Here is a 57,671-nt window from a genome sequence, read left to right as displayed (position 1 = left end):
GGACGGCCTCCTTGCGCGATGTGACCTTCGCGCGCCGCTCCCCGCCCAGCAACGTGCCGAGCAGCAGGGCGAGTGCGGACGGCGCGGTGAAGCGCGCGGCGCGTGCCGCCGCGTACACGGCGACCCGCGCCCGCTCGCCGCCCGCCTCGTCGAGGAGCACCGCCACGGCGTCCTGCGGCCGGTCGGTCCAGGGCAGCGCGGCGAGCGCCGCCTCGGCCACGACCACGTCAGGGTCGTCCTTGTGCCGCATCGCGAGCTCGCGGCCGGACACCGGTATCGGCGCGGCCGCCCGGATCGCGGCCGCGCGCACATCGAGCGGAAGGGACGCGTCCGCGGCCGCCTGCCCGGCGAGCCGTGCGGCGGCCCGCTGCTGGCGCGGCAGCCAGCGGTCGCTGTCGCCGAGATCGGGCAGCGGCCGACGGGCGCCCCGCACGAGGAAGCGGCCGTACGGCGGGGCGTCCGCGAGCAGCACGTCGAGCAGGTCCGTACGGCGCAGGGACACCGCACGTCGTACGGGCGCGAGGACGATCGCGGACGGCTCGCGCGCGACGATCGCCGCCACCCGCTCGCCGCGAGTGGCCGGTGCGGCGAGCCACAGCCTCGCGGCCGCCTCGAACGTGTCGTCGTCGCCCCGCTCCAGCGCCGTGGCCAGCAGGTCCTGCAACTCGGGCAGCAACTGCGCCCGACGCCCCAGCGCTTCGGCGAGGCCGAGCAGCAGCCGGAAGTCGGCCCGCCCCGCCGCAGCGTCGAGCCAGGGACGCAGCGCGTCGACGACCTGCCGCTCCTGACCCCGGCGCAGCACGTGGTCGAGCGCGCCGAAGTCGGGCACGCCCACCCGGCCCGCGATCCGTTCCAGCACGCGCAACGCCCAGTCCCGCAGGGCCGGTTCGCCCTCCGTGGCGTGCTCGACCAGGACGCGCTCGGCGAGCCTGCGCAGCGCCGTGCGGCTGGCGCGCGAACTGTCGCGTACCTCCAGGGCGTCGGTGGCGATCCGGTCGAGGGCGGCGGTGTCCTCGGCACGCAGGATGCGCGGGTGTGCCGCGGCGAGCGCGGTCAGCGCGGCGCCGCGCACCGGATCCTGCTCGTTGCGCAGACCGCCCAGGAGAGCGAGGAGTTCGGTGACCGCGGGACGCCCGCCGTCCCTGGCGGCGCACGCCACCAGGATCGGCCAGGCGGCGGCCCGGTCGTCGCTGTCGGAGCGGCGCACCGCGGCGAGCAACGCGGCACGCGCCTCGACGAACGGGCCCTGGGCGAGAGTGTCCCATTGATCCCACAAGGACCAGGATTCACCGGTGAATTCGGCCGCCAGCCGCCGTACCTCCGCCCAGCGGCGTGCACGCGGGAGCAGGCCGAGCACCCGGAACGCCGGATCCGAGCGCGCCCCTTCGGCGATCACCGCGTCGATGAACGCCGGTCGGCGGCCGGGGGCCATGGCCTTCACGAGCGCGGTGAACTGGCCGTCGCGCGGCGCCCAGTGGCGGCCGAGCGCGGGCAGCGAGGCGGGCTCGGCCCGCACGAGCCTGCGCAGCACGCCGGGCGGCGGCGCCGGTTCGTAGCGCTGTTCGGCGCGGTCGGGAGAGATGATCCAGCCGATCACGCGCTCGGCGTCGGCCTCGACCAGCGGGCCGAGCCCCCGGTTGAGCGCGTGCGGCAGGGTGTCGGGCCCGTACCGCTCCAGGAGGGCGAGCACGCGCTCGGGACGCAGGGGCGCGAGCGCCGCGACCGTCGTGGCGTGCGCCTGCCACCAGTCCTGCCGCTGCCGCCCGCTGCCCCGCTCGGCGAGTGCCGTCCCCGCGTGGTCGAGCACCGGGTCGGGGTGACGCCGTGCCAACCGCGTCCAGCCGTCGACGGCATGGGCGAGCGCGGGCAGGTGCCGCGCCACGAAGGAGGACGAACAGCCGGGCAGCAGCCGCGCGGCCTCGGTGTCGCCCCAGGTCTCGCGCAGCCGCACCACCAGGCGCTCGGCGAGTGCGGGACGCGCTCCGGAGGCGAGCACCCCGGCAAGGCGCCGCCGTCGGGCCGCGGGCGCGTCGGCGTAGGCCGCCTCCAGCGCCTCGTCCGGCACGGGCAGCGCCCGTGCCGCGCGCAGCGCGTATCCGGCGACCACCGGGTCGGGGTCGGTGAGACGCCCGGCGAGGAACGCGACGTCCCGCCCCGCGAACGCGGCGAGCGCGGCGAGCCGCCGCTCGTACGGGCCGCGGGCGTCCCAGTCCGCGAGCAGCGCGGCAAGCCCTCCGGTACCGGTACCGGCCGTGTCCGTTGGTCCTGCCTCGCCCGCGAGCCGGTGCGCGGTGCGCGCGGTGAGCGCGAGGCGATCGGGGAACGGAAGCGGCTCAAGGGCGCGGAGCAGGGCCTCCGCGGTGGTCGACATGGTGCGATTGTGCCGGTGGCTGCCCGTTCGTGCGATCGAATTTAGTGCGGCGCCGGCGGCTCGGACGTACGGACGCAGTCCGGGCACCGCCCCCAGTACGTGACCTCCGCCCCGGAGACGCTGAAGCCGAAGCGCTCGGTGGCGGGCAGTTCGTCCACGGGGTCGCCCACGGGGTGGACGTCGCGAATGGCGCCGCAGCCCGAGCACGTCAGGTGCTGGTGGGGGCGGTGGGCGTTGGGGTCGTACCGTTTGGCGCGGCCGATCGTGGCCACCTCGATCACCTCGCCGAGCGAGACGAGTTCGCCGAGGGTGTTGTAGACGGTGGCGCGGGAGATCTCCGGCAGTCGGGCCGTGGCGCGCGCGAGCACCTCGTCGGCGGTGAGGTGGACGTGTTCGCCGTCGAGCACCTCGGCGACGACCCGGCGCTGAGCGGTCATCCGCCAGCCGCGCCCGCGGAGCCGTTCGAGCAGGTCACTCATGCGCACCAGCCTCACTGTGCATCGTCAGACGAATGTTTCCGTACGGGCCTGTCTGGCGTATTGACTTGGACTTGGTCCATCGTAGGATCGGTTCCGGCCAACAGCCAAGGGTCAGGGCACAAGGGACAGAGCAACAGCAGGGGAAGACGCGTGACTTCAGGAGGCGAGTGCGCTCGCCACGGCATCCGGTGTCCCGCTCGCGGGCCGTCCGGACCGCGAGCCGTCGGTCCGACCGCGTCCCCTGCCCGTCCGGCCGCCCTCGCCCGACCACGTCCGCCGACCCTGCTCTCCCGGTCGGCGGGGCCCGAGGCCGTCCACGGGGTCCGCGCCCCGAGTGAGTCAACCGCCCCGCAGTTTCTGAGCACCGTGATCCGCCCCGTCCGGAAGGATTCGCATGACTGAGAACCACGACGCGATCGTCACCGACCCGAAGCCGGAGGAAGTGACCGGCTGCCCGGTCGCGCACGGTCGCGCGCCGCATCCGACGCAGGGCGGCGGAAACCGTCAATGGTGGCCCGAGCGGCTCAACTTGAAGATCCTCGCCAAGAACCCCGCCGTGGCGAATCCGCTCGGCGAGGAGTTCGACTACGCCGAGGCGTTCAAGAGCCTCGACCTGCCGGCCGTGAAACGGGACATCGCCGAGGTCCTGACGACCTCGCAGGACTGGTGGCCCGCCGACTTCGGCAACTACGGCCCCCTGATGATCCGGATGGCGTGGCACAGCGCGGGCACCTACCGCATCAGTGACGGCCGCGGCGGCGCGGGGGCGGGCCAGCAGCGCTTCGCTCCCCTCAACAGCTGGCCGGACAACGCCAGCCTCGACAAGGCCCGCCGCCTGCTGTGGCCGGTCAAGAAGAAGTACGGCAAGAACCTCTCCTGGGCCGACCTCCTCGTCCTCACCGGCAACGTCGCCCTGGAGACGATGGGCTTCGAGACCTTCGGCTTCGCCGGTGGCCGCGCCGACGTGTGGGAGCCCGACGAGGACGTGTACTGGGGTCCCGAGACCACGTGGCTCGGCGACGAGCGCTACACCGGCGACCGCGAGCTGGAGAACCCGCTCGGCGCGGTCCAGATGGGCCTCATCTACGTCAACCCCGAGGGCCCCAACGGCACCCCCGACCCGATCGCCGCGGCCCGCGACATCCGTGAGACGTTCCGCCGCATGGCGATGAACGACGAGGAGACGGTCGCCCTGATCGCGGGCGGCCACACCTTCGGCAAGACCCACGGCGCGGGCCCCGCCGACGCCGTCGGCAATGACCCCGAGGCGTCCCCGATGGAGCAGCAGGGCCTCGGCTGGCAGAGCTCGCACGGCACGGGCGTGGGCAAGGACGCGATCACCAGCGGCCTCGAGGTCACCTGGACCACCACGCCGACCCAGTGGGGCAACGGGTTCTTCAAGAACCTCTTCGAGTACGAGTACGAGCTCACGCAGAGCCCGGCCGGCGCCAACCAGTGGGTCGCGAAGAACGCCGAGGCGATCATCCCCGACGCGTTCGACGCGTCGAAGAAGCGCCTCCCGACGATGCTCACCACCGACCTGTCGCTGCGCTTCGACCCGGTCTACGAGCAGATCTCGCGGCGCTTCTACGAGAACCCGGACCAGTTCGCGGACGCCTTCGCCCGCGCCTGGTACAAGCTGACGCACCGCGACATGGGCCCGGTCGTCCGCTACCTCGGCCCGGAGGTCCCCACCGAGGAACTGCTGTGGCAGGACCCGCTGCCGCAGCGCACCGGCGAGGTCATCGACGCGGCGGACATCGCCGCGCTCAAGGAGAAGGTCCTCGGCTCGGGCCTCACGGTCTCGCAGCTGGTGTCGACCGCGTGGGCCGCAGCCTCCTCCTTCCGGGGCAGCGACAAGCGCGGTGGCGCCAACGGCGCCCGGATCCGCCTGGAGCCGCAGCGCAACTGGGAGGTCAACAACCCGGAAGAGCTCGCCCAGGTGCTCCGCACCCTCGAAGGCGTCCAGGAGTCCTTCAACTCCCAGGGCGGCAAGCAGGTCTCGCTGGCCGACCTGATCGTGCTCGCGGGCTCGGCGGCCGTCGAGAAGGCCGCCAAGGACGCCGGTACGGCCGTCGAGGTGCCCTTCACGCCGGGCCGGGTGGACGCGACGCAGGACCGGACCGACGTGGAGTCGTTCGCCGCGCTCGAGCCGACCGCCGACGGGTTCCGCAACTACCTCGGCAAGGGCAACCGCCTCCCCGCCGAGTACCTCCTCGTCGACAAGGCGAACCTGCTCAACCTGAGCGCGCCCGAGCTGACCGTCCTCGTCGGCGGCCTGCGCGTCCTCGGCGCGAACCACCGGGGTTCCCGGCACGGGGTGTTCACCGAGAACCCCGGCACGCTGACCAACGACTTCTTTGTGAACCTGCTCGACATGGGCACGCGGTGGAAGTCGACGTCCGAGGCACAGGACGAGTTCGAGGGCCGTGACGCGGCCACCGGCGAGGTGAAGTGGACCGGCACCCGTGCCGACCTCGTCTTCGGCTCGAACTCCGAGCTGCGGGCCGTCGCCGAGGTCTACGCGAGCGACGACGCGCAGGAGAAGTTCGTGAAGGACTTCGTCGCGGCCTGGGACAAGGTCATGAACCTCGACCGGTTCGACCTCGTCTGACGGCTCGTTCCCGGCGGTTCATGAAGCTGCCGCACGCCCGTCGGCGTGCGGCAGCTTCCCCCGCGGGAGGCGTGCGGGCCGCGTCCGGGCGGAGGGGGCCGCACCGGGCCCCGCACTCCGTCGGGATCACCGATCCCCGCCGGGCCTCCACCGCGAAGACCCCTCACGGGCCTTCGCTCACCTCTGATTCGTCGTCGACGGCCCCGCGGATTGCCCTTGCGCGGATCGGCCGCGTCGATCGGAGCGGCCGGGCGAGGAGAATGGGCCGATGCTGATCATCGCGGACCGCATTCTGACGGACACCGGCACCTACCTGGAGGGCGGCGCCGTCCTCGTCGAAGGCGACGCGATCGCCGCCGTGGGACCGAGGGCGGACGTCGTCCGGCAGGCGGGCCCCGGGGTGCGACAACTCGTCCATTCCGGAACCGTGTTGCCCGGACTCATCGACTCCCACGTCCACCTGATCTTCGACGGCGGCACCGACCCCGTCGCCGGACTGGGGGAGAGCGACGAGGTTCTCCACGAACGGATGTGCCGACGCGCCGAGCGACTGCTCCGCGCCGGTGTCACCACCGCGCGCGACCTCGGGGACCGGGGCGGACTCGCCTTCCGCGTCGCCGGGCCGGATCGCCCCCGGACTGCGGGCCGATCTCCTCCTCGTGGACGGTGATCCGCTGAGGGATCTGGCGGCGTTGACGCGCATCGGGACGGTCGTGGCGGCAGGGCGGGTGTCCCCGCACGCGTGATGCCGGAGCAAGAGCCCCACGGATGACGGCAGCCCGCCGAGCTTGCGAACAGTTGGGCGAATTGAAGCGACGGGGGACGTCGGCTTCTTCTCCGGCCACCTGTCAGGCCGACGGCCGAAGGCGTCGAGGGGGATCACGGGAACCCGCCGTCGGAACCCGCCCCGGAGGACAGGTCGGTGAGCCGGCCCCTGCTGCTCAATCCCAGGGAAGGGGGGCGCAAGGTCAAGCGGTTCGGTGCGTCGGCGAGCGGGAAGCACCGGAACAGGCCGCGTCCCGAACGCGACGACGGGTGAGGGACGGGATCACGGCTCGTTGAGATAGGCGAGGACGGCCAGGACGCGGCGGTTGCTGCTGTCGTCGTCCGTGAGGCCGAGCTTGCCGAACAGCGACGTCGTGTACTTGCTGATGGCGCTGTCGCTGAGGAAGAGCCGTTGGGCGATGGCCTGGTTGGACAGGCCCTCGGCCATCAGGCTCAGTACCGAGTGCTCGCGTTCGGTGAGGTGTTCCAGGCGCCGGTGGGACGATCCGCTGGAGAGCAGTTTGGAGATGACGGCGGGGTCCATGGCGGTGCCGCCCGCCGCGACGCGTCGCAGGGCGTCGATGAACTCGTCGGCGTCGAACACGCTCTCCTTGAGGAGATAGCCGACGGCCCCGGTCCCGTCGGCCAACAGCTCGCGGGCATAGAGCTGTTCGACGTACTGGGAGAGGATCAGGACCGGCAGGCCCGGCAGTTCGGCGCGGGCCGCCAGCGCCGCGCGCAGGCCCTCGTCCGACTGCGTCGGTGGCATCCGGACGTCGACGACGGCGACATCGGGCCGCCACGTCAGCAGCGCTTCGAGCGTCTCGGGCCCGGTGGCCGCGGTCGCCACCACCTCGTGACCGTACGCCTCGATCAGGCGGACCATCCCGTCGCGCAGGAGGTAGAGGTCTTCGGCTACGACGATGCGCATGGGACCGCCATCCTCACACACGTCGGACCGCCCGCGGGGCTGGTGATGTCCAGGGTGCCGTCGAAGACCGCGAGTCGGCGGCGCAGCCCCGCGAGTCCGCCGCCGGGCCGCTCGTCGGCCCCGCCCCCGCCGTCGTCCTCGACCGTGACGACGATCCCGGTGTCGTCCCGGGCGAGGGAGACGCGCGCCCGGGTCGCGTGGGCGTGCTTGACCGCGTTGGTGAGCAGTTCGGCGGTGCCGAAGTACGCGGCGGACTCGATCGGCGGGTCCAGGCGGAGCCGCCCTTCGGCGCTGACCGTCACTTCGAGCGGGCTGTCCAGGGCGAGCGCGCGGACCGCGTCGACGAGTCCGCGGTCGTTGAGCACCGGCGGGTTGATGCCCTTGACCAGTTCGCGGAGCTCGGTCAGCGACGTGGCCGCACCGGCCCGTGCCTCGCGCATCAGCGCCCTGGCCGCCTCGGGGTCGGTCTCCATCAGCTTCTCTGCGGTCGCGAGGGAGAGTCCGAGCCCGACCAGACGGGCCTGCGCCCCGTCGTGCAGGTCCCGTTCGATCCGGCGGATCTCGGCGGCCTGCGCGATCGTCGCGTCGGCGCGCTGCGCGGTCAGCTCGTCCACGCGCTCCGCGAGCTCCATCGCGGCGGACGCCCGCAGGAAACGGACGGCCACCGGCTCGACGCACCGCCAGGCGTACGGGGCGCTCCCGATGGCCACGGCGAGTCCGAGGACCCCGATGAGGCGTGCGGGGAGAGCGGGTTGGGCCATGCCGATGACCGCCGCCGCGACACCGGCGGGCGGCACCGCCGCGAGCAGCCCGGCCGTGAGCGGGACGATCGCCGTGAAGCGCAGGTCGCGCCAGTTGGCGGGGTCGTTCCAGCGCAGCCGCCACCGCTGGTCGAGGCGGGCGTCGCGGTGGGTCCGCTCGTACGAGAAGCCGTTCCACCAGTAGCCCGTGGACATCAGCACCACCGGGGGTGCCTGCCGGTAGCCGGGGGCGATGACGGTGTCCGTCCACCGTGTGACGAGCGAGCGGAACGCCCGGCAGACGGGGCGGGACAGGACGAGGGTGGCGAGCGGCGCCACGAGGACGACGGGCAGCCACGACCACGGGTTCCCCGCGCCCCACCGGATCCCGAGCGCCACCGTGGCGGCCCACACGGCCGGGACCACCATGCTGAGGACCAGCACCACGCAGGCCCGCACGAGCCCCCCACCGGCCCTCGCCGCCCACGACGTCACCTGTCGTGTGTTCATTCCTTCTCGTTTCCTCGCCGCGTCGCCGCGCTGGTTCCTGGACCTCCACTCTGCACCGCGCGGGGCCCGATCCCCGCCCGACCAGGGCAGAAGTGGGTCCAGACCCACCCCGGTCTACGCCCATACGCCGTCGGCGCGGACCTGCGCGCCGGACTGCCCCGCCGACAGCGGTGTGGCCGGTTACGCGACTCCACGGGCGGCGTTGGGCATAAGTTACTGAGGATCACGCGGTGACTACAGCAGGGAGAGACCGTGGCGAAGAGGGCTGGGCCGATAGCGGTCCGATTACGGGCAGTGCGATGCGCGGCCGTGGCGGGGGCGGCGATCGTGGGCCTTGCCGCGTGCGGTGGCTCGTCGGGGGACACGGACGGCAAGGGGAGCGCGCGGGGCACGAAGAGCGCGCAGGACGAGGGGAGTTCGGCGGCGGGGCCCGACGCTTCGGCCAGCCCCGCACCACCATCGTCGGCGTCCTCCGCCGCGCGGGCCACCAGGACCAGTGTGGTGTTCACCCCGGCAACTCCACAGAAACAAGCGGTACTTGAGACCACCGCGGAGCTCATGCGGCACCGGGCCGACCTGCTGGGCCTGAAGAAGGCGCACGTCGCCGTCTTCGGCGGCGGCATCACGGCGACAGCGCCCGGCAAGGCCGAGAAGAAGCTCACGGCCCTCGGCGAACAGGCCCGGCTCGAGTTCCGGCCGGTCCGCGGTGAGAGCCCCGCGAGCGCGGACCGGTGCCCGGCGACCACCGCGCCCGCCACCGAACCGCTCACCGCCTGCTCCACAAGCCCCGCCAACACTCCGGCCAACCGGTACGACCTGGGTCCCGCGGCGGTTCGTGGCGCGGACGTCTCGGCGGCCCGCGCGCACTTCGACAAACAGAGCGCGAGCGGCTGGCTCGTGGACGTCACCTTCACGTCCCGCGGCGCGAAGCGCTTCGCCGACCTCACCACCGAGCTGTCCCGGCAGCAGCCCCCGACGAACGCGGTCGCGATCGTTCTGGACGGATCGGTGCTCTCCGCCCCCGCGGTGAACACGACGATCCCCGACGGAAAGGTCCAGATCTCGGGCAGCTTCACGCGCGCGTCCGCCCGCGAACTGGCCGCGCTCCTCTCCGCAGGGTCCCTCCCCGTCGCGATGACGGTGTCCAGCGTGACGGACATCGACAGCTCGGCCGCTGCCAGGGAGGCCGCCGCTGAGGGATAGGGCCCGTCCTGCGGCGGGGCCTCGGCCTCGGGTCTACGGATGCTCGGCGCGCTGCCGTGCGTCCCCGTGTTCGCCCGCGCTGATCAGCCCCGTCTCGTAGGCGACGATGACGGCCTGGACGCGGTCACGGAGTCCGAGCTTGGCGAGGATGCGGGCGACGTGCGTCTTGACGGTCGCCTCTGCCAGGTGGAGGCGGGCGGCGAGTTCGGCGTTGCTCAGTCCGCGGGCCAGCAGGCCGAGGACCTCCAGTTCGCGCGGGGTGAGCGGGGCGAGGTCGCGGTGGAGGGCGGTGGCGTCGTCGCCGTGCCGGGCACCGTGCCGGTGCTCGCCCCCGGCGAAGCGCCGCACGAGGCGGCGGGTGATGGCGGGCGCGAGGAGGGCGTCGCCGGTACGGACCGTGCGGACGGCCGCGGTCAGCTGCTCGGGGGTGACGTCCTTGAGGAGGAAGCCGCTGGCCCCTGCGGACAGCGCGGCGTAGACGTACCGGTCGAGGTCGAACGTGGTGAGGATGATGACGCGGGGAGCTTCGGGGAACGGAGTCTCCTCTGCGGGAGCGGAGGGAGGAGCTTCGGAAACGGTGAGGATGCGGCGAGTGGCCTCCAGGCCGTCCATCTCGGGCATGCGGACATCCATCAGGACCACGTCGGGGTGGGTGCGCCGGGCCGCTTCGACCGCTTCGGCTCCGTTGGTCGCCTCGGCGACGACGTCGATGCCGTCGGCGCCGAGGATCATCCGGAATCCGGTGCGAACCAGAGTCTGGTCGTCGGCGAGGAGCACACGCAGTGGCTCGGTCACGGTGTCTCCAAGGGGATACGGGCCTCCACACGGTAGCCGCCGGTCAGCCGGCGGCCGGAGTCGAGGGTCCCGTCGTGGACGGCGAGGCGCTCGCGCAGGCCGATCAGACCCCGGCCGCTTCCGGCGCCCGCGCCGGGGCGCCCGCCGGTGTCGGTGACCTCCACCCGGAGCAGTTCGGGGCCGTAGTCGACGGTCACGGCGGCGCTGGCCCCGACCGCGTGCTTCACGGTGTTGGTCAGGGCCTCCTGGACCACGCGGTAGGCGGCGAGTTCGAGGCCGGGCGGGAGCGGCCGGGGCAGCCCCTTCACGGTCAGACCGACGGGCAGCCCGGCGTCCCGGACCCGTCCGACCAGCGATGCGAGCTGGTCCAGGCCGGGTTGCGGGGCCAGATCCACCGCCGTCGTACCGACCGGGTCCGCACTGTCGTCCGCCTCCGGGTCCTCGTCGGCCATGGTGAGCAGCCCCATGACGTGGCGCAGCTCGGTCATGGCCGCCCGTCCGCCCGCCTCGACGGCGAGCAGCGCCTCGCCCGCCTGCCCGGGCGATGACTCCATGACCTTGCGTGCGGCGCCCGCCTGGATGATCATCACGCTGACGTTGTGCGTGACGACGTCGTGCAACTCGCGGGCGATCCTGGCCCGTTCGTGCTCGACGGCCCTGCGCAGCGCCTCCGCCTGCTCGCGCTCCAGGGCGAAGAGCCGGGTGCGGCCCTCGTCGGTCCGGAGTTTCCAGGTGCGCAGGCCGACGGCGGCCACGGCCATCGGGACCAGGATGAGCAGGGCGATGTACTCGTTGGGGACGATCGGTGTCACCGAGTTCCCTGAGGTGCCGACCAGGACGACCGACACCGGCAGCGCCGCGAGCGTCGCCACCCGGTACGCGCTGTACACGGCGGCGCTGTACACGGCGATGACGAACGCGTAGAAGGTCAGCCGCATGACGCTGTGCGGTGTCGCCAGCGTCGCGGCCGTCACGACGCAGAGCACCGCGAGCGGGTAGCGGCGGCGCAGCGCCAGCGCGCCGGAGGCGATGACCGCGAGGGTCACCATGAAGGCCATGCCGCCGGGCCCTGACGGTCGCGGCACCACGATCTCCACGCCGGGTGCGATCTCCCGCACCACGACGTTCCCCGCGTTGTCGATGCCGTAGTAGACGGTCGTGATGGCCATGGCCAGGGCGAGGAGAACGTCGAACAGCCAGGCGCGCCGGGTGGGTCGTGGCGGTGGACCGCTCGGGTGCCAGGCGTCGCGGACCATCCGGCGCGCGGCTCCCCGCAGCCGCTCCAGCGTCGTACGCACGTTCATCACCAGGTCATTGTCGCCGCCGTGCGGACCCGCGGAGTCCGTCTTGACGGCCATTCCCGCCTGCACCGCACGCCTACATCGCAGGGATGACCTCCCCGGTGCTCATCGAAGCGCGGTGGCACGAAGGGTTCCTGCGGCCGACGCGTGCGGGCCCGGGCCGCTCCTAGCGTTCCCGCAGTCAGCTGCGCCTGCCTTGCGCAGCCAACTGCCCATGACCGAGGAGCCCTTCATGACCATGCCGGTGATCGAACTGCGCGACGTGAGCCGCAGGTACGACGCAGGGCCACCCGCGCTGCACGAGGCGTCGCTGACCGTCCGGGCGGGCGAGGCCGTCGCGATCCTCGGCCCTTCGGGTAGCGGCAAGTCCACGCTGCTCCATCTCATCGCGGGCCTGGACCGGCCCGATACGGGGACGGTGACCGTGGCCGGAGTGCGGGTGGACCAACTGGGCGAGGCCGGGGCGGCGCTCTACCGGCGGTCGAGGATCGGCATGATCTTCCAGTTCTTCAACCTGCTCGACGATCTGACGGTCACCGACAACGTCGTCCTGCCCGCCAGGCTCGCGGGCATGGCACGCGCCGAGGCCGCCCGGCGGGCGGCGGAGCTCTTGGAGGGCCTGCGCATCGACCGGCACGCCCGCGCCTACCCGGGGCGTCTCTCCGGCGGCGAGCGCCAACGGGTCGCGGTGGCAAGGGCGTTGATGAACCGACCGCCGCTGCTCCTCGCCGACGAGCCGACCGGCGCGCTGGACACGGCCGCGGGACAGGACGTCAGCGCGCTGCTCACCGAACTCAACGCCGAGGGCCAGACCATCGTCGTGGTCACCCACGACCTGGCGCTGGCCCGCTCCTGCACGAACCGCACGGTCACGATCGCCGACGGCCGGATCACCGAGGACGTCAGGACGCAGGACCTCGCCCCGGAGTCCGCCCGATGAGCGCGCTAGGCAACGTGGTGCGCTCGGGGGTGGGCCGCCGCCGGGTGCAGACGCTGGTGATCGGGCTCGCCACGATGATGGCGGTGGCCGCGTCCGTCCTCGGCGGATCGCTGCTCGTGGTCTCCGGAGCGCCCTTCGGCGACGCCTTCGCCGAGCAGCGCGCACCTGTCCGTGGCGTTCGACGCGTCCGAGGTGCGTGCCGGGCAGTTGGCGAAGTCCAAGGACGCCGAGGGGGTGAGCGGTTCGGCGGGGCCATTCCGTACGGCGACGGTTTCCCCCCGGGCGGACGAGGCGGGCCCGGGGTGGCCGATGACCGTGGTCGGCCGGGGCGATCCCGGCCGGGACGTGGACGAGGTGAAGCTGCTCGACGGGCGGTGGCCCGTGCGTTCCGGTGAGATCGTGCTGTCGAACGACTCCGCGCGCATCCCGACCCTGGGTGGCAAGGTCACCTTCTCCCACCTGCCCGGCGATCCGACGCTGACGGTGGTCGGCGTGGCCCGCTCGGTCACGGGGACCGCCGACGCCTGGGTGGTTCCGTCCCAGATGCCCGCGCTCACCGCACGCGGCAGCGGCGGCTACCAGATGCTCTACCGCTTCACCGAGGCGGACACCGCCGCCCGGATCGCCGAGGGGCGCGAGGCCGTGACGCGATCCCTGCCCGCCGGAGCGGCCGTCGGTGAACGGTCCTGGCTCACCGTCAAGAAGACCGCCGAGCGCGACACAGCCGTCTACGTCCCCTTCCTCATCGCGTTCGGCGCCCTGGGCCTGGTCATGTCGGTGCTCGTCGTCGGCAACGTCGTCGCGTCGGCCGTCGGTGCGGGAACGCGCAGGATCGGCATCCTCAAGGCCGTCGGCTTCACCCCCGCCCTGGTCGTGCGGGCCTACGTGGGCCAGGCGCTGATCCCAGCCGCCGCCGGGGCGGGCCTCGGCCTCGTCGCCGGTCATCTGTTCGCCGTCCCCGTACTGGCCGAGACCGGGGAGGTCTACGGCACCTCGTCCCTGGGCATCGCCCCCTGGGTCGACCTGGCGGTGCTCGGCGGAGTGCTCGGCCTGGTCGCGGCGACCGCGTGGGCGAGCGCCTTGCGGGCCGGGCGGTTGCGTACGGTCGACGCGCTCGCCGTCGGGCGCTCCGTCGCCGCGGCACGCGGCCGACGTGCGGCCCGGCTGACCGGCAGGCTGCCGTTGCCTCAACCGGTCGCCCTGGGCCTGGCCAGGCCGTTCGCGCGGCCTGCCCGCGCACTGGCCATGGGCACGGCGATCCTGTTCGGCACCGTCGCCGTCACGTTCACCGTGGGGATGGGCGCCACCCTCGGCGAGGTGATGAAGGCCAAGGCCCACGACGCCGCCGATGTCGTCGTCCCCGCGCCCATGCCGGACTTCGGCCCTCCGCTCTCCGGATCCGAGAAGGAGCGGCGCGCGCCGAACCCCGCCGAGGTCGCCTCGGCCGTCAAGTCCGCCGAGGGAACGGGGAAGTACTACAGCGCGACGAAGGTACGGACGACCGTGTCCGGCGTGACCGGCACCGTCGACACGGTCGCCTTCACCGGCGACGCCTCCTGGGGCGGCTTCACGTTGGTCTCGGGCCGCTGGCTCGACCGGGCCGGTGAGGCCGTCGTCCCCACCCCTTTCCTGGCCGCCACCGGCACCCGCGTCGGCGACGCCGTCACCCTTGACGGCCTGGCCGAACCGGTCACGGTCCGGATCGTCGGCGAGGTCCTCGACCCCCGCAACGACGGCATGCAGGTCTTCACCGACGCCTCGACCCTCGCCGCCGCGCACCCCGATCTGACGGAGACGAGCCATCACATCGCGCTCACGTCGGGCACCGACGTCTCCCGCTACGTCGACGCGCTGAACAGGAGCCTGGACCCGCTGGGGGCCACCGCCAGGGCGGGCGGCCTCGACGCGGGCGGCGACATGGTCGTCACGCTTAACGCGCTGTCCGCGACCCTCACCTTGATGCTCGTCGCCGTCGCCGCGCTCGGCGTGCTCAACGGCGTACTGCTCGACACCCGCGAGCGCGTCAGGGAGATCGGTGTGCACAAGGCACTCGGCATGACGCCCCGCCAGACCGTCGCGATGGTCGTCACCTCGGTCGTCGTGACCGGCCTCGTCGCGGGCGCCCTGGGCGTACCGCTCGGCGTCGCCCTGCACGGTTGGGTGCTCCCCGCGATGGGGGACAGTGTGGGGCTGCGCCTTCCCGATTCCGTCATCGACGTCTACGACGGGGTCGAACTGCTTCCCCTCGCACTCGGCGGCCTGCTCATCGCCACCCTGGGAGCGCTGCTGCCCGCAGGCTGGGCCGCCAGGGCCCGCACCGCGACGGCCCTGCGCACCGAATAGGAAACGGAGATCGCTTATGGATCAGGATGAACTGCCGCTCCACGCCTCGTCGTTCGGGGCGGCGGCGGCCGCGTATGCGGAACACCGTCCCGACTACGCGCGGACCGCGGTGCGCTGGGCGCTCGAACCTTCGCCAGGACCGCGCGTGCTCGATCTCGGCGCGGGAACGGGCAAGTTGACCGCCACGCTGGTCGATCTGGGGGCCGACGTCATCGCGGTCGAGCCCGATCCGGCCATGCTGGGCGAGCTGAGCCGCTCGCTGCCGGGCGTCCGTGCCCTGCCGGGCAGCGCCGAGGCGATTCCGCTGCCGGACGCGTCCGTGGACGCCGTGCTCGCGGGCAACGCCCTGCACTGGTTCGACATGGCCCTCGCCGGGCCCGAGATCGCCAGGGTCCTCGTCCCCGGAGGCGTACTCGCCGGTCTGTGGAACCTCATGGACGACCAGGTCGAGTGGGTCGCCGGGCTCGCCCGCGTCAGCGGAAAGGCGGCCGTGGGCCCGCGCGACACCCCGGCGAGCTGGCGCGCCGAGACGGCCGACCTGCATCGCCCGAAGACCGGCGCGGCCACCCGGTTCGGCGCACCGGAGCAGGCGGACTTCCCGCACGGGCAGCGCCGCACCGCCGACTCCCTCGTCGAGACCATCGCCACGCGCGCGGGGATGCTGGTCATGCCGGAAGAGGAACAACAGGCCGCGCTGGCCCGGATCCGCGCGTTCCTCGCGAGCGCACCGGCGACCGCTCGCGGTGAGTTCACCCTGCCGATGCGGACCGGGGTGCTGCGCGTCCGACGGCTGTGAGCGCGCCCCGCGGTGGACGGCACGCGCCGCCCACCGCGGGCCCGATCGCCGCATGACCGGTCAGCCGGTCGCGGCGCCGAACCACTTCGGCAGCTCGCGCAGCAGGCTCTCCTGGTCCTCGCCGACCCAGGCCACATGCCCGTCAGGCCGCAGTAGTACGGCGGGCGCGTCCAGTTCCTCGCCGGTGTCGACGACGTGGTCGACCCGGTCGGTCCAGCCCTCCACCGACAGGTGGCCCGTCCGGTCCAGGAGCAGGCCGCGGCCTTCGTGCGTCAACTCGTACAGACGGCCCTGCTTGAGCTGTACGTCGCGCATCCGGCGCCCGAGCAGGTCATGGCCGTCATGGCCCGCGCCGAAGTCGTAGCGGACGTCGACCGCGGTGATGATCCCGGTCACGTACCGGTTCACCTCCTCGAAGTCCATCAGCTTCGAGAACAGTTCGCGCAGCGCGGTCGCGCCCGGATCGGTGCCGAGGAGGGTGATCTGCGCGCGGGTGTTGTTCAGGACGTCCGCGCCCACCGGGTGCCGTTCGGCGTGGTAGGTGTCGAGGAGCCCCTCCGGCGCCCAGCCGTTGACCGCGGCGGCCAGCTTCCAGCCGAGGTTGAACGCGTCCTGCACACCTAGGTTGAGCCCCTGCCCGCCGGTCGGCGGGTGGATGTGTGCCGCGTCGCCGACCAGGAAGACCCGGTCGACCCGGTAGCGCTCGGCCTGCCGGGTGGCGTCGCCGAACCGGGAGAGCCAGCGCGGCGAGTGCACCCCGAAGTCCGTGCCCGCGACCGCGATGAGCTGCTTCTTGAAGTCGTCGAGGGTCGGCTCGGTCGCCCGGTCCTCGGCCACCGAGTCGGCGGGCACGACCACGCGGTACAGCCCGTCCTGGCTGGGCGAAACGCCGAAACGGAGTTGGGTCTTGGTGACCTCCTTGACGACCGCGGCGATCGTCTCGGGATCCTCGGTCACCGCCATCTCGCCCAGCAGCGTCTCGACCGTGGCGGCCACCCCGGGGAAGCCGACGCCGATCAGCTTGCGCACCGTACTGCGGCCGCCGTCGCATCCGACGAGGTAGCGCGCACGCAGTCGCGTCCCGTCCGCGAGGTCGACGTCCACCCCGTCCTCGTCCTGGCGGACACCGACCACTTCGCAGCCGCGCCGGACGTCGGTGTCGAGTTCGGCCGCGCGCTCGCCGAGCAGCCGCTCGGTGAGGGGCTGCGGGGTGGCGACACCGTAGGCGTGCGCCGTGTCGAGCCGCTCGGGCCACGGCTTCATGATGCCGCCGAAGAGACCCCCGACGCTGTACGTCTCGCTGACCGCGAGGAAGCGGTCGAGCAGGCCGCGCTGGTCCATCATCTCGACGCTGCGCGCGTGCAGCCCCTGTCCACGGGACTGCTTGGTCGGCTCGGTCAGCTTCTCCAGGACGACCACGTGCACCCCGGCCAGCCGCAACTCGCAGGCCAGCATCAAACCGGTCGGTCCACCACCGGCGATGATCACGTCGATCAACGAAATCCCCCAACTCACATGTTCAATGACCTGAATTCCCGGCTCCCACCTGCGCGGATTCCGGCTTCGGCCGATGATTCTGCGCCATGACCGGGGCCTTGCCGCAAGGCCCCCTGTCCGCTATAAGTTAAGAGTGGCAAGGAGCGGGTGAGCTTCTTGTCCTTCTTTTTGCCCGCTTCCCGGTGCTGTCCGTCACTCCGGCACCGACGAGGAGCAGACCGCGGTCAGGCCGTCGTCCACTTCCTGAGCTTCTCGGGGTTCCGTACGCCCCACAGGCTCGTGATCCGGTCGTCCGCGAAGTCGAACGCGATGACCGACACGGTGACGCCGTCCTGCTGGAAGACGAGCCCCGGCTGGCCGTTGACCGTTCGCTCCAGGATCGTCTGACCGCTCGTCAGGGCGGTGGCGGCGATCAGGTAGCGCGCGATCCGCTCGCCGCCGCCGAGCGGGTGCGGCACGGCGTTGACCAGGCCGCCGCCATCGGCGAGGGCCGTCGCTTCCGGATCGAGCAGGCCGATGAGGGCGTCGATGTCCTTGGCCTCCCACGCCTGCTTGAAGTCCCTGACGAGGTCGGCGCGTCGGGCCGCGGGCGTCGCGCGGGCGTGCGACGCGCGGATGCGGCGGCGGGCCGACGAGGCCAGCTGGCGGCAGGCCGCCGGGGTCCGGCCGACGATGTCGGCGACTTCGGCGAAGGAGTAGCGGAAGACGTCGTGGAGCACGAACGCGACGCGCTCGGCCGGCGTCATCGACTCCAGGACGACGAGGAACGCCATGCTGATCGACTCGTCGAGCGTGACGCGGTCGGCGGGGTCCGCCGTCCGCCCGGCGGGACGCCCGCCGATCCACTCGGTGGGGTCGGGCACCGGCTCCGGGATCCACTCGCCCACGTACGTCTCGCGTCGCGCCCGCGCCGAGCCGAGCTGGTCGAGGCAGATGCGGCCCGCGACCTTGGTGAGCCAGCCGCCGGGGGACTTGATGGCGTCCTGCTCGCGGGGTGACATGGCGTACCACCGCGCGTACGTCTCCTGTACGACGTCCTCGGCGTCGGCCACCGAGCCGAGCAGCCGGTAGGCGACGTTGATCAGTTGACGCCGCTCGCTGATGACCGCGCTCAGGCCCGGGTCGAGCGGGCCGCTCCCGTCCGGCTCGGATGGGGTGTTCATGGTGTCGTCGCTCCCTTGGCCGTCCCTGCTGTCCTGCCCCTCGTGATCCGCACGACAGCTGTCCTCACCCGTACGACGAGACAGCCCCGCGACATGTGAGGTGGGCGCGCGCCTCACATTCCGCTCGGCTGTCTCGTCGTACTCCTGGACGAACAAGTGACCTAAGGAGATCCCTCATGCAGGCCCGAATCGACATCCTCACCAATCCGGTCTCGGCGAAGGTCGTGAAGCACCTCGCGGCCGCGGCAGCGGGGCTCGCGCAGACGACCCTGCCGCCCGCGACGCCGGAACTCGTGGCGCTCCGCGCCAGCCAGATCAACGGCTGTGCCTTCTGCGTCGACATGCACACCAAGGACGCGACGCACGCGGGTGAGAGCGCGATCCGCCTGAACCTCGTGGCGACCTGGCGGGAGGCCACCGTCTTCACCGACGCCGAACGTGCCGCCCTCGAGCTGGCGGAGCAGGGCACCCGCATCGCCGACGCGTCCCAGGGCGTCAGCGACGAGGCATGGGCCGAGGCCGCCAAGTACTACGACGAGGACCAGCTCGCCGCGTTGGTGTCGGTGATCACGCTCATCAACGCCTTCAACCGTCTGAACGTGCTGGTCCAGCAGCCCGCCGGCGACTACAAGCCCGGTCAGTTCGGCTGATCGCGCCACCTGGGACCACGCGGACAACTCCCAGGAATCCACCACCACATGGCTCCCCGGGAGGGACCGACATGTCCATCACCAGATTCGACGAACTGACCGGGGAGTACGCCCTGGACGCCGCCCGCACCAGGATCGGGCTCGTCGCCCGGCACCGGATGGCCTCCAGGGTGCGGGGGGAGTTCGAGGAGTGCGAGGGCGTCGTACGCGTGGACGGAGAGGATCCGTCGCGGTCCGGCGTGCGGATCGTGATCCCGGCCGCGAGCGTCCGGACCGGCAACCGGCAGCGCGACGACCTGCTGCGCACGCGGTTCCTCGACGCGGCCGATCACCCGGAGATGACCTTCACCTCGAGCGAGGTGCGGCAGGTCGACGACACGGCCTTCGAGGTCATGGGCGATCTGACACTGCGCGGGGTGACCAGGCCCGTGACCGTGGACGTCGAGCTGAGCGGTGCGGAGGACGACGCGCGGGGCGGGCTCCGGCTGGGCTTCACGTGCGGCGCCACCATCGACAGGAACGACTGGGGCGTGAACTGGAACCTCCTCACGACGGCCATGGTGAGCCCGCTGGTGGTGCTCGAGATCGACGCCACCGTAATCCGGCGGTTGTGAGGGGAGTGGACCACACACAGAAAGGACGTGGTGGTGGCGGATCTGCGCGTCATGACCTTGAACGTATGGAACAACCGGGGCGACGCCGCCGCGCGGGAGGCGCTGATCAACGCCGAACTGCGGCGGCTCGCACCGGATGTCCTCGCCCTGCAGGAGGTGCTGCCCGGCCAACTGCCCCGCCTCATCGAAGGAACCGGGCTGCACGGCACCCACCAGTCGCAGACGGCCGCGGTGACGCCGCCCCATGCCGACCGGTTCGGCGGCACGGCGATCGCGACGCGCGCGCCGCACCGCGTCGTCGAAGTCCTCGACCAGCGGGGCACGGACGCCCCTGACGTCCCCTGGCTCACGCTCGCTGCGCTGGTGCCGCTGCCCGAACAGCTCGGAGACGTGCTGTTCATCGCGCCCACGACGTCCTTCCGGCTCGACATGGAGGCCCAACGGGAGCGTCAGGTACTGGCCTTGAGCGATCTGGACGCCCGGCACAGGACCGCCCTGCCCACGATCATGGCCGGTGACTTCAACGCGGATCCCGAGGCATCGAGCATCCGGTACCTGACGGGGCGGCAGTCTCTGTCGGGGCGCAGCACGCACTTCCACGACGCCTGGCGGATCGCGGGCTCCGGTCCCGGACACACGTGGTCCGCCGACAACCCCCGGGCGGCCGAGGACATCGGCCGTCTGGTCCGCCAGCCCGGTCATCGCAGCCGCTTCGACTACGTCTTCGTCGGCTCGACGCACGCGCACCCGCACGCGTACGCACGGGTGCGCGGCGCCGAACTCGTCCTCGACGAGCCGGTCGAGGGCGTGTGGGCGAGCGATCACTACGGCGTGGTCGCCGATCTGGAGGTGGGGCTGCTCGCCATCCCGTGAAAATGAGAGTAGCCTCCGAAAAAAGAGTCGACTCTCATAAGTTCGAGAAGGTGGTGGACCCCGATGTCGGCAGATCCGGGCGCGCGCAGGTGGTGGGCCGTCGGTGCTCTCGTACTCGCGTCCCTCGTCGTGGGATTCGACGTGACGATCCTGAGCTTGGCGCTGCCGGTCATGGCCGATGACCTGAGCGCGAACAACGTCGAGCTCCAGTGGTTCGTCACGTCGTACACGCTGGTCTTCGCCGCCGGCATGATCCCGGCCGGAATGCTGGGGGACCGGTACGGGCGCAAGAAGGTGCTGCTCGGCGCGCTGGTGCTCTTCGGGGCGGCCTCGCTCGCCTGCGCCTACGCCACGTCTCCCGGCACGTTCATCGGCGCCCGCGCCGTCCTCGGCCTGGGCGCCGCGCTGATCATGCCGACCACGCTCTCGCTGTTGCCGGTGATGTTCTCCGACGAGGAGCGCCCCAAGGCGATCGGCGCGGTCGCGGGCGCGGCGATGCTCGCCTACCCGCTCGGGCCGATCCTGGGCGGGTACCTTCTCAACCACTTCTGGTGGGGATCGGTGTTCCTGATCAACGTGCCGGTGGTGATCCTCGCCTTCCTGGCCGTGTCCGCCTGGCTGCCGGAGTCGAGGTCCAAGGAGGCCAAACGGTTCGACGTGGGCGGTCTGGTGTTCTCCAGCACGGGTCTGGCCGCGATGACCTACGGCGTGATCCAGGGCGGCGAGAAGGGCTGGACGGACGTCACCACGCTGGCACCCCTCCTTGGCGGTCTGCTCGTGCTCGTGGTGTTCGTCCTCTGGGAGCGGCGGGTCGCCGATCCGCTGGTCGACCTGTCCCTCTTCCGCTCCGCCCGGTTCACCACCGGCACGCTGCTCGGCACGGTCATCAACTTCACCATGTTCGGCGTGCTCTTCACGATGCCGCAGTACTACCAGGCGATCCTGGGAACCGACGCCCTCGGCAGCGGATTCCGCCTCCTTCCGATGGTCGGCGGGCTGCTCGTGGGGGTGTCCGTCGCCCCGAGGCTCGCCAAGGCGATCGGCCCGCGCGCCGCGGTCGGACTCGGGCTCGCGCTGCTGGCCGCGGGGCTCTTCTACGGCGCCACCACGGACACCGGGAGCGGCACGGGCCTCGCCGCCGCGTGGACGGCCGTGTACGGAATCGGCCTCGGCTTCGCGCTGCCGACCGTCATGGACGCGGCACTCGGGACCCTCTCCGAGGACAGCGCGGGAGTCGGCTCGGGCGTCAACCAGTCCATCCGTACGCTCGGCGGCAGCTTCGGCGCGGCCATCCTCGGGTCGATCCTCAACTCCGGCTACCGGGGCGGTCTTGAACTCGACGGACTGCCCGAGCGCGCCCAGGATGCGGTCGAGGAGTCCGTCTTCGGCGGCCTCGCCGTGGCCAGGGCGACCCACTCCTCCTCCCTCGCCGATTCGGTGAGCGCCGCGTTCGTGCACGGACTGGACGTCGTCCTGGTCGTGTCCGGCGGTCTGGGGCTGCTCGGCGTGCTCATCGCCGTGGTGTGGCTGCCGCGCCGTGTTGGTCGGAGCGCCGCCCAGAACGCAGAATCTGAGCATGAAGCCGCAGACGCAGCCTGACCGGCCCGGATCGGTGCCGGGCCTGAGAGAACGCAAGAAGGCACGGACCAAGGCCGCCATCCAACGGGAGGCGGTGCGGCTGTTCAGGGAGCGGGGCTACGCGGCCACGACGGTCGAACAGGTCGCCGAGGCCGCGGAGGTCGCCCCCAGCACCGTCTTCCGCTACTTCGCGACCAAGCAGGACCTGGTCTTCTCCCGCGAGTACGACCTGCCCTTCGCGGCGATGTTCCAGGCGCAGTCGCCCGAGCTGACGACGATCGAGGCCGAACGGCAGACGATCCGGTCGATGCTGGAGGACATCTCCGCGCAGGAGTTGGCCCTGCAACGCGAACGCTGGGTCCTCATCGTCTCCGAGCCGGAACTGTGGGGCGCCAGCCTCGGCGATGTCACCCAGAGCATGCGGGTCCTCTCCGAGCAGGTGGCCAAGCGGGCGGGGCGCGACCCGCGCGATGCCATGGTGCGCGCCTACACCGGGGCCGTGTTCGGCGTGCTGCTGCAGGTCTCGCTGGAGTGGGCCGAGGATCCGGACTTGGACTTCGCGGCCGCGCTCGACGAGGCGCTGGCCTGCCTGGAAGGGCTGCGGCCGAGCCCACCCGTACCCCCTCGATAGAATGATCACATGCCTCTCGTCGAGATCACCTACGCGCCGCACGTCGCCGAGCCGACGCTGCGCGAACTGGGTTCAGCGCTCCCGCACTTGGTGTCCCTGGCCGTGGAATGCCCCGAAGAGCCCTACGACGGGGACCTTCAGCCGGGCGATGTGGAGCTGCGCTTCCGGGAGTTGGGCCCCTTCGACCGCAGTGGCCTGGACTTCGTGATCGAGATCCGCTCGAAGTTCTTCGAGAGCAGGGCCGCCGACCGCCAGGAGCGCGTGGACCGCTTGCACGAGGGCATCACGGCGGCGATCGGCCCGAGCGACTTCGGTGTCTATCTGTCGCTTCCGGTGGCGGCCTGGGCACAGGGGGACTGAGCCGCGCCGGAACGGGCCGTCCTGGGGGATAACCCCCGGCACCGCCCTGAGGGCAGCACGTCGGCGCGTCGGGGGAGAGCCGGATGGGCCGGTTCTCTCCTCGCTGGTGGGATGGTCGACGACCACCGGCCCAGGGGCGAGACGGCCGCCGGACGCGGTCCGCGCGGTCCCTGAACGCGCGGGCGAGCTGAACAGCAAGGGGATCTCCCATGCATGCGCCAAGACGGCTTCGCCGTGGCCCACTCGTCCTGACCGGCCTGGCCGCGGTCGTCCTCGCGGCATCGACCGGACTGACGACCGCGGCGGCGACGGGTCTTGCCCCGGCGGCGCGGCCCCAGCAGGCCGATCCGCTGCAACAGGAGGTGGACGCGATCCGCGACACCGGGGCCGTGGGGGTGTCCGCCGAGGTGACGTCGCCGGACGCGGACGGCACGGCACGCGCCGGAACGGCCGAGTCGGGCACTCAACGGCCGATGCCGCGCGACGGCAGGTTCCGGATCGGCAGCGCCACCAAGACCTTCACCGCCACCGTCGTGCTGCAACTCGTCGAAGAGGGGCGCCTGTCCCTGGAGGACACCGTCGAGCAGTGGCTGCCGGGAGTGGTCGAGGGCAACGGCAACGACGGCAGGAACATCAGTGTCCGGCAGCTGCTGCAACACACCAGCGGCATCCCCGACATCAAGCCGGACATCCCTTCGCTGAACAGCACGAAGGGCTACCGAGCCGAGCGGTTCCGCACCTACACCCCCGAGGAACTGGTGGGCCTGGCGATGCGGCACGATCGCCCCTTTCCTCCGGGGCGGGGCTGGTCGTACTCCAACACCAACTACGTTCTCGCCGCGATGATCATCGAGAAGGCCACCGGTGAAAAGTGGGCGGACGAGGTGAAGGACAGGATCATCCGCCCGCTGGGACTGAAGCACACGAGCGCGCCCGACGCCTTTCCGTTCATCCAGGGCCCGCACGCCCGGGGTTACTCGGCGTTCGGCGCGGGCACCGGCCCTGGCATCGACGTCACGGCACTCAACCCGAGCATGGCCGTCGGCTCCGGCTCGATCATCAGCACCACGCACGACCTGAACAGCTTCTATGCCGCCCTCCTCGGCGGACGGCTGCTCGACCCGGCGCGGCTCGACGAGATGACGACCACCATGACCGCACCCGAGCTGGGCGTGGCGTACGGACTGGGCATCGCCGAGATCGAACTCCCCTGCGGCGGAACCTACTTCGGCCACGTGGGCGAACTCCTTGGCTATCGCATGTGGAGTGGCGTCACCCGGGACGGCAGCCGGACCGCCGTGGTGTACGCCACCGGAGAGGGCAGCAAGGGCACGGGAGAGGCCATGAGCACGCTGGTGGGGCAGGAGCTGTGCCGGAGCCGGTGAGCCCTGTGCCGTGCTGGGACACTCCGGGTACTCGGCGACCACCGGCCCCGGTGAACGGCCACCGACTGCCTCGCGCTGCTCCAGCACGGCACCGTACAACCAGCTCAGCTCCTCGACGGTCACACCAGACAGACCCGCGCCCCGCGCCCTGTCGACCGAGTGGGAGCCAACGTGCCACACAGCCGCCGCATCCTCACGTATGCCATCGCTGCCGCCGCGGTCACCGTCGGGTTCGTGCTCCCGTCCGGTGCCTCCGCTGCCGCACCCCGTACCGCCACGAGCGACTTCAACGGCGACGGCTACCCGGACCTCGCCGTCGGCGTCCCGGACGGGACCGTCGGCGGGAAGGCCAAGGCCGGGTACGTGAACGTCGTCTGGGGCGGGCCGAAGGGCGTCGGCGCCCACGGAAGCATCCGTGTCACCCAGGCGACCCCCGAGGTTCCCGGCTCCCCGGAGGCGGGCGACCGCTTCGGCGCGTCGGTCGCCCTGACGGACCTCAACGGCGACGGCATCGCGGAACTGCTCGTCGGCGTCCCCGGCGAGGACGTCACCGACCGCGGTACGGACGCGGGCATGGTCATCGCCGTCGGCGGCTCGAAGAACGGGCCCGGACCCGCGTCGTCGGTCCTCACCGGGCCCTCGCCCTCGGCCGCGTACGGCGCGTCGGTCGTGGCGGCCGACCTGACCGGCGGCGGCAACAAGGCGATCGTGATCGGCGGCAAGGACAAGGTCGTCGCCCGTGTCATCCAGGGCGAGGACAGCATGGTCACCACCGTCGTCGCCGCCCCGATGGGTGGCCGCGCCCCCGTCCTGACCACCGGCGACTTCGACAGCGACGGTCTCGCGGACCTCGGCGTGGCGTACTGGACCGAGGGGGAGCCCAGCACGCAGTCCCACGTGCGCCTGTGGAAGTGGGACGCCGACCGGTCCGAGCCGGCCAACTTCTGGAACACGGACAACGCGGGTGTGACGGCCCTGGCCGCCGGTGACTTCGACGGCGACGGCCACGACGACCTGGCGCTCGGCGAGTGCCGTGAGATCGCCGACGAGAACATCGACGACCCGTGCGGTCCCGAGAAGCTCGCCAAGGGGGGTGGCATCCACATCCACTACGGCAGCCCCGCGGGCGGCTCGTTCGGCACTCGCGCCCAGACCCTCAACCAGGACACCGCGGGCGTCCCGGGCGTGGCCGAGGACGGCGACCGCTTCGGCGCCGCCCTCGCCGTCACCGACGTCAACCGCGACGGCCGCGACGACCTGATCGCGGGTGCCCCCGGCGAGGCCATCGGAAGCGAAGCGGGCGCGGGAGCCGCCTGGCTGCTCCGCGGCAGCGCTCAGGGCCTGCTCGACGCCAACGGCGCAGCCACGTCCGTCGCCTGGAACCAGGACACGTCGGGCCTCCCAGGCGTCGCCGAGGTGGGCGACGCCTTCGGAGCGGCGGTCGCCGCGGGCGACCACAACGCCGACGGCGTACCGGATGTGACGGTCGGATCCCCTGGCGAGAACGCCTCCCTGGGCGCCGCATGGCTCCTCCCCAAGGGGACGTCCCACGGCTCGGCGGCCTTCTCGCCCCGCACGCTCGGCCTCCCGTACCTGACCACGGCTCAGCAGTACGGCAAGCCGCTGAACAGCCGCTGATTCCGCCCAGTGATGAGCTGGGCGAACAGAAACAGGAACAGGAGCCGGACCCGGAAGCCGGCGCGGGGCTCAGCGCCCCTGACCGTGCTGCCCATGGTGGGTGCGCGCCTCGGCGGCGGTCTTCAAGTCGCGCATCCACGCTTCGAGGCCGTCGCCCAGGATCTTGGTGGCGGCGGGAACGTTCGCGTCGACCTGAGGCCCGCTGTGGGTCTCCTCGGTGGTCACCCGCACTCCGCCCTTGACCTTGGTGAAGTTCCACACGTGGACGCCGTCGATGTGCAGTCCTTCACCGGTCGCGGGACCGGTCCAGCGTATGCAGAAGTTCTGCTTGAGCTGCTTGACGGTCGACGTGATGTCCAGCTCGGTGGCGGGGGTCGCGGGGTTGGGCGGCACCGGGGTCGTCCACCGGAACGCCGAGCCCTTGCGGAAGGGGCCGTCGTCGAGACGGTCCATCGTGGTGATGTGGGCCTGCCAGGACGGCCAGCGCTCCACCTCGGTCTGCAGCTTCCATATGGTGCGCAGCGACGCGTGGATCACGGTGTCGGTCTTGTAGCGAACCCGCGCGTCGGGGTCGACGCCCGCCCCTCGGCAGGTGACGGGCTTGTCGTGGTGCCCGGACGTGGCCCCGGCGGGTGCGGTGGCGGTGCCGAGGATGCCGACGACGAGCGGGACGGCCAGCAGGGCGGCGCGGACGCTGGTGCTGCGAACGATGGACATGGTTATCCCCTTGTCAGTGGTAAGTCGCTGTCGGCGGTGGCCTGTTGATGCCCACCGCATGGAGCGCTAGAAGCTTCTGCGTTAGTTAGAAGGTATAGCGCAGACAGGGGGAGGGTCAATAGCTTTCGTTACAGCTTCTAACTTCGAGTTGGTGTCACGGGTAGGAGACCACCGTGGACGGCACCGTCGAGGAGCCCGAGGTCGCGGAGCCGGTGTCGTTGATGACGTGCTCGTACTGACCCATGCCGCCGAGCGAGACGACGAGGAGGTCGTGGAACGTGACCCCGGGCGTCTTCGGCGCGGCGAACCCGTGGTCCTGGCGGATGCCCGGGTCCGCCGTGTAGTTGCAGTAGCTGCCGAGCCCCCAGCCCTCGTGGGACGTCACGGAGGTGTCGACCTTGTACGCGGCGAAGCCCTTGACGTTCCCGTCCTGGACGGCGGCCTGGTTCGGGGCGTCGTACGCCTTCTCGTTCTGGAAGAAGATCGTGCGTCCGCGCTGGCCCGACCACTGGACGTCGTACTTGTTGAAGTGCTCCACGAACAGGCCGGTCGCCAGGACGTCGTCGCCGTTCACGCGCACGCCGTAGTCCGCGCGATTGGTCTCCCAGCCCACGCCCGCGCCGTGGTCGGCGCGCCACACCCAGGTGTGGTCGATGATCGTGTGCCGACTGTTGACCTCCATGCTGAGCGTGGCCCTGCCGGGGCCCGCGCCGCCGATCCTGATGAAGACGTCCTGCACGGTGATCGGGTGGGCGGAGTGGTCGGCGCTCGCGCCCCGGGGGCCGATCTGCAGCAGGACGGGGGAGTTGACGGGCCCGGCGTCGATGAGGAACCCGGCGAGCCGTACGCCGTTCACGTCGGCGACCTTCATCGCGGTGACGCCGTTGTCGGGGATCAGCGTGGCGTAGCCGAGACCCAGCACCACGGTGTCCGCGCGGTTCACCTCCACGGCCCGGTCGAGGTGGTAGATGCCCGGGGTCAGCAGGAGGTGGAGGCCCTGGGCCAGCGCCGCGTTGAGCGTGGCCGCGCTGACGCCCGGCTTGGCGACGTAGAACTGGCTCAGCGGCAGTGAGGTGCCGCGGGGCGTGCCGTTGCCCCAGGTGGTGCCGCGCGCGTTGGTCCGCTTCTCGGGCAGGAACACCTTGTACTCGTTGCCCGCGAGGTAGAGGAAGGGCTTCTCGCGCGAGATCGGCGTGGTGCCGAGCGTGGTGTACGGAGGATTCGGGAAGCTCTGGCCGGGTGCGCCCTCGACGCCCGAGAACACCATGTTCCAGACCGCGTTGAGCCAGCCGCCCACGGAACTGTCGCGGGTGTACCACTGCTGCTGTGAATACGGCCCCACGCTGCCGTCGATGCGGCTGTCGGCTATGTAGCCGCCACTGGCCCAGCCGTAGCCGTCGGGTGAGAGGTTGAGGCCGCCCTTGATGTGCATGCGGCGGAAGGGGGCAGCCTGTGCGACCGCCCACCGGTTGGTGCCGTTGACCGGTTTGAGCGCGAGGTTCTCCGCCGAACGCCAGAAGTTCTGGGTCGCGTTGCCGTTGAACCAGCCCGCGTCGACCGTCACGTCACCGTTGATCGTCGTGTCGTCGGGGGAGAGGCCGAGGCCCGCGATCGAGGTGTAGAAGCCGAGTTGGGCGTTGAGCCCGTTGTACGTGCCGGGCTTGAAGAAGAAGGCGTAGCGGCCCGTGCCGAACTGGTCCGACTCCTGCCGCTTGAAGACCTCGTCGAGCTTGGCCTGGACGCCTGACGTCGACGGGTCGAAGACGATCACGTGGGGACCGAGGTCGCCGCCGCCGGGCAGCGCGGCGGGGCCGCTCCGAGCACTGGCGGCAGGGGCGGCCAGTGCGGGCAGGCCCGAGGCGGCGGTCGACGCGGCGATCGCGCCGAGGACCGTACGGCGTGTGGGGGTGGTGGGCATGGGGGCTCTCCTCTTGGGGCGGTGTGAGGCTTCAGGAAGTGAACGATCAGGGACCGTGGGAGCGCTCTCTTGACCGGGAATGGTTCATCCGTGAGAGGAGTGCGTCAAGGGGGTGCACGGTCACTGTCACTTCGGGGCTGGCGGTGCGGTGCTCGTCCCGAACGGGCGCCGGGAACAATGCTCCCACTATTTATCACGCCTGTGATATTGTCGGGCGATGCCAGCTCGGATTGACTTGGAACAGCGCCGCAAGGATGTCGTCGAGGCGGCTTTCCGCCTCTTGGTCGCTGAAGGTTTCAGCGGTTTGTCGCTGCGTAAAGTGGCCGCCGAATCGGGACTGAACATCGGGTCGGTGCGCCACTACTTCGGTGATCACCGCGAACTTCTCGTGGCGGCAGCGACGGAAGTCGGCGACCGCATGGGGAGGCGGCTCACCCGGAATTCACCGGACGCCCTTTCGGGACTCGAGGGCGAAGCCGCCGTCGATGCCTTGCAGACACTGGTCGAGGAGTTGCTGCCGCTCGACGACGAACGCCGTGTCGAGTCGATCGTGCTGACGGAGTTCATCGTCGCCGCACGCGTGAACCCCCTCTTCCGTCCGGTGACCGAACAGATGGCGGCCGACCTGCGCCAGGTGATCGAGGATGCCCTGCGCGTCCTCGAAGTTCCGGACCCGGCCGAGGAGGCCGAGCAGCTCGTCGCGCTCATGGGTGGTCTGACCCTGGACGCGGTGACGCCGCACGGATCGCTCGGCGCCGAGCGCCTGCGCAAGACGCTGCGCGCGCATCTGCGGTCACTGCCGTTGCGCCGCCCAAGGGGAAGTGCCTGAGTCACCACCATTACCTGAATCACGAAGAACAAAAGAAACCACAAGGGGGGATCAGTCGTGCCCGCGTGGCTGTTCGCGCTGCTCGCTGCCGCTTTCGTTCTCTATACCGACGACTATGTGATCGCGGGGGTGCTGCCGGAAATAGCGCGAGACCTGAACGTCAGCGAGGCACAGGCCGGGCAATTGGTGACCGTCTTCTCGCTCACTGTCGCCCTGGCCGCGCCGATCGCCGCGGTCGCTCTGGCGCGGGTGTCCCGCCGACGCCTCTTCACCGCCTCGTTCGCGCTGTTCATCGCCGCGAACCTGCTGGCGGCCTCGACGACCGGCTTTGGGCTCTTGGTGGGCCTGCGCGTCGTGGCGGCACTCGCTGCGGCGGGCACGACTCCGGCGGTGTTCGCGTATGCCGCCGAGCGGGCTCCGGAGAGCCACATCGGCAGATACGTCGCCGTCGTGGCGCTCGGTGTCACGGGTTCGATCGCGGCCGGAGTGCCCATCGGCACCTGGATCGGCGGTCACTTCGGCTGGCGGGCGACCTTCGTGTCGATGGCGGTGGCAGGGGCCGCGGCGCTGGCCCTCTTGCTCGTGACGCTGCCCGGCGAGCACGACAGGTGCGGTGAAGTGCCCGGCGTACGCGCACAGTTGCGAACTCTCGCCGCCGCACCCGTGTCGCTCGGGCTCCTGGCGAACTGCGCGCTCATGACCGGTTCGATGATGATGCTGACGTACACGGCGCCCTATCTCGACGCGGTGAGCCGGGCGAGCGTGGACCAGCGCGCGCTGTCCTTCAGCCTCTCGGGGTTCGCCGGAATCCTCTGCATCTGGGCGGGTGGGAAGGTCACCGACCGATGGGGTCCGGACCGCACCCTGATCACCGGGATCGGCGTCTTCACCGGCAGCATGGCGATCCTGGGGCTGCTCTGGTTCGCCCGACCCGTGCCCTTCTCCCTCCTCGTCGTGGTGGGCACGGTCTGGGGCGGCATGGCCTTCTGGAACTCCCCGGCCATCCAGGCCCGGCTCTACCTGCTCGCGGGACCGGCCGCGCCCCAGGCCCTCGCGCTCAATACGTCGGGCACCTACCTCGGGGTCTCGCTGGGCGGAGCCGTCGGAGGTGTCACGCTGAGCGGCGTGGGGGCCGGGGCGCTTCCGGTCGTCGCGGGGCTTCTCGGGCTGGGCGCGCTGGCGCTCCTGACACTCGCCATCAACGCCTCGAAGACGTCAACGGCGGTGCGGGCAGCGGTGGGTGAGCGGAGCTAGTCAGGCCGTGGGAGTCGCCGACACCTCGGGGGAGAGGGCGGACTCGAAGCCGTCCTCGCCGAGGGTGGCGATGGCGTAGTAGTACTTCGTGCCGCCGGTCAGCCCCCGGTCCACGTACCTCGTGTCCTTCGTGTCGTGGCTGAACTCGGCGTTCTCCTTGGTGACGTGGGGGCTGGTGGAGCGGTAGACGCGGTAGCCGGTGACGGGCGACTCGTCGCCGTACGGGACGGCGTACCAGTCGAGCCGCACACTGCCCGCGCCCGGCACGATGTCGTAGACCTGTGTGGCGCCCGGCGGCCGAGGCGCGGTGTACGTCGGCTTGGACGACACGGAGGCGGGCGAGGAGACGGAGTGCGGGGAAGTGGCGACGACGGCGTAGTAGTAGTCCCGCTCGCCCGCGTCCTCGCCGACCGTGGCCGTGTACTCGGTACGCGTCACCGTGGCCACGCGGTTGGCCGGGTCGGTGATGTCGACCGGGGAGGTCTTGGAACGGTAGACGGTGTAGGAGGAGACCGGCACGTACGGGCTCTGCGACCACCTCAGGGTGAGCCGTTTGCCGGTGAGCTGGGGGGTGTTGAGGAAGGGGGCCTTCGGCGCGGTGGCGGAGGTGACGGTCTTGGTGCCGGTCACGTAGTTCGACGGCTCGGACTCGTTCCCGGCGGCGTCGACACCCCGAACCTCGTACACGTAGGTGAGGCCCGCGTCGCCCTTCGTGTCACGGAAGGTCAGCGAGGTCGTCGAACCGACCTTGGTGCGGTGGGAGTTCAGTGACTCGGAGCGGTACACCACGTACTTCACCGCGTCCGAGTCGCCGCTCCGCCACGTCAGCGTCACACCGCGCTCGTCCTCGCGGGCGAGCTTGAGGTCCCGCGGTGCGAAAGGTGCGACGGTGTCACGGGTGCCCCGCACGGGCTCGGTGTAGGGCGAGACGTGCCCGGCGTCGTCCAGGGCGCGGACCTTGTAGGCGTACGCGACGTCGGGGTCGGCGTCGCTGTCGACGTACGCCCCCGTGCTCACGGTGGCGAGCAGCGCGTAGGGGCCGACCTCGTCCGGCTCGGTCCCCTCGGCCTCGGCCCGGTACACCTCGTAGCCGGTCGCGGCGGAGAGCGTGCCCCACGAGAGCGAGACGGCCTCACGCCCGGAGCTGGCCTGGAGGCCCTCGGGGGCGTCGTACAGGGGATTGTCGGGCTGGTCGGGGTCGTCGCCGACGCGTCCGGCCGAACTGGGCGCCGTGGCGGGCGCGGTGGCCTGGGCGGTGCCGGTGAACCCGAGGGCGAGGAGGACGACGGTGGCCGCGGAGGCGACGAGTGTCGGTCTGAGACGAGTGCGTGGAGACACGGCTGGCGTTCCCTTTCCGGTGGAACCACGTACGGGTGTACGGGAGTTCGGGATGCAGGCGTGGGGGGAGGTGCTGGCGTGAGTGATGGTGTGGGGGCTAGGAACTGTAGCTGTATATGACCGGGAGTTGGGAGGCGGCGCGCGGCGCCGCTGGACGGGGCCGGTGTGAGGTCGGGAGTAAATGTGCGGGGCGGGAATGGCCTGTGGGGCAGGTGAGTTGGACTGTGCGTAGCCCTGAACCGGCGTGCCCCAGGGGTGTGCCGTGGGCCCCGCCGCCCGCTGCGAGGAGAGTCCGTTGAGCCGTCCCGGTCCCCGGTTCATCACCTTCGACATGTACGGAACCCTGACGGACTTCGCCATCGGGGCCGCGGCCAGAGACGTGATCGAGGATGTCGCCCCGCCCGAGAAGCTGGACGCGTTCCTCCACCGGTTCGCCTGCTACCAGCTCGACGAGGTGATGGGGGACTGGCGGCCGTACGACGAGGTGGTCTCCCGCGCCTTCGAACGGGCCTGCCGGAGCACCGGAGTCGCGTTCCGTCCCGAGGACCCCGCCACGGTCTACGCGGCGGTGCCGGAGTGGGGACCCCACCCCGACGTCCCCGGGCCCCTCGCGAAGCTGGCGGAGAACTTCCCGCTCGTCATCCTCTCCAACGCCGCCGACGAGCACGCCCATCGGAACGCCGCGAAGCTCGGTGCCCCCTTCCACGCGGTGTACACGGCGGAGATGGCGCGGGCGTACAAGCCGAGGCTGGGTGCCTTCGAGTTCATGTACGAGCGGTTGGGCTGTCTGCCGGAAGAGACGATGCACGTGTCGTCGAGCCCTCGCTACGACCTGCAGTCGGCGACCGACCTCGGCGTGCGGGAGACGGTGTACCTGAACCGGGGGACCGAGCCCGCCGCGCCCTTCTCTCACGCGTATGAAGTCACCTCCCTGGCAGGTGTGTTGGAGCTTGTTGGTATCTGACCCCACCAACTCGCCCAAAAAGCATTCCACTTCACCAAAACGCGACCCTGTCCGAGAGCTCCGAACAAGCAGGGCTCCGAGGAGCCCGCGAAGGGCAAGGAGAGCCGGTCCGGCGGGGTTTTTCGGTCCCCGTGCCGCCCGTCGCGCCCGCCCGCCGGTGGCTCCGCCCCGCGCCCGCCGACGAGATTCCGCCAAACAAGCCCTAAATGGGGCCTAGTTGGCGACGCCGGGATGGCTTCGTGACACGGCCACCGGCAACCTAGAGAACTCGCGTCGTCACAGGTCACAACGCATGTCTTCGGCTTCGAGGCAACCTCTGTCAGTGATCGTTTCGTGGATTCTGCTTCAAAGCTTGAGCACAAGTTGCACACATCCCCTCTCCAGGCAGGCCCCGATGGTCTAGATTGACCGTGCTTCACATGGGGACACGAGGCGACAAACAATGATCTATAGGTCTGGTGCGACGGACAGCCAGTAGTCACGTCCCCCGGCGCCAGACCGTGGGGGTGATCAGCTTTTGGGGCCCGGGAGGGGGGCCTCGGGTGCGGGGAGCACCCGGGGTTTCGATGGGGCTCCGCACTTCACACATCTCCGGCCGGACGTACGTGTGTGTCCGTAGCCGTCTGTTTGGGTTGTTCAACTAGCGCTGGATTGACCGATTTGTCATGACCGGGAGGCGGGGGTGCCTCCTGAAGGGGAGGAACAGCGCGGCGCGGGGGGCGGGGCCCTCCGAGGGGAGGAACAGTGCGGGGGGCGAGGGCCTCCCGGGGGGAGGAACCGTGTGGAGCGAACACGTCGAGCCCACTGGCGACCTGGGGGGGTCCGTGCAGCAGGGGGAATTAGTTCGCCCGTTCCTACCGGCGCGTGGGCGGCCGGTGAACGGGGCGGTCAGCCAGCCCGCCATCGGCTGGGAGCAGCGGTACCGCCGTACCGTGATCACCAGCGATACCGTGGCCACCGCCTTCGTGGTGGCGGCGATCGGCAACTTCTTCGGAGTCAGGGACGCGGCCAACTGGCATGAGAAGTGGGGCATCCTGGCGTTCGGCACCGAGCTGCTCGTGCTGGGCGCACTGGCGGTGAGCCGGGCCTGGGCCCCTGCCGTGCTGGGCCAGGGCGCGGAGGAGTTCCGCAGACTCGGCCGCTCCCTGTTCACGGCCGCCGTCGTCCTGGCACTCGGCGGGATCGCCCTTACCTCGCGCAATATCAAGCTCTGGATCTTCGTCGCCATCCCCGCGATCGCGCTCGTCACCATGACCGAGCGCTACCTGCTGCGCCTGTGGCTGCACAAGCAACGGAAAGAGGGACGGTGTCTGCGGCCGGTGCTCGCCGCCGGAAGCCTGGCCACCGTGCGCGACCTGATCACCCGGGCCCGCAAGTTCCCGCACCTCGGCTGGCGAGTGGAGGCCGTGTGCACACCCGAGAACCCCGGGCTCGACGGCGGCCACCTGGACGGAGTGCCGGTCGTGGGCCGACTCGCGGACGTCGCGGGCCACGTCCGCCGCGACGGCTACCGCGTCGTCGCGGTCACACCCGACCCGCACTGGTCCCCGGACCGGCTCCAGCGGCTGGCCTGGAACCTCGAAGGCAGCGACGCCGAGATGGTCGTGGCCCCCGTCCTCATGGAGGTGGCGGGACCGAGACTGCACGTCGACGCGGTGCTCGGGATCCCGCTGCTGAGGGTCAGCATGCCGACCTTCACCGGGGGCCGCAGGGCGGTCAAAGGAGTCGTCGACCGGCTCGGCGCGGCGATCCTGCTGCTGCTGTTCGCACCACTCATGGTGTGCGTCGGACTGCTCGTCCTGCTGGACAGCCGGGGCGGCGCGCTGTACCGCCAGCGCAGAGTCGGCAAGGACGGCCAGGAGTTCACCATCTTCAAGTTCCGCACCATGGTCACCGGGGCCCACGGGGCACGCGCCCAACTGGCGGAGCGCAACGAGGGCGCCGGACTGCTGTTCAAGCTCCACCGGGACCCCCGGGTGACCCGGGTGGGAGCGGTGCTGCGCCGGTACTCGATCGACGAGCTCCCGCAGCTCTTCAACGTACTCACCGGCTCGATGTCGCTCGTCGGCCCCCGGCCCCCGCTGCCGGAGGAGTCGGCGGCCTACGGCCCGGACATCCGGCGTCGGCTCCTGGTCAAGCCCGGGCTCACCGGGCTGTGGCAGATCAGCGGACGCAGCGACCTGCCGTGGGAGGAAGCGGTCCGCCTCGACCTGCGGTACGTGGAGGACTGGTCGCTCGCCCTGGACACAGTGATCTTGTGGAAGACGCTGCGTGCGGTGCTCCAGGGACAGGGAGCGTACTGATGCGCGGTGGCCGTCATCCGGCCGACGCACGGAAGGCAGACCGCGAGGGTCTGCCTGGGGGGAGGAACGGGTCATGAGAATAAGCGTCTTAGGGCTTGGCTACGTGGGCTGCGTGTCGGCCGCGTGCCTGGCCAGCCTCGGCCACGAGGTCATCGGGGTGGACGTCAATCAGGCGAAGGTCGACCTGGTGAACGACGGCAAGGCCCCGGTGGTCGAGGAGCGGATCGGCGAGCTCACCGCCGAGGTCGTACGGACCGGAGCGCTGCGCGCCACCCGTGACGTACGCGAGGCCGTCCTGGGCAGCGAGGTGTCGCTGATCTGCGTCGGTACGCCGTCGGAGGCCAACGGCAGCCTGAGCACCACCTACTTGGAGCGGGTCACCGAGCAGATCGGTGCCGCGCTGGCCGAGAAGGGGAGCCAGGGGGGTCGGCACACCGTCGTGTTCCGCAGCACCATGCTCCCCGGCACCTGCCTGGGTCTGCTGGTGCCGATCCTGGAGAAGTACGTCGGCGGCACGTCCGGGGTGGACTTCGGGGTCGCGGTCAACCCGGAGTTCCTGCGCGAGGGCACGAGCGTGCGGGACTTCTTCGACCCGCCCAAGACCGTCATCGGCGAACTCGACCCGGCCAGCGGCGACGTGATCGCGTCGCTGTACGAAGGGCTGCCCGGCGAGGTCTTCCGGGTACCGGTCCCGGTGGCCGAGGCGATCAAGTACGCGGACAACGCGTTCCACGGCCTCAAGATCGGCTTCGCCAACGAACTGGGCGCGGTCTACCAGGCGCTCGGGGTGGACTCGCACCAGGTGATGGACGTCTTCCTGGCGGACCGCAAGCTGAACATCAGCCCCGCCTACCTGCGGCCCGGCTTCGCCTTCGGCGGCTCCTGCCTGCCCAAGGACCTGCGCAGCCTGGTCCACGCGGCACAGCGGGCCGACGTCTCGGTGCCCATCCTGTCCCACGTGCTGCCCTCCAACTCCGACCACCTGCAGCGCGCGGTGGAGCTGGTCGAGCGCACCGGCAAGCGCAAGGTGGGGCTCTTCGGCCTCTCCTTCAAGCCCGGCACCGACGACCTCCGCGAGAGCCCGCTCGTCGAGCTGGCCGAGCGACTCCACGGCAAGGGTTACGACCTGCGGATCCACGACGCCAACGTGAGCCTCTCGCGGCTCATGGGCGCCAACCGCGAGTACATCGAGACCCGGCTGCCGCACCTCGCCCAACTGATGGCGGACACCGTCGACGAGGTGCTCGCACACGCCGAGGTGTGCCTGGTCGGGACCAAGGACCCGGCCGTCCTCTCGGCGCTGCCCCACGGCGAAAGCCCCGCGATCGTCGATCTCATCCGCCTTCCCGACGCCGAAGCGCGCCGGACCGAACCGGGGTACATGGGTCTTGCTTGGTAACGCAACCAGCGGCGACCGGCACGGCCGGCGCGCGCTGATCCTGGTGGAGAACCTGTCGGTGCCGTTCGACCGGCGGGTGTGGCAGGAGTGCACGACGCTGCGCGACGCGGGCTGGGACGTGCACGTCATCTGTCCCCGGGGGGAGAAGCGGGACACCGAGCCGGAGGCGGTGATCGACGGGGTGCGGATCCACCGCTACCCGTTGCGCGCGGCCACCGGAGGGCCCGCGGGCTATCTGCGGGAGTACGGCACCGCGCTCTGGCACACGGCCCGGCTCGCCCGCAAGGTCGGCCCGGTGCACGTGGTCCACGCCTGCAACCCGCCCGATCTGCTGTTCCTGCCCGCGCGGTGGCTGACCAGGCGGGGCGCGCGGTTCGTCTTCGACCAGCACGACCTGGTGCCCGAGCTGTACCTCTCCCGGTTCGACCGGGGCAAGGACCTGCTCTACCGCGCCGTGTGCGCGCTGGAGAAGTGGACCTACCGGGCCGCGGACATCGTGATCGCCACGAACGAGAGCTACCGGGACGTCGCGGTGCGCCGCGGCGGCAAGCGCCCGGAAGACGTCTTCGTGGTGCGCAGCGCGCCCGACATCGACCGGTTCCACCCGGTGCCGCCCGAGCCGGAGTTGAAGCGCGGCAAGCCCCATCTCCTGTGCTACCTCGGCGTGATGGGTCCCCAGGACGGCGTCGACTACGCCCTGCGGGCCCTCGCCAAGCTGCGCGACGACCTCGGGCGCACCGACTGGAACGCGGTGTTCGTCGGCTCCGGCGACGCCTTCGACGCGATGGTGGACCTGTCCCGTCAGCTCGGGCTCTCCGAGCAGGTGCAGTTCACCGGGCGCATCCCGGACGCCGACCTGGTGCGCTACCTGTCCACCGCGGACGTGTGCCTCTCTCCCGACCCCCGCAATCCGCTGAACGACGTGTCGACCATGAACAAGGTCCTGGAGTACATGGTGATGGGCAGACCCATCGTCTCGTTCGACTTACGCGAGGCGAGGGTCTCCGCCGGTGACGCCGCGGTCTACGCGCCCGCCAACGACGAGGCCGAGTTCGCCAAGCACGTCGCGCTGCTCCTCGACGACCCGGAGCAGCGGGCCCGGATGGGCAAGGTCGGCCAGGAGCGGATCAGCGGGCAGCTTTCCTGGCGGAACTCGCAGGCGCAGCTGCTCGCCGCCTACGCCGCCGCCTGCCGTGACCACACTCCGGTGTCGGTGAGCGCGAAGGACAGGACAGGGAAGAGGCAGCGCAGTTGAGTGAGGACGCAATACGCCTGGTCACGATCGGGCGGATCTTCCGACGGCGCTGGCGGCTGCTCGCCATCGTCGCCCTGGTGGGCGCGCTCGTCGGCTACGGGGCCTCCTTGCTGTTCCCGCCGAGCTACACGACGTCGACGTCGGTAGTGCTGGCGGGGCAGTGGGAGGAGCGCGAACTGTTGACCCAGACGGAGATCGCGGCGAGTTCGGCGGTGGTGGACCGCGCGGCCGCCGCGCTCGACTGGAAGGGCGTCAGCGCCGCGGACCTGCGGGACCAAGTGAAGGCGACGGCCGCCGACGGCAACATCATCAAGATCTCGGGTACGGCGAGCACCCCTGAGCACGCGCAGGAGCTCTCCGACCAGGTGGCCAAGGAATTCGTCACCTTCGCCTCACGCCTCGCGGGCGACGGCACCGAATCCGACACGGAGGCGGGGCCGGAGGCGCTGCGGGAAAAGGTCGTGCAGACCAACCGCCGCATCAGCGACCTGGCCGACGCGGCCGACCCGGGACAGACCGTGGAGGGCGTGCAGGCCCGCACCGAACTGGAGAAGCTGCGCACCGCGCTGCAGGAAGCCATGAAGAAGCTGGACGAGGCCGACCCCGCGACCAACAAGGCCAACATGGTCGTCATGGGCCCCGCGGCCCTGCCGACCGGCGAGGCGCCGCCGACGAGGACCCAACTCATCGCGGCCGGTGCCCTGTTGTTCTTCGTGTGCGCGGTCATCGGCCATCTGGCCGCCGCACGGGCGAACCGCCGGCCGCGCACCGAGCCGGAGATCGCCGCGGCGCTCGGCTCCGCGCTCCTCGGCACCGTCGACGTGCCCGGCGAACGGCTCGAACACCGGACACAGGGCGGTGCCCGAGGGGCCGGGCTCCGCCGAATCCTCGGACTCGACACGCGGTGGGACGTACCGACCCCGCAGCCGTCCGGCGGCGAGGCGGGCAGACAGACCCGCTACCGGCGGGTGTGCGCCCGCCTCCGGGACCGGGTGCCGGGCTCCCGACGGCTCCTCGTCGTCGTACCGGACACCGACGAGATCGCCCACCGGGCCGCCGCGCAGCTCGTCACGGAGGCCCAGAACGATCCTTCGGCCACCTCTTCGAGCAGGCGGAACCCCGTGCTGCGGGTGGTGGAGGTCTCGATGTCCCGGCCGCTGGTGCCGGACCGCGACACCGAGGCCGGTGCCCTGGTCGTGCTCAGCGCGGGCATCTGGACCTCGGGGGAGCTCGGCGGCATCGCCGAGGCGTGCGCGGACGCCGGGCACCAGGTCGTCGGCACCGTCGTCGCCGGGGCGGTCAGAACCCGTCAGCGGCGGACCGCCGACCACGCTCCGCAGCACACCGCGCCACCGGTCGCGGTGGGCAACGACGCCGGGGGAGGTGCAGGGTGACGACGAGCAAGACATCCGACGCGTCGGTTGCCGCCCCGCTCTTCGACCTCCAGGGGCTGGTGGCGGCGGTCCGCAGGCGCCGCCGCCTCTGGTGCGTCGTGGCGCTCGTCGGGCTGCTCCTCGGCGCGGCGGTGACGGTCGTCAGGCCGCCCCTGCCGAGCGCGACGACCAAGGTCCTCGTGGCGCACCAGGACGATCAGCCGAACGACACCGGAACGCTGATCCGCACCGACGTCGAACTCCTCGGGACCACCCGGATCGCCACCGAGGCCCTCAAGACCCTCAAGTCCGCGGAGAACCCCGAGGACTTCATGCAGGAGTACCGGGGCGCCGGCGTGACCAACAACCTGCTGCAGATCGATGTGACGGGTGAGAGTGACGCGGACGCGGTGGCCCGGGCCAAGGCGCTGGCCGACGCGTTCGTCGCCGACCACGTGAGGCGGATGCGGGAAGCCGCGACCGCCGAGGCCAAGGCCCTGCGCGACCAGCGCGACCGCATGCGGGACGAACTCGCCAAGGTCAACAAGTCGATCGGGGACCGGTCGCCGGAGGGCGATCCGAAGGCATCGGCGAGCATCGAGTCGCTCTTCGCCCGCAGGGCCGAGCTCAACTCGCGGATCGCCGACTTCGACCAGCGCGCCGAGGACGCGCGGGTCGGCACGCCCCGGGTCGTCGCGGGCACGCAGATCGTGGACGCGCCGCGCGCGGTGCGGCACTCCCTGCCCAAGGCCGCCGTCACCAACGCCGGGATCGGGTTCCTCCTCGGGCTCGTGCTCGGGATCGCGGCGGCCGCGGTCGGCGCCGTGGTCGCGGGCCGACCCGTGCTGCGCCGCGAGATCGCGGCACACCTGGGCGCCTCGGTCATCGCCGAACTGCGCAGGCCCTCCAAGCTGTGGCAGCGCCGAAGGACCAGGGCGACGCGCGAACGGCTCACCACGACCCTGGTCCGCACCGTGCGCGGCACCGCGGAACCGGTGTCGCTCCTCGAACTGGGCTGCGCGCGCAGCACGAGCCTGATCGCCAAGGACGTCGCCAGGGAACTGGCGGCGGAGGGGCGTGTCGTCATCGTCGACGGCCTGCCGGGACCGGAGCTCTCCGGCGGCCGTCAGGAACAGGGCGAGCCGGCCGTGGTCAGCGGCGGCCGGGCCGCGGCCCTGCCGCAGCAGGTGCGCCGCCTCGGGGTCGGCTCGGTCGCGCCCGGGACGGCGTGGACCGACCTCCAGTACCTCGGCAGCCAGACCGTGCTCGTCGTCCGCGCGGGACACGGCAGTGCCACCTGGCTGCACACCGTGGCGCGGCAGCTCTCGGACCAGCGCATCCCGGTGATCGGCGTGGTGCTGATCGACCCCGACCCGCGGGACAGGACCGACGGCACGCTCTGGGACGGCCTGCACATCGCGTTACGGGTGCACAGCGAGCGCCTTGCCCGCCAGGACGAGATGGGCCGCTCGCGCAAGGAACGGCAGCCGATCTGGGCCGCAGGAGTACCGGACAACGACCAGGAGGCGAGGTAGGACATGTGTGGCATCGCAGGCACGTACCGATGGCCGGACGGCAAGGTCGTGACCGACCGGCTCACCGACACCCTCGCCCACCGCGGGCCTGACGGGGCGGGCCGGTACAACCACCCCGTCGGCGACGGCGAAGTGCACCTCGGGCACCGTCGCCTCGCCATCATCGACCTGTCCGAGACCGGCGCCCAGCCGATGGTCAAGGACGGGCTCGTCCTGACGTACAACGGCGAGCTGTACAACGCGCCCGAGCTGCGCGCCGAACTCACCGCCGCAGGGGCGCGCTTCCGGGGCACCTCCGACACCGAGGTGCTCCTGGAGGCATGGCGGCACTGGGGCACGGACTGCCTGCCCCGGCTGCGCGGCATGTTCGCGCTCGGGGTCTTCGACGAGCGCACCGGTGACCTGGTGCTCGCCCGCGACCAGCTCGGCATCAAGCCCCTGTTCCTGCTCCGGCGCGGCGAGGGGCTGGTGTTCGCCTCCGAGCTCAAGGCGCTCGCCGCCGCCACCGGCGGGTCCCTCGAGGTGGACCACGCGGCGCTCGTGGCCTCGCTCCTCTACTACTGGGTGCCGGACTCGCGGTGCGCGTTCCGCGAGGCGGAGAAGCTGCCGCCGGGCAGTTGGCTCCGGTGCAGACCCGACGGACGGGTGGAGCGCGGCACGTACTGGAACCTGAAGGACGTCGCCGCCGAGGGCCGGGAGCGGGCCCGCAGCGGCGAGCAGCCGGACCTCGCCGCCATCGTCGAGGAGTCGACCCGGCAGCACCTGCTCTCCGACGTCCCCGTGGCGACCTTCCTCTCCGGCGGTCTCGACTCCAGCTACCTGACCGCGCTGGCGGCCCGGCACCAGCCGGGGATCTCCGCCTACACGATCGGATTCCGCGCCGAGGACGCCAAGTTCGAGGCGATGCCGGACGACCTGCGCTACGCCCGGCAGGTCGCCGAGCGGTTCGGCGTCGATCTGCACGAGATCGAGATCGCGCCGAACGTGCTCGACCTGCTGCCCCGGATGACGTACAGCCTGGACGAGCCGATCGGCGACCCCGCCGCGATCAACACGTTCCTGATCTGCTCGGCCGCCCGGGAGGCCGGGGTCAAGGTGATGCTCTCGGGGATGGGCGCCGACGAGCTGTTCGCCGGGTACCGCAAGCACCTGGCCAACCTGATCGCGCTGCGTTACCAGCGCGTTCCGGGGCCGCTGCGGCGCGGCGTGGCCAAGGCCGTGGACCGGCTGCCGGTCGCCACGGCCCGGCGCGGGTACCGGTCGGTGCGCTTCGCGAAGCGGTTCCTCTCCTTCGCCGAGCTGCCGGAGGAGACCGCGTTCCGGCGCAGCTACACCATGTACGACCAGGACGAGCTGCTCGCCCTGATCGACCCCGACCTGGCGGGCACGGTCGACGACGTGCTGACCGAGCACGCGGACGTCTACGAGGACAACGAACTCGACGACTTCGTCAACCGCATGTGCCTGGGTGACGCCCGGATGTTCCTGCCGGGCCTGAACCTCGCCTACACGGACCGCTCCAGCATGGCCGCGTCGACCGAGGTGCGCGTCCCGTACGTGGACGTCGAGGTCGTGAAGGCGGCGTTCGCCGTGCCGGGCGACCGCAAGATCGTCGGACGGCAGGGCAAGGCCGTCCTCAAGGAAGCGGCCACCTCGATCCTGCCCAAGGAGATCGTGTACCGCCCCAAGGGCCTGTTCAGCGCCCCGCTGCGCGCGTGGATGAGCCGGGACCTGGCACCGCTGGTGCGCGAGGTGGTGAACGACGGACTGCTCGTCGAGTCCGGGTTCCTGCGCCGCGACGCACTGGCGCGCATGGTCGCCGAGGACGCCTCCGGGCAGCGGGACTTCTCCAAACACCTCTGGCACGTACTCACCCTCGAGTACTGGTACCGCGACGCGACAACTGGCTCAGGCCAGAGCACTCACTGACGGCGTAGAACAACAGGAGTTCCGGTGAAACAGGTTGTGCAGAACTACAAGAGCGGCGAACTGGCGCTGCTCGACGTCCCGGTGCCGGGATGCAAGCCGGACGGTGTGCTCGTCAGGACCGCCTTCTCGCTGATATCCACCGGGACCGAGCTCATGAAGGTCTCCGAGGCGGGCATGTCGATGATCGGCAAGGCCCGCTCCCGCCCCGACCAGGTGGCCAAGGTCATGCAGAGCGTGGCCACCAACGGGGTGCCCGCCACGTACCGCAAGGTGATGGGCAAGCTGGACTCCTACACGCCGCTCGGCTACTCGCTGTGCGGAGTGGTCGAGCAGGTCGGCACGGGGATCGACGACGTGAAGGTCGGCGACCTCGTGGCCTGCGCGGGCAACGAACACGCGTTGCACGCCGAGCTGAACTGGGTGCCGAAGAACCTCTACACCCCCGTGCCCGACGGACTCGCGCCGCGCCACGCGGCCTTCGGCACCGTCGGATCGATCGCCATGCAGGGCGTCCGGCAGGGCGAGCCGCAGCTCGGCGAGGTGGCCCTGGTCATCGGCCTCGGTCTGATCGGGCAGCTGGTGGTGCAGCTCCTCACCGCGTCGGGCGTACGCGTGGTCGGCGTCGACCCCGACCCGGCGCGCTGCGAACTCGCCGAGCGCCTGGGCGCGGCGGCCTGCGGCGATCCCGCGTCCGCGGCCGTGGAAGCCGCCGTCGCCGAGCTCACCGACGGCCACGGAGTGGACCAGGTGTACCTGGCCGCGGGCGGCGGCAGCAACCAACCCGTCGAACTGGCCGCCCAGTTGAGCAGGGACCGGGGACGCGTCGTCGACATCGGCAAGTGCCGTCTGGACCTGCCGTGGAACGCGTACTACGAGAAGGAGCTCGACGTCCGGTTCTCCCGCTCGTACGGTCCCGGGCGCTATGACCCGTCGTACGAACTGGAAGGGCGCGACTACCCGATCGGCTACGTGCGCTGGACCGAGCGCCGCAACCTGGCGTGCTTCCTCGACCTCGTGGCCCGCGGTCGCGTCGACGTGGATCCGCTGATCTCCCACATCGCCGACTTCGACGACGCCGTCGAGACGTACCAGAGCCTGAAGGACGGCGACCTCAAGGCCGTCGCCGTGCTCTTCCGGTACCCCGAACAGGCGGCTGAGGGCGAGGCGGAGGCTCCGTCGGTGGCCGTGCCCGCGGTGCGGCGCGGCGGTGGGGCGTCCGGCTCGGCGCGGGCGGCCAGGACGCCGGTGCGCCTGGCGTTCGTCGGCGCGGGGAACTACGCGACGTCGATGCTGCTTCCGCACCTGGTGGGACGCGACAGCGTCGCGTTGTCGACGGTCGTCACCACGACGGCGCTCTCCGCGGCCAACGCCCAGCGGAAGTTCGGCTTCGCCGAGGCGACCACCGATCTCGACGCCGTGCTCGGCGACAAGTCCATCGACGCGGTGTTCGTGGTCACCCGGCACAGCTCGCACGCCGAACTGACCCGCAAGGCGCTGCTCGCGGGCAAGGCCGTGTTCGTGGAGAAGCCGTTGGCGCTCTCCGAGGACGAACTGGCAGGCGTGCTCGCGGCGGTGGAGGAGTCCGGCAACGACCGGCTCCAAGTCGGGTTCAACCGCCGGTTCGCGCCACTCCTCCACGAGGCCAAGAAGCGCTTCGGCGCCAGGACGGGACCGGCGAGCCTGCGCTACCTGGTCAACGCGGGGCAACTGCAGCACGGCAGCTGGTACCTCCAGCAGGGCACCGAGGGCTCGCGGTTCGCGGGCGAGGGCGGGCACTTCATCGACACGGCGAGCTGGCTGCTCGGCGCCGACCCCGTCTCGGTGTACGCGGCCGCCACGGCCGGCAACGAGGACCTGCAGATCGTGCTGCACTACCCGGACGGGTCCACCGCCACCATCAGCTACGTCACCACCGGCGCGGCCAGCTTCCCCAAGGAGACGCTGGACCTCGTCGCCGACGGCAAGGTGCTGCACCTCGACGACTTCGTCCGCGCCTCGGTCCACGGCCGCAAGAAGTGGGTCAGTTCGCGGCTGCCCAAGGCCCGGGACAAGGGCCAGTCGGCGGAGCTTGCCTCGTTCGTCAAGGCCGTGCGGACCGGCGGCCCGATGCCGGTGCCGCTGGAGTCCCTCGTCGCCACCACGGCGGCCACCCTCGCCGTGCGGGCGGGCCTGGCCGCCGGCGCGCCGGTGACGCTGGCGAGGCCGCTGTGACCATGAGCGCGGGCTGGTACGTACGGCGGCTCTCCCGGATGGGGCCGAGGGAGATCGGCGGCCGGGCGCAGGACGCGGTGCGCAGGAGGCTGTGGCGGTCCGCGCGGCCGGACTGCCCCGGCGTGGCCGACGCCAGGTTCACCGCCGTACTGCCCGCGGGGACGCTCGCCGCGGTGCCGACGGACGCCGTGAAGAGCCTCGTCGCCGAGGCGGACCGGCTGATGGCCGGGCACGGCGAGTTCTTCGGGGTGGTCCGCGACGACCTGGCCGACCCCGACTGGTGGTACGACCCGAAGACCGGCCGCAGGGCACCGTGGGGCTACGCCTTCGACGTGCCCTACCGGAACGAGGACGTGGTCGGCGACATCAAGCAGATCTGGGAGCCGTCCCGGCACCAGTTCCTCACGGTGCTCGCCGCCGCCTACGCGCTGACCGGGGACGAGCGGTACGCCGAGCGCGTGGCCGAACTCCTGAGGCTGTGGTGGGCGGCCAACGCGCCCCTGCGCGGGGTGCACTGGATCAGCGGCATCGAGCTGGGCATCCGGCTGCTCTCCTGGGTGTGGATCCGCAGGCTGCTCGACGGCTGGCAGGGCGCGGCCGCCCTGTTCGAGCACAACCCGGTCGCGCTCAACCAGATCTGGCACCACCAGCGCTGGCTCGCCGCCTTCCCCAGCCGTGGTTCTTCGGCGAACAACCACGTCATCGCGGAGGCCGCCGGACAGTTCGCCGCGGCCTGCGCCTTCGGGTGGTTCCCCGCGTCGGCGCGCTGGCGCAAGGGCGCGCTGCGCTCCCTCGAACGGCATCTGCGGAGCAACACCTTCCACTCGGGCCTCAACCGCGAACTGGCCACCGAGTACCACGGGCTCGTCCTCGAACTCGGCCTGGCCGCGCTGGCCGAGGCCGACGCCGCCGACGTACCCGTCCCCGCGACGGTCCGCATCGTGCTGCTGCGGATGACCGACGCGCTCGCGGCCGTGGTGGACGACCGGCTGCGGCCGCCGCGGCAGGGCGACGCCGACGACGGGCACGGTCTGATCGTGGACGGCGCCGGCACCGACCGCTGGGCCTCGCTCCTGGCCACCGGTGACGCCGTGTTCGGGCGGCTCGCCTGGTGGCCCGAGGTGACCGCCACCGATGTGCGCACCCCGCTCCTCGCCGCGCTCATCAGGCCGTACGCGAAGAACGGGACCGGACGGGCCGTGTCCCGCCCGGCGCGGCGTCCGGCCCGGTTCGCCGACGCGGGCATGACGGTCCTGCGCGGCCCCGAGGGGATCTGGTGCCGCTGTGACGGCGGGCCGCACGGCTTCCTCTCCATCGCCGCGCACGCCCACGCGGACGCGCTGTCCGTGGAGGTCCGGCACGACGGGGTCGACGTGCTCGCCGACCCGGGGACGTTCTGCTACCACGGGCAGCCCGAGTGGCGGCAGTACTTCCGCTCGACCCTCGGCCACAACACCCTGCAACTGGACGGCGAGGACCAGTCCGTCTCCGGCGGCCCTTTCCTGTGGACCCGGCAGGCCCGGAGCCGTGTCCTGGCCGTGGACACGCCCGACGTCTCCGCGGGCGGGACGGCCCGCTGGTCCGCCGAGCACGACGGCTACCAGCCGTCCGTGCACCGGCGCAGTGTGGAACTGGCAGCCGAGAGCCGGGAATTGACCGTGGTCGACGAGGTGCGTGACTCGCGCGGGGTCGTGCGCCTGGCCTTCCACCTCGGCCCGGAGATCACCGCGGAGCTGTCGGGCAACCGGGCCGAGCTCAGCTGGACCAGGGACGGCGAGGACCGCTCCGCGGTGCTCGACCTGCCGAGTCAACTGTCCTGGCGGGCGCACCGCGGCGAGACCGAGCCGCCGCTCGGCTGGTACTCCGCGGGATTCGGGCGCAAGGAACCCACCACGACGCTGGTCGGCACGGGTTCCGCCGACGGCGCGCGGGAGTTCACCACCGCACTCCGGTTCCGGGGCTAGGGGGCACGTGGTGATGAAGTGGCGGAACTGGGCGTTGCCGGTGGCGGCGCAGACGATCGTCCTGCTGGCGGCGACCGGCTGCATGGGCACGTCGGACACCCCGGCGGCGGAGTCGAAGGGCGAGCCGTCCACGGCCGCGGCGCGTTCCGTGGCGCGGGTCTGCGCCAAACCCGCGGACGGCCCCGCGAAGGCGCCGAAGGGCGCGGTCACGGTCGACCCCTCGGTCGTCGGTGACCTGGTGGCGAAGACCAAGAGCAGCCCCGCGCACACCACGTTCTGGCTCGAGCCGGGCAAGCACAGGCTCGATCCCGACCGCTTCTCCCAGGTCATCCCGAAGAAGGGGAACCGCTACCTCGGCGCGCCGGGCGCCGTGCTCGACGGCCGCAAGAAGAACCAGTACGCGTTCGGCGGCACCGCCCACGACGTCACCATCGGCTATCTGACGGTGCAGCGTTTCGTGGCGCCCCCGGACGAGGGCGTGGTCAACCACGACTCGGCCGACGGGTGGGTGATCGAGCACGCGACGATCCAGCGGAACTCCGGTGCCGGTCTGATGGCCGGTGCCCGCCAGCAGGTCCGCGCCAACTGCCTGCGCGAGAACGGCCAGTACGGCATGAACGCGTACAAGTCCAAGGGCCGCATCAGCGGCCTGGTCGTCGAGGGCAACGAGATCGTGGGCAACAACACCGGCGACTGGGAGCGGCGGCGGAAGGGCTGCGGCTGCACCGGAGGCATCAAGTTCTGGGCCGTCGACGGCGCCGACGTGCGCGGCAACTGGGTGCACGACAACCGGGGCACCGGACTGTGGGCGGACACCAACAACAACGACTTCCGCATCGAGGAGAACGTCCTCGAGGCCAACGACGGTGCCGCGCTGATCTACGAGACCAGCTACAACGCGGTCATCAGGAAGAACACGATCCGCCGCAACAACTGGGTCGAGGGCCGCAAGGCGGCCGACCGGGGCGACAGCTTCCCCTTCGCGACCGTCTACGTCTCCGAATCCGGCGGCGAGCCCCGGGTCAAGGCCCGCACGGACAAGATCGAGATCTACCGGAACGTCCTCCAGGACAACTGGTCGGGGATCACCCTGTGGGAGAACGCCGACCGGTTCTGCAACAGCCCGGCCAACACCTCGTCCGGCGACTGCACGTTGCTGGTGCGGGACGTCGACCGCTGCGCGAAGCCCGCGATCGCCAAGGCGCCGCTCTACTCCGACTGCCGGTGGAAGACCCAGCGGGTGGACATCCACGACAACCGCTTCGCCCTGGACAAGTCCGTCGTCGAGTGCGCGGAGCGGTGCGACCGCATGGCGCTCCTGGCCAACTACGGCACCTACCCGGACTGGTCGCCCTACCAGGGCGAGCGGGTGGCCGAGGCGATCACCCAGAAGCAGCACAACCGCTGGCACGACAACACCTACGTCGGACCGTGGAAGTTCGTCGCCCACGACCCGAGCCGGGTGCTGGACTCCGGGCAGTGGCAGGGCGCGCCCTACGAGCAGGACAAGGGCAGCACCTTCCGCGTACGGGGTGGTGAGGGAGATGGGCGCTGACCACACCTCGAAGCTCGTCGGGACGGCCTGGGGACTGCTGATCCTCAACACGCTCGGCTCCGCGGGGGCGGTGACGATCGTTCCGCTGCCCCGCTCGCTCATCCAGATGGTCACCATGGGCGCTCTGGTCGCCGCGTTCGCGCTGGCGCTCGCCGCCAACCTCCGGCTGCGCGTCCACGCCAGTGCCTACGTCTTCCTGCTCACCCTGCTCCTCGTGCCGAGCGTGATCTCCAGCGCGCATTTGGAGTCCGGGTTCGGCGCGCTGTTCCGCTGCGGCAGGCTGATGCTCTTCGTCGCCACGCTGTGGCTGCTCAGCCGCTGGTGGGACGGCAGCCTGACCTTCGTCAGGCACCACATCAAGGTGTACTTCCTGGTGCTCGGGTCGGTCGCCGCGGGACTGGTCATGTCGCCCGGCGCGGCCATGCCCGAGCTCTACGGCGGACGCCTCGTCGGCGCGCTGTGGCCGCTCACCCCGCCGCAGATCGGACAGTACGCCGCGGTGATCATCGGGCTCACCGTGCTGCTCCTGCTCGGCCGCAGGACCGACCGGGCCAGCGCGGCGTTCGTCATCGTGCCCTCGCTCGTCCTTCTCGCGCTCACCCACACCCGCACGGCCACCCTCGGGCTCGTCATCGGCCTCGTCCTGGCGATCGGCTCGCTCGTCCTGACCAGCTCCGCCGCCCGCCGGTTCTTCACCTGGACGGTGCTGCTCGCCGCGGTGGCCGCGGTGGCGCTCGGCTCCATGCTCCAGGCGTGGTTCCTGCGCGGCCAGAGCAAGGAGAACTTCTCCAGCCTCACCGGCAGGGCCAAGGTCTGGGACGCCCTCCTCGCAGCCCCCCGGAGCACCTCGGAGCAACTGTTCGGCGCGGGCCTCGGCGACAAGTCGTTCGGCGGGCTGCCGATCGACAACAGCTGGCTCGCCGTCTACAACGAGCAGGGCCTGATCGGCGTCGTCCTGGTGGGGACGATGGTCGTCGTGCTCGGCGGCGTCGCGCTGCTGCGCCCGCCGTCGCTCCAGCGGGCCTGCGCGATCTTCCTGATCAGTTACTGCGCGATCGCGTCGTACACCGAGGCCGGACTCGGCGACGCCTCGCCGTACCTGCTGCACCTGGCCCTGGCCGCCGCGCTCCTCGCGGCACCCACCGAGGCCCCGGATCTCGCGACGCCCGACGTTCCACGACGACGAGTGCCGCGCTGGGCCCGGCGCACGGAGGTGAGCTGAGCATGCACGTTCTGGTGGTGCACAACCGCTACGGTTCGGCGCAGCCGAGCGGGGAGAACAAGGTCGTCGACCAGGAGGTGGCCCTGCTGCGCGCGGCAGGACACCGGGTCGAGGTGTTCGAGCGGCGCAGCGACGACATCGGCGCCCGCTCCCTGATGGGCAAGGTCGCGGTGCCGCTCCTGGTGCCGTGGAACCCTTCGGTCCGCTCGGAGCTCGCCACCCGCCTTCGCACCTCGCGCCCTGACGTGGTGCACGTCCACAACGTCTTCCCGCTGCTTTCGCCCGCGGTCCTGGCCGCCTGCGCCGACGCGGGCGTGCCCGCCGTCGCGACGCTGCACAACTACACGCAGATCTGTCCGCCCGGCACGCTCCAGCGGGACGGCAAGCCGTGCACCGAGTGCGTCGGGGCGACCGCCCCCGTGCCCGCGGTGCGGCACGGCTGCTACCGGAACTCCCGCCTGGCGACGGTGCCGCTCGCGGTCAGCCTGTCGGTCAACCGGCGACGCTGGTGGTCCGGCGTGGAGCGGTTCTTCTGCATCTCCGCGGCGCAGCGCGACATCCTGGTACGAGCCGGGATGCCCGCGGAGCGTCTCGCGGTGAAGCACAACTTCGTACCGGATCCGGACGATCGCCGCACGGGCGACGGCGAGCACCTGCTCTACCTCGGGCGGCTCGCGGAGGCCAAGGGCCTGCGGCTGCTCATGGCCGCGTGGGACGAACTCGCGGCGAGCGGCGGGGTGGGCGTGCCGCTCGTGATCGCCGGTACGGGACCGCTGGAGCACGAGGTGACCGACTGGGCGGCGGGCCGGGACGACGTGCGGTACGTCGGCCTGTACGACACGGCCCAGTGCCAACGGGCCATCGCCCGCTCGGTCGCCGTGCTGGCTCCCTCGACGTGGCTTGAGGCGTTCGGCCTGGTCGTCGTGGAGGCGATGGCGGCCGGGGTGCCGACCGTCGCCGCGGGGCACGGCGCCTTCGTCGAACTCGTCGACGACGGGGTGACCGGGCTGCTGCACCGGCCGGGCGATTCCGGCTCGCTCGCGGCCCGCATACGCCGGATCGCGGCCGATCAGGGCCGCAACCGGGAGATGGGCCAGGCGGCCCGACGCCGTTACGAGCAGGGCTTCAGCCCGGCCGTCGGCCTCGAACGCCTGGTGGAGGGGTACCGGACCGCGATCGCGGACCGGTCGGGCGGCGGGGAAAGCCCGCCGCCGGCAAGGAACGGAAACACTGGCTCGCGGTGGGGGACCCGCGCGAGCAGGGATGGGGGCAGTAAATGACACGATGCCGACTCTGCGGCTCGGCGGCGCTGGCGAGCGTCGTCGATCTGGGGGCGACCCCGCCGTGCGAGAGCTTTCTCGCCGCGGACCAACTGGACAAGCCGGAACCGGCCTACCCGCTGCACCTGCAGGTCTGCACCGACTGCTGGCTCGCGCAGATCCCGCCGCTGATCACGCCGGAGGAGACGTTCAGCGAGTACGCGTACTTCTCCTCCTTCTCGACCTCGTGGGTGGAGCACGCGCGCACGTTCGTTGCCGACGCCGTCCAGCGGGTGGGCCTCGACGCCGAAGACAAGGAAGCCTTCGTGGTCGAGGTCGCGAGCAACGACGGCTACCTCCTGAAGCACGTGGTGGACCGGGGGATCCGCTGCCTCGGCATCGAGCCGTCGGTGAACGTCGGCGCCGCGGCACGGGAGGCCGGTGTGCCCACGGTCACCGAGTTCCTGAGCCCGGACACCGGCGCGGCCGTCCGCGCCGAACACGGCCCGGCGGACCTGGTCGTGGCCAACAACGTCTACGCGCACATCCCCGACGTGGTCGGGTTCACCCAGGGGCTGCGGGCCCTGGTCGCCGACGACGGCTGGGTCTCCATCGAGGTGCAGCACCTGCTGACCCTGATCGAGGAGAACCAGTACGACACGATCTACCACGAGCACTTCCAGTACTACACGGTCGCCTCCGCGATCCGCGCCCTCGCGAGCGGCGGACTGTCGCTCGTGGACGTCGAGTTGCTGCCCACGCACGGCGGCTCCATCCGGCTGTGGGCCCGGCCCGCCGAGGTCGCGGGCGAGCCTTCGCAGCGCGTGTCCGACGTACTGGCGCGCGAGAAGGCGGCCGGGCTGCAGGAGCTGTCCGGATACACCGAGTTCTCCGCCCGCGTGGCCAAGGTGCGCAGGGACCTCCTGAAGTTCCTCATCACCGCGGCCGAGCGCGGCGAGAGCGTCGTCGGCTACGGCGCCCCCGGCAAGGGCAACACCCTGCTCAACCACTGCGGCATCCGGCCCGACCTGCTCGCCTACACGGTCGACCGCAACCCCTACAAGCACGGCAGGTTCACCCCGGGCACCCGCATCCCGATCATGGCGCCCGAGCAGATCGCCGCGGACGAGCCGGACTACGTCCTGGTCCTGCCGTGGAACCTGCGGGCCGAGCTGGTCGAGCAGCTGTCCTTCGTGCACGACTGGGGCGGCCGCCTCGTCTTCCCCATCCCGGAACTGAGCATTGTCGAGGGCGCGTCCTTGAAAGAGGTCACATCATGAAGGTCGTACTGTTCTGCGGCGGTTACGGGATGCGGATGCGCAGCGGCGCCGCCGACGACGTGCCCAAGCCGATGGCGATGGTCGGCCCGCGACCGCTGATCTGGCACGTCATGCGCTACTACGCCCACTTCGGGCACACGGAGTTCATCCTGTGCCTCGGCTACGGTGCGCACCACATCAAGAACTTCTTCCTCAACTACGAGGAGACGACGTCCAACGACTTCGTGCTGCGCGGCGGGAAGACCGAGCTCCTCTCCACCGACATAGCCGACTGGACGATCACGTTCGCGCAGACCGGCATCGAGTCGCCGATCGGTGAACGCCTCCGCCGGGTGCGCCACCACCTCGGCGGCGACGAGATGTTCCTCGCCAACTACGCCGACGTGCTCACCGACGCCCCGCTGCCGGAGATGATCGACTCCTTCGCCGGGCGCGACGCCGGCGCGTCGATGATGGTGGTGCCGCCGCAGTCCTCGTTCCACTGTGTGGAACTGGGCGAGGACGGCCTGGTGGGAGGCATCACCGCGGTGAGCGACATGCCGCTGTGGGAGAACGGCGGCTACTTCGTCCTGCGCCAGGAGGTCTTCGACCACATACCGGAGAACGGCGACCTGGTGGCCGACGGCTGTGGTCAACTCGCCAAGCAGGGACGCCTGGTGGCGCACCAGCACCGCGGCTTCTGGAAGCCGACCGACACGGTCAAGGAGCGGGCCGCGCTCGACGAGGCGTACGCCCGCGGCGACCGCCCGTGGGCCGTGTGGGAGCGGGACACTGCCGGGGTGGGCGCGTGATCCGGCTCGGGGCGGGCCCTCTGACGCGGATCGCCGCGGTGGGCGCGCACTGCGACGACATCGCCATCGGCGCGGGCGGCACGCTCCTCACGGCGTGCCTCGCGCGGCCGGGCATCCGCGTCGACGCGCTGGTGCTCTCCGGCGGTGGCGGCGAACGGGAGCAGGAGGAGCGGGCCGCGCTCGCCGCCTTCTGCCCGGGCGCCGACCTGCGCCTGACCGTGCTCAAACTGCCGGACGGCCGCGTGCCCGCGCACTGGGAGGAGGCCAAGGCCGCCGTCGAGGAACTGCGCCAGCGGACCGACCCCGACCTCGTGCTCGCCCCGCGCACCGACGACGCGCACCAGGACCACCGCGGCCTGGCGAAGCTGATCCCGACCGCGTTCCGCGACCACCTCGTACTCGGCTACGAGATCGTCAAGTGGGACGGCGATCTCGGCCGTCCCACCGCGTACCAGCCGCTCACACCGGAGATCGCCGAACAGAAGGTCCGGCTGCTGCAGGAGCACTACGCCTCGCAGCGGCACCGGGCCTGGTACGACCGCGAGGCCTTCATCGGCCTCGCGCGGATCCGCGGCATCGAATGCCAGGCGCGCTACGCCGAGGCGTTCGCCGCCACCAAAATCACGCTCGATCTGGGGGACTGAAACTTGCGCGTACTGCTCACCGGACACCAGGGCTACCTCGGCACCGTGATGGCTCCCGTCCTCGCGGCCGCCGGGCACGAGGTCGTCGGTCTCGACGCCGGACTCTTCGCCGGCTGTGTCCTCGGCCCCCTGCCCGCGGACCCCGCGGGACACCGGGTCGACCTGCGCGACGTCACGGCCGAACACGTGGCCGGGGTGGACGCCGTCATCCACCTGGCCGCGCTCTCCAACGACCCCCTGGGCTCCCTCGCGCCGGAGCTCACCTACGACATCAACCACCACGCGTCCGTACGCCTGGCCCAACTGGCCCGCGACGCCGGAGTGGGACGCTTCCTGTACGCGTCCACCTGCTCCGTCTACGGCGCCGCGGGCGGCGGCGAGCTGGTCTCCGAGGCCGCACCGCTGCGCCCGGTGACGCCGTACGCGGAGTCCAAGGTGCGGGTGGAGGACGACCTGCACGCGCTCGCCGACGGGGACTTCAGCCCGGTCTACATGCGCAACGCCACCGCCTTCGGGTTCTCGCCCCGGCTGCGCGCCGACATCGTCCTGAACAACCTCGTGGGCCACGCGCTCCTGTCCGGCGAGGTCCTCGTGATGTCCGACGGCACCCCGTGGCGCCCCCTCGTGCACGCCGCCGACATCGCCCGCGCCTTCACGGCCGCGCTGACCGCGCCGCGCGAAGCGGTGCACGACCGCGCGTTCAACATCGGCAGCGAGGTCAACAACGTCACGGTCGCCGAGATCGCCGAGCAGGTCGCCGCGGCGGTGGCCGGATCGAAGGTGGTCATCACCGGGGAGACCGGCGCCGATCCGCGCTCCTACCGGGTGGACTTCTCCCGGTTCCGTGCCGCGATACCCGGCTTCGACTGCGAGTGGACGGTCAAGCAGGGCGCGCTCGAACTCGCCGACGCCTACCGGAAGCACGGGCTGACCCGCGACGACTTCGAGCGGCGCTTCACCCGGCTCGCCGTGCTGCGCGCGGCCTCCGAGACCGGTGCCGTCGACGACACCCTGCGGTGGCGCTGATGGCCACGGTCGGCGAGGAGATGCACGCCCTGGTCCAGCGGCTGTACCCGCTGTGCCGGAGCATCACGGGCGACGGCGTCCGCGCCACCTTGAAGATCGTCGACGAGTACGTTCCGCTGCAGGTGCACGAGGTGCCGACCGGGACCCAGGTCCTGGACTGGACGGTGCCGCAGGAGTGGAACATCCGCGACGCGTACATCGCCGACTCCGCGGGAAACCGCGTCGTCGACTTCGCCGCGTCCAGCCTGCACGTGCTCGGCTACAGCGTGCCGGTGTCCAGGACCATGCCGCTCGCCGAGCTGCGCGAGCACCTGTACACCCTGCCGGAGCACCCGAGTTGGGTGCCCTACCGCACCAGCTACTACAAGCCGCAATGGGGATTCTGCCTGGCCCAGGAGACCCTGGACGCCCTGCCGGACGGCGACTACCAGGTGTGCGTCGACTCCACGCTCGAAGACGGCCACCTCACCTACGCCGAGCACGTGATCCCCGGCCAGGTCCCCGAGGAGGTGATCGTCTCCTGCCACACCTGCCACCCTTCGCTGGCCAACGACAACCTCGCGGGCATCGCGGTGGCGACGTTCCTGGCACGGGCGCTGGCCGAGCGGACGCCGTACTACACCTACCGGTTCGTCTACGCGCCCGGCACCGTCGGGGCGATCACCTGGCTGGCCCGCAACCAGGAGCGGATCGACCAGGTCAAGCACGGCCTCGTGCTGGCCTGCGCCGGTGACGCGGGCGACCTGACGTACAAGCAGAGCAGACGCGGTGACGCGGAGATCGACCGGGTGCTGCGGCACGTCCTCACCACCTCCGAACGCCCGCACCGCGTCACGGAGTTCACGCCGTACGGCTACGACGAGCGGCAGTACTGCTCACCCGGGTTCAACCTCGGCGTGGGCTCGCTCAGCAGGACCCCGTACGCCGGATACCCCGAGTACCACACCTCGGCGGACAACCCGGACTTCGTCTCCCCGGAGGCGATGACGGACACGCTCGCCGTCTGCCGCGAGGCGTTCGCCGTCCTGGACCGCAACCGGCGCTACCTCAACCTCAGTCCCTACGGCGAACCACAGCTGGGCCGACGCGGGTTGTACGACTCGCTGGGCGGCCGCAGCGATGCGCAACAGGCCCAGATGGCGATGCTCTGGGTGCTCAGCCTCTCCGACGGCGAGCGCAGTCTGCTCGACGTGGCCGAGCGCTCCGGGCTCGCGTTCGACACCGTCGCCGGTGCGGCCGACGCCCTGGGCGCCGCCGGACTGATCAAGGCATGACGCCGATGACCACCGAGGAGGAGAAGACGAGGCGGGCCGGACCCGCGCGGCGGGCCATCGTCGGCCGGTTGTCCTGGGGGCTCGCCGACCAGGCGGCCTCCAGCTTGTCCAACTTCGTGGTGGGGATCTACGTCGCCCGCTCGCTGGGGCTCGCCGCGTTCGGCGTGTTCAGCCTGGCCTGGGTGACGTACGGCGTGGTGCTCAGCGTCTCCCGCGGCCTGGCCACCGACCCGCTCGTGGTGCGCTTCAGCGGGGTGCCCGACTGGTCGTGGCGCAGGGCGGTGGCACAGTCGTCGGGCACCGCGCTCGGCGTCGGCACCGCCATCGGCGCGGTGTGTCTGGTGGTCGGCCTGGCCCTCGGCGGGCGCGTGGGGCCCGCGTTCGCCTGCCTCGGCGTCATGCTGCCCGGCCTGCTGCTCCAGGACGCCTGGCGGTACGCGTTCTTCGCCGCGGGCACCGGACGCAAGGCGTTCGTCAACGACCTGGTGTGGGGCGTCGCGCTCGTCCCCGCCATGGTGGTGGCGGCCCGCGTGGGCACCGTGGCCGCCTTCGTGCTCGCCTGGGGCGTGTCCGCCGCGGTGGCCGCGGTGTACGGCTGCTTCCAGTCCGGCATCCGGCCCCGGATCACCCGGGCCCGCGAGTGGCTCCGCGAACACCGTGACCTCAGCTACCGCTACCTGGCCGAGAACGTCGGCGTCAGCGGCGCCAGCCAACTGCGGGCGTACGGGCTCGGCGCGATCGTCGGAGTCAGCGCGGTGGGCGTGGTGCGGGGCGCCGAGCTCCTGCTCGGCCCCTTCATGGCCGTACTGATGGGCCTTTCCCTGGTCACCGTCGCGGAGGCGGCCCGGGTGCTGCGGCGGGCCCCGCACCGCCTCGGCACGTTCTGCCTGCTCCTCGGCGGCGTGCAGGCCGTCGCCGCGCTGCTCTGGGGCGCCGCCCTGCTGCTGATGCCGGACCGGCTCGGCGAGCTCGTGCTCGGCGACGTCTGGAGCTCCGCGTCCGAGCTCATCGTGCCGGTCACCCTCGGCGTCGCGGCCGCCGGACTCGGCACCGGCGCGGCCGCCGGGCTCCGCGCGCTCGCCGCGGCCCGGCGCAGCCTGCGCTGTCAACTGTTCGCCTCCGCCTGCTACGTCGGCGGCGGGCTCGGCGGGGCGGCCGTGGCGAACACGGTCGGCTCGGCCTGGGGCGTCGCCGCCGCCACCGTCTGCGGCTCCTGCGCCTGGTGGCTCCAGTTGCGGGCCGCCCTGCGCGAGCGCCACCAGAACTCCATTCCCGAAGTGAGGACGTCATGACCGCCCATCCCCGGTTGAGCATCGGCCTGCCCGTGTACAACGGCGAGGAGTATCTCGCCGAGGCGCTCGATGCCCTGCTCGGCCAGACCTACGAGGACTTCGAGCTGGTCATCTCGGACAACGCCTCGACCGACGGGACGCAGGACATCTGCCGCAAGTACG

The 57,671-nt window shown here is 71.4% G+C and carries 45 protein-coding genes and 1 pseudogene (2 of these 46 running past the window's edge); 35 read left to right on the top strand and 11 right to left on the bottom strand.

The window, feature by feature from the left end; translation table 11 throughout:
- Together KY5_RS00985 and KY5_RS00980 are read right to left on the bottom strand one after the other, a co-directional pair.
- On the bottom strand, nt 1-2,371 hold the 5' portion of the coding sequence (locus KY5_RS00985) for a hypothetical protein (protein ID WP_098240352.1). The gene continues 1,061 nt to the left of window position 1, outside the view; only the first 2,371 of its 3,432 coding nucleotides appear in the window; it begins with the start codon at nt 2,369-2,371; its stop codon lies off the left edge, out of view.
- 41 nt (nt 2,372-2,412) lie between these two features.
- Complete coding sequence (locus tag KY5_RS00980) at nt 2,413-2,850, bottom strand: Fur family transcriptional regulator (RefSeq protein ID WP_098240351.1); 438 nt, start codon at nt 2,848-2,850, stop codon at nt 2,413-2,415.
- 394 nt (nt 2,851-3,244) lie between these two features.
- Between KY5_RS00980 and katG the strand changes: the two genes are divergently transcribed.
- Together katG and KY5_RS00970 are read left to right on the top strand one after the other, a co-directional pair.
- Nucleotides 3,245-5,464: a catalase/peroxidase HPI gene (gene katG / locus KY5_RS00975; protein ID WP_098240350.1), complete on the top strand. Its 2,220-nt coding sequence runs from the start codon at nt 3,245-3,247 to the stop codon at nt 5,462-5,464.
- A gap of 268 nt (nt 5,465-5,732) precedes the next feature.
- On the top strand, nt 5,733-6,134 hold the full coding sequence (locus tag KY5_RS00970) for an amidohydrolase family protein (RefSeq protein WP_098240349.1): 402 nt from the start codon (nt 5,733-5,735) through the stop codon (nt 6,132-6,134).
- A gap of 378 nt (nt 6,135-6,512) precedes the next feature.
- On the opposite strand, the gene KY5_RS00965 is transcribed toward KY5_RS00970, so the two are convergent.
- Together KY5_RS00965 and KY5_RS00960 are read right to left on the bottom strand one after the other, a co-directional pair.
- Nucleotides 6,513-7,160, bottom strand: coding sequence for a response regulator transcription factor (locus KY5_RS00965; protein ID WP_098240348.1), 648 nt, complete (start codon nt 7,158-7,160; stop codon nt 6,513-6,515).
- Nucleotides 7,145-8,410 carry a sensor histidine kinase gene (locus KY5_RS00960; RefSeq protein WP_098240347.1) on the bottom strand — a complete coding sequence of 422 codons (1,266 nt, stop codon included), beginning with the start codon at nt 8,408-8,410 and terminating at the stop codon, nt 7,145-7,147. The genes KY5_RS00965 and KY5_RS00960 overlap by 16 nt, the downstream gene beginning before the upstream one ends.
- A gap of 252 nt (nt 8,411-8,662) precedes the next feature.
- On the opposite strand from KY5_RS00960, the gene KY5_RS00955 reads away from it, so the two are divergent.
- A complete protein-coding gene (locus tag KY5_RS00955; protein ID WP_159072448.1) occupies nt 8,663-9,613 on the top strand; it encodes a SecDF P1 head subdomain-containing protein in 951 nt (316 codons plus the stop codon).
- 33 nt (nt 9,614-9,646) lie between these two features.
- Here the strand turns inward: KY5_RS00955 and KY5_RS00950 are convergent, their stop codons facing one another.
- Nucleotides 9,647-10,408, bottom strand: coding sequence for a response regulator (locus KY5_RS00950; protein ID WP_098240345.1), 762 nt, complete (start codon nt 10,406-10,408; stop codon nt 9,647-9,649).
- A complete protein-coding gene (locus tag KY5_RS00945) occupies nt 10,405-11,664 on the bottom strand; it encodes a sensor histidine kinase (RefSeq protein ID WP_234363128.1) in 1,260 nt (419 codons plus the stop codon). Before KY5_RS00945 ends, KY5_RS00950 begins: the two co-directional genes overlap by 4 nt.
- A gap of 277 nt (nt 11,665-11,941) precedes the next feature.
- Here KY5_RS00945 and KY5_RS00940 point away from each other — a divergent pair, with 277 nt between their 5' ends.
- From KY5_RS00940 to KY5_RS00930, 3 genes and pseudogenes are all read left to right on the top strand, one after another.
- Nucleotides 11,942-12,649, top strand: coding sequence for an ABC transporter ATP-binding protein (locus KY5_RS00940; RefSeq protein ID WP_098240344.1), 708 nt, complete (start codon nt 11,942-11,944; stop codon nt 12,647-12,649).
- Nucleotides 12,646-14,992: pseudogene (locus tag KY5_RS00935) on the top strand (ABC transporter permease). Before KY5_RS00940 ends, KY5_RS00935 begins: the two are co-directional and overlap by 4 nt.
- Nucleotides 14,993-15,008: 16 nt before the next feature.
- Complete coding sequence (locus KY5_RS00930) at nt 15,009-15,788, top strand: class I SAM-dependent methyltransferase (RefSeq protein ID WP_098240343.1); 780 nt, start codon at nt 15,009-15,011, stop codon at nt 15,786-15,788.
- Nucleotides 15,789-15,848: 60 nt separating this feature from the next.
- On the opposite strand, the gene rox is transcribed toward KY5_RS00930, so the two are convergent.
- Nucleotides 15,849-17,285: a rifampin monooxygenase gene (gene rox, locus KY5_RS00925; RefSeq protein ID WP_098240342.1), complete on the bottom strand. Its 1,437-nt coding sequence runs from the start codon at nt 17,283-17,285 to the stop codon at nt 15,849-15,851.
- 224 nt (nt 17,286-17,509) lie between these two features.
- Entirely contained in the window at nt 17,510-18,448 is a 939-nt protein-coding gene (gene sigJ, locus KY5_RS00920; RefSeq protein ID WP_098240341.1) for an RNA polymerase sigma factor SigJ, read from the bottom strand.
- A 176-nt stretch (nt 18,449-18,624) separates the two neighbouring features.
- Here sigJ and KY5_RS00915 point away from each other — a divergent pair, with 176 nt between their 5' ends.
- The 8 genes from KY5_RS00915 (at nt 18,625) to KY5_RS00880 (ending at nt 26,177) form a co-directional block, all read left to right on the top strand.
- Nucleotides 18,625-19,098, top strand: a complete 474-nt coding sequence (locus tag KY5_RS00915; RefSeq protein ID WP_098240340.1) for a carboxymuconolactone decarboxylase family protein — start codon at nt 18,625-18,627, stop codon at nt 19,096-19,098.
- A gap of 71 nt (nt 19,099-19,169) precedes the next feature.
- Nucleotides 19,170-19,712: a YceI family protein gene (locus tag KY5_RS00910; RefSeq protein ID WP_098240339.1), complete on the top strand. Its 543-nt coding sequence runs from the start codon at nt 19,170-19,172 to the stop codon at nt 19,710-19,712.
- Between the two features lie 51 nt (nt 19,713-19,763).
- The gene (locus tag KY5_RS00905; protein ID WP_098246993.1) at nt 19,764-20,585 is read left to right on the top strand and encodes an endonuclease/exonuclease/phosphatase family protein; all 822 of its coding nucleotides are present in this window, start codon (nt 19,764-19,766) and stop codon (nt 20,583-20,585) included.
- 63 nt (nt 20,586-20,648) lie between these two features.
- The gene (locus tag KY5_RS00900; RefSeq protein WP_098240338.1) at nt 20,649-22,184 is read left to right on the top strand and encodes an MFS transporter; all 1,536 of its coding nucleotides are present in this window, start codon (nt 20,649-20,651) and stop codon (nt 22,182-22,184) included.
- A complete protein-coding gene (locus KY5_RS00895) occupies nt 22,162-22,794 on the top strand; it encodes a TetR/AcrR family transcriptional regulator (protein WP_098240337.1) in 633 nt (210 codons plus the stop codon). Before KY5_RS00900 ends, KY5_RS00895 begins: the two co-directional genes overlap by 23 nt.
- A gap of 9 nt (nt 22,795-22,803) precedes the next feature.
- Nucleotides 22,804-23,154: a hypothetical protein gene (locus KY5_RS00890; protein ID WP_098240336.1), complete on the top strand. Its 351-nt coding sequence runs from the start codon at nt 22,804-22,806 to the stop codon at nt 23,152-23,154.
- 209 nt (nt 23,155-23,363) lie between these two features.
- Nucleotides 23,364-24,539 (top strand): serine hydrolase domain-containing protein, encoded by a 1,176-nt coding sequence (locus tag KY5_RS00885; protein WP_199842875.1) that lies wholly within the window; start codon nt 23,364-23,366, stop codon nt 24,537-24,539.
- 171 nt (nt 24,540-24,710) lie between these two features.
- Nucleotides 24,711-26,177 carry an FG-GAP-like repeat-containing protein gene (locus KY5_RS00880; RefSeq protein ID WP_234362568.1) on the top strand — a complete coding sequence of 489 codons (1,467 nt, stop codon included), beginning with the start codon at nt 24,711-24,713 and terminating at the stop codon, nt 26,175-26,177.
- A 69-nt stretch (nt 26,178-26,246) separates the two neighbouring features.
- On the opposite strand, the gene KY5_RS00875 is transcribed toward KY5_RS00880, so the two are convergent.
- Both KY5_RS00875 and KY5_RS00870 read right to left on the bottom strand, forming a co-directional pair.
- Nucleotides 26,247-26,894, bottom strand: a complete 648-nt coding sequence (locus KY5_RS00875; RefSeq protein WP_098240335.1) for an SRPBCC family protein — start codon at nt 26,892-26,894, stop codon at nt 26,247-26,249.
- 154 nt (nt 26,895-27,048) lie between these two features.
- On the bottom strand, nt 27,049-28,812 hold the full coding sequence (locus KY5_RS00870) for a coagulation factor 5/8 type domain-containing protein (RefSeq protein WP_098240334.1): 1,764 nt from the start codon (nt 28,810-28,812) through the stop codon (nt 27,049-27,051).
- 217 nt (nt 28,813-29,029) lie between these two features.
- Here KY5_RS00870 and KY5_RS00865 point away from each other — a divergent pair, with 217 nt between their 5' ends.
- Together KY5_RS00865 and KY5_RS00860 are read left to right on the top strand one after the other, a co-directional pair.
- Nucleotides 29,030-29,641: a TetR/AcrR family transcriptional regulator gene (locus KY5_RS00865; RefSeq protein WP_098240333.1), complete on the top strand. Its 612-nt coding sequence runs from the start codon at nt 29,030-29,032 to the stop codon at nt 29,639-29,641.
- A gap of 57 nt (nt 29,642-29,698) precedes the next feature.
- Nucleotides 29,699-30,895 carry an MFS transporter gene (locus KY5_RS00860; RefSeq protein WP_098240332.1) on the top strand — a complete coding sequence of 399 codons (1,197 nt, stop codon included), beginning with the start codon at nt 29,699-29,701 and terminating at the stop codon, nt 30,893-30,895.
- Here the strand turns inward: KY5_RS00860 and KY5_RS00855 are convergent, their stop codons facing one another.
- Nucleotides 30,896-32,233 (bottom strand): fibronectin type III domain-containing protein, encoded by a 1,338-nt coding sequence (locus tag KY5_RS00855; RefSeq protein WP_098240331.1) that lies wholly within the window; start codon nt 32,231-32,233, stop codon nt 30,896-30,898. It lies immediately after the preceding gene.
- Between the two features lie 295 nt (nt 32,234-32,528).
- Here KY5_RS00855 and KY5_RS00850 point away from each other — a divergent pair, with 295 nt between their 5' ends.
- The 19 genes from KY5_RS00850 to KY5_RS00760 form a co-directional block, all read left to right on the top strand.
- Nucleotides 32,529-33,197 (top strand): haloacid dehalogenase type II, encoded by a 669-nt coding sequence (locus KY5_RS00850; RefSeq protein ID WP_098240330.1) that lies wholly within the window; start codon nt 32,529-32,531, stop codon nt 33,195-33,197.
- 824 nt (nt 33,198-34,021) lie between these two features.
- On the top strand, nt 34,022-35,500 hold the full coding sequence (locus KY5_RS00845; RefSeq protein WP_098246990.1) for a sugar transferase: 1,479 nt from the start codon (nt 34,022-34,024) through the stop codon (nt 35,498-35,500).
- Between the two features lie 73 nt (nt 35,501-35,573).
- On the top strand, nt 35,574-36,899 hold the full coding sequence (locus KY5_RS00840; protein ID WP_098240329.1) for a nucleotide sugar dehydrogenase: 1,326 nt from the start codon (nt 35,574-35,576) through the stop codon (nt 36,897-36,899).
- Entirely contained in the window at nt 36,889-38,154 is a 1,266-nt protein-coding gene (locus tag KY5_RS00835) for a glycosyltransferase family 4 protein (protein ID WP_098240328.1), read from the top strand. Before KY5_RS00840 ends, KY5_RS00835 begins: the two co-directional genes overlap by 11 nt.
- On the top strand, nt 38,151-39,548 hold the full coding sequence (locus tag KY5_RS00830) for a Wzz/FepE/Etk N-terminal domain-containing protein (RefSeq protein WP_098240327.1): 1,398 nt from the start codon (nt 38,151-38,153) through the stop codon (nt 39,546-39,548). The genes KY5_RS00835 and KY5_RS00830 overlap by 4 nt, the downstream gene beginning before the upstream one ends.
- Nucleotides 39,545-41,062, top strand: a complete 1,518-nt coding sequence (locus tag KY5_RS00825) for a Wzz/FepE/Etk N-terminal domain-containing protein (RefSeq protein WP_098240326.1) — start codon at nt 39,545-39,547, stop codon at nt 41,060-41,062. The genes KY5_RS00830 and KY5_RS00825 overlap by 4 nt, the downstream gene beginning before the upstream one ends.
- A gap of 3 nt (nt 41,063-41,065) precedes the next feature.
- Nucleotides 41,066-42,991 carry an asparagine synthase (glutamine-hydrolyzing) gene (gene asnB / locus KY5_RS00820; protein WP_098240325.1) on the top strand — a complete coding sequence of 642 codons (1,926 nt, stop codon included), beginning with the start codon at nt 41,066-41,068 and terminating at the stop codon, nt 42,989-42,991.
- A 24-nt stretch (nt 42,992-43,015) separates the two neighbouring features.
- Nucleotides 43,016-45,202, top strand: coding sequence for a bi-domain-containing oxidoreductase (locus tag KY5_RS00815; protein ID WP_098240324.1), 2,187 nt, complete (start codon nt 43,016-43,018; stop codon nt 45,200-45,202).
- A 2-nt stretch (nt 45,203-45,204) separates the two neighbouring features.
- Nucleotides 45,205-47,166 (top strand): heparinase II/III family protein, encoded by a 1,962-nt coding sequence (locus KY5_RS00810; protein ID WP_098240323.1) that lies wholly within the window; start codon nt 45,205-45,207, stop codon nt 47,164-47,166.
- Nucleotides 47,167-47,179: 13 nt separating this feature from the next.
- Complete coding sequence (locus KY5_RS00805; protein ID WP_098240322.1) at nt 47,180-48,721, top strand: right-handed parallel beta-helix repeat-containing protein; 1,542 nt, start codon at nt 47,180-47,182, stop codon at nt 48,719-48,721.
- The gene (locus tag KY5_RS00800) at nt 48,711-49,943 is read left to right on the top strand and encodes a hypothetical protein (RefSeq protein WP_098240321.1); all 1,233 of its coding nucleotides are present in this window, start codon (nt 48,711-48,713) and stop codon (nt 49,941-49,943) included. The genes KY5_RS00805 and KY5_RS00800 overlap by 11 nt, the downstream gene beginning before the upstream one ends.
- Nucleotides 49,944-49,945: 2 nt before the next feature.
- Nucleotides 49,946-51,223 (top strand): glycosyltransferase, encoded by a 1,278-nt coding sequence (locus KY5_RS00795; RefSeq protein ID WP_098240320.1) that lies wholly within the window; start codon nt 49,946-49,948, stop codon nt 51,221-51,223.
- Nucleotides 51,220-52,482 carry a class I SAM-dependent methyltransferase gene (locus KY5_RS00790; protein WP_098240319.1) on the top strand — a complete coding sequence of 421 codons (1,263 nt, stop codon included), beginning with the start codon at nt 51,220-51,222 and terminating at the stop codon, nt 52,480-52,482. Before KY5_RS00795 ends, KY5_RS00790 begins: the two co-directional genes overlap by 4 nt.
- A complete protein-coding gene (locus tag KY5_RS00785; RefSeq protein ID WP_098240318.1) occupies nt 52,479-53,273 on the top strand; it encodes a glucose-1-phosphate cytidylyltransferase in 795 nt (264 codons plus the stop codon). Before KY5_RS00790 ends, KY5_RS00785 begins: the two co-directional genes overlap by 4 nt.
- On the top strand, nt 53,270-53,917 hold the full coding sequence (locus KY5_RS00780; protein WP_098240317.1) for a PIG-L deacetylase family protein: 648 nt from the start codon (nt 53,270-53,272) through the stop codon (nt 53,915-53,917). The genes KY5_RS00785 and KY5_RS00780 overlap by 4 nt, the downstream gene beginning before the upstream one ends.
- Before the next feature lie 3 nt (nt 53,918-53,920).
- Nucleotides 53,921-54,943 carry an NAD-dependent epimerase/dehydratase family protein gene (locus tag KY5_RS00775; RefSeq protein ID WP_098240316.1) on the top strand — a complete coding sequence of 341 codons (1,023 nt, stop codon included), beginning with the start codon at nt 53,921-53,923 and terminating at the stop codon, nt 54,941-54,943.
- Nucleotides 54,943-56,217 (top strand): DUF4910 domain-containing protein, encoded by a 1,275-nt coding sequence (locus KY5_RS00770; protein WP_098246989.1) that lies wholly within the window; start codon nt 54,943-54,945, stop codon nt 56,215-56,217. The genes KY5_RS00775 and KY5_RS00770 overlap by 1 nt, the downstream gene beginning before the upstream one ends.
- 5 nt (nt 56,218-56,222) lie before the next feature.
- On the top strand, nt 56,223-57,509 hold the full coding sequence (locus KY5_RS00765) for a hypothetical protein (protein WP_098246988.1): 1,287 nt from the start codon (nt 56,223-56,225) through the stop codon (nt 57,507-57,509).
- On the top strand, nt 57,506-57,671 hold the start of the coding sequence (locus KY5_RS00760; RefSeq protein ID WP_098240315.1) for a glycosyltransferase family 2 protein. Its footprint extends 782 nt past the window's final position; the window shows 166 of its 948 coding nt (coding positions 1-166); it begins with the start codon at nt 57,506-57,508; its stop codon lies beyond the right edge, outside the window. The genes KY5_RS00765 and KY5_RS00760 overlap by 4 nt, the downstream gene beginning before the upstream one ends.

Origin of the sequence: Streptomyces formicae (genome assembly GCF_002556545.1) — a bacterium.
Taxonomy (GTDB): Bacteria; Actinomycetota; Actinomycetes; order Streptomycetales; family Streptomycetaceae; genus Streptomyces; species Streptomyces formicae_A.
Note: the sequence above shows the minus strand (reverse complement) of the source record. Positions and strands in the feature narration are given on the sequence as shown.

Bases quoted from the DNA above. Each gene is read 5' to 3' on its own strand.
- KY5_RS00980 (WP_098240351.1), bottom strand. From the start codon at position 2,850: ATGAGTGACCTGCTCGAACGGCTCCGCGGGCGCGGCTGGCGGATGACC.
- katG (WP_098240350.1), top strand. From the start codon at position 3,245: ATGACTGAGAACCACGACGCGATCGTCACCGACCCGAAGCCGGAGGAA.
- KY5_RS00970 (WP_098240349.1), top strand. From the start codon at position 5,733: ATGCTGATCATCGCGGACCGCATTCTGACGGACACCGGCACCTACCTG.
- KY5_RS00965 (WP_098240348.1), bottom strand. From the start codon at position 7,160: ATGCGCATCGTCGTAGCCGAAGACCTCTACCTCCTGCGCGACGGGATG.
- KY5_RS00960 (WP_098240347.1), bottom strand. From the start codon at position 8,410: ATGAACACACGACAGGTGACGTCGTGGGCGGCGAGGGCCGGTGGGGGG.
- KY5_RS00945 (WP_234363128.1), bottom strand. From the start codon at position 11,664: ATGGTCCGCGACGCCTGGCACCCGAGCGGTCCACCGCCACGACCCACC.
- KY5_RS00940 (WP_098240344.1), top strand. From the start codon at position 11,942: ATGACCATGCCGGTGATCGAACTGCGCGACGTGAGCCGCAGGTACGAC.
- KY5_RS00930 (WP_098240343.1), top strand. From the start codon at position 15,009: ATGGATCAGGATGAACTGCCGCTCCACGCCTCGTCGTTCGGGGCGGCG.
- sigJ (WP_098240341.1), bottom strand. From the start codon at position 18,448: ATGAACACCCCATCCGAGCCGGACGGGAGCGGCCCGCTCGACCCGGGC.
- KY5_RS00915 (WP_098240340.1), top strand. From the start codon at position 18,625: ATGCAGGCCCGAATCGACATCCTCACCAATCCGGTCTCGGCGAAGGTC.
- KY5_RS00910 (WP_098240339.1), top strand. From the start codon at position 19,170: ATGTCCATCACCAGATTCGACGAACTGACCGGGGAGTACGCCCTGGAC.
- KY5_RS00905 (WP_098246993.1), top strand. From the start codon at position 19,764: ATGACCTTGAACGTATGGAACAACCGGGGCGACGCCGCCGCGCGGGAG.
- KY5_RS00900 (WP_098240338.1), top strand. From the start codon at position 20,649: ATGTCGGCAGATCCGGGCGCGCGCAGGTGGTGGGCCGTCGGTGCTCTC.
- KY5_RS00895 (WP_098240337.1), top strand. From the start codon at position 22,162: ATGAAGCCGCAGACGCAGCCTGACCGGCCCGGATCGGTGCCGGGCCTG.
- KY5_RS00890 (WP_098240336.1), top strand. From the start codon at position 22,804: ATGCCTCTCGTCGAGATCACCTACGCGCCGCACGTCGCCGAGCCGACG.
- KY5_RS00885 (WP_199842875.1), top strand. From the start codon at position 23,364: ATGCATGCGCCAAGACGGCTTCGCCGTGGCCCACTCGTCCTGACCGGC.
- KY5_RS00875 (WP_098240335.1), bottom strand. From the start codon at position 26,894: ATGTCCATCGTTCGCAGCACCAGCGTCCGCGCCGCCCTGCTGGCCGTC.
- KY5_RS00870 (WP_098240334.1), bottom strand. From the start codon at position 28,812: ATGCCCACCACCCCCACACGCCGTACGGTCCTCGGCGCGATCGCCGCG.
- KY5_RS00865 (WP_098240333.1), top strand. From the start codon at position 29,030: ATGCCAGCTCGGATTGACTTGGAACAGCGCCGCAAGGATGTCGTCGAG.
- KY5_RS00840 (WP_098240329.1), top strand. From the start codon at position 35,574: ATGAGAATAAGCGTCTTAGGGCTTGGCTACGTGGGCTGCGTGTCGGCC.
- asnB (WP_098240325.1), top strand. From the start codon at position 41,066: ATGTGTGGCATCGCAGGCACGTACCGATGGCCGGACGGCAAGGTCGTG.
- KY5_RS00810 (WP_098240323.1), top strand. From the start codon at position 45,205: ATGAGCGCGGGCTGGTACGTACGGCGGCTCTCCCGGATGGGGCCGAGG.
- KY5_RS00805 (WP_098240322.1), top strand. From the start codon at position 47,180: ATGAAGTGGCGGAACTGGGCGTTGCCGGTGGCGGCGCAGACGATCGTC.
- KY5_RS00800 (WP_098240321.1), top strand. From the start codon at position 48,711: ATGGGCGCTGACCACACCTCGAAGCTCGTCGGGACGGCCTGGGGACTG.
- KY5_RS00795 (WP_098240320.1), top strand. From the start codon at position 49,946: ATGCACGTTCTGGTGGTGCACAACCGCTACGGTTCGGCGCAGCCGAGC.
- KY5_RS00790 (WP_098240319.1), top strand. From the start codon at position 51,220: ATGACACGATGCCGACTCTGCGGCTCGGCGGCGCTGGCGAGCGTCGTC.
- KY5_RS00785 (WP_098240318.1), top strand. From the start codon at position 52,479: ATGAAGGTCGTACTGTTCTGCGGCGGTTACGGGATGCGGATGCGCAGC.
- KY5_RS00770 (WP_098246989.1), top strand. From the start codon at position 54,943: ATGGCCACGGTCGGCGAGGAGATGCACGCCCTGGTCCAGCGGCTGTAC.
- KY5_RS00765 (WP_098246988.1), top strand. From the start codon at position 56,223: ATGACCACCGAGGAGGAGAAGACGAGGCGGGCCGGACCCGCGCGGCGG.